Below are 57,671 nucleotides of genomic sequence, written 5' to 3'. Positions count from 1 at the left end.
GCGTGGCATGTAGAAAGAGACGACGAAGTTGGGCACGTCGACGATCTCGTTGATGCGCAGGTCGCCCGCGACGCTGCACAGCATGTAGGCGTCGGGCGCGCTGAGCCCGTGCAGCTTCGACAGGCGGTCGATCATCCCGCGCACCGCGTCGCGGCTGGCGGTCAGCAGGTCGGGGCCGATGCCCATCGTCGCTTCATAGCCGCGGCTGTCGATATGCCGCGTCACCGGCTCGTGCGTCACGAAGCGCGGGAAGCGCAGATTCTCGCCCTTGACCAGTTCGAGCTTCACCGTCGCGCCCATCGGCGATTCGATCGCGGTCCCGCACACCTCGCCATCGCCCTGCGCGGCGTGCGGATCGCCGAGGCAGAACAGCGCGCCGGGCACCTCGACCGGAAGGTACAGCTCGACCCCGCGCGCCAGGTCGCGCGTGTCCATGTTGCCGCCGGTATGATAGGGCGGCACGGTGCTGAACTCGCCCGGCGCGGCCTGCGCGACGCCGACGATGCCGCAGAACGGCCGCAGCGGGATCTTCGCCACCGAGGAAAACAGGGTCGGGCTGCCGAACCCTCGGTCATAGTGCCAGATGTTCAGCGCCGGATCGGGAAACTCGTCGGCGAGCAGGCCGAAACCGGGAATGATCCCCGTCCACCCCCAGCCGCTCGGCGCGAATTCGAGCAGCGTCACCTTGAGCGCATCGCCCGGCTCGGCGCCGTCGACATAGATCGGCCCGACGATCGGATTGACCCGCTCGAAATCGAGCGTCGCGATATCGGCGGCCGTCGAACTCGCCGAAAGCTGGCCGCACACCGCATCCATCTCGGTGAATTCGAGCACATCCCCCGGGGCGACGGTCGTCACCGGCGGATGCGCGTTCGACCATTTGAGATGCTCGTTCGCCGCATGGATGGTGTGCTTGCAGCCATTGTGCGTCATGCGGTCCTCCTGTGATCACGCGACACCACGCGCCCCCCGCCGCGCCAGCCGCGCGGGTAGGTCACCGAATAGGCCTCGAGGTCCCAGCCCTGCTCGCGCCAATAAGTATCCACCGCCCACAGCTCGCCTGCGGCATCGGCGACGTAGAAGAAGAACCATTGCCCGCGGTCGGCGGTCTTGAGGAACTCATAGATCTGCGCCAGCGCGATGCGCGCGCCATGCTCGCCGCCGAGCGCCGCGAAGATCGGCCCGTCGACCGAGCTGCGCACCAGCCGGTACTGGTAGAGCGTCTCGGCTGGCACCTGCCGCTCGATCACGTCGAGGAAATGCGCCGTGAAATCGTCGCCGAGATAGCGGATCGGCAGCTCGCCCGCGCGGTCCGCGACGAACTTGTCGCGCGCGACGAACCGGTCGGCCGCCGGCAGGTTGAAGGGCTCGCCGACGATCTCCAGCAGCCCGCCGGCAACCATCGCGGCCTCGACGCCAGTGTCACGCTCGCTCATGCCTCGGGCCAGTCGACGAAGGTCATTTTAACAGCAAATCCTCATAGAATGCGCTGAACGGGCGGTCGGGGTGGCGGATCTGGATTTCCAGCACCCACAGCCCGTCGCCCGGCGCGTAATCGGTATCGATCAGCGCGCCGTCATGCTTCACGGCGTGCGGAAAGTCGGAGAGGCGGTGGCCCGGCATGTCGAGGTTGAGCACCCAGCCCAGCCGCGCCGCCTCGGCCTGCGCAAAACGATAAAGCGACGCCCCGCTCAGCCCCTCGTCGCGCCAGCGCGCGCGCGTCGCCTCGAATACCGCCTTCACGTCGCGCGCCGCCTGGTGCATCGCCGCGTCGTTGCCGACCACGAAGGTCGCGCCGGCATCGCCCTCATGCCCGCGCCACACCGGGCCGATATCGATGAAGAAGATGTCGTTCTCGCCCAGCACCATGCCGGGTTCGGAGCGTTCACCGAAGTTGAGCAGCGTGTTGCGCCCGAACCGGACATGGATGCCGTGCCAGCCGCGCAGCATGTCGGCGTCCTTGAGCGTGCGCCGCATCAGCGCGACCGCTTCCTCCTCGGTCATGCCGGGGCGGATCGCAGCAGCGACGGCATCCATCGCAGCGCGGGTCCGCTCGCGCGTTTCCAGCATCACCGCAGGATCGAACCGCGTGCCGTTACGCTCCTGTTCGGCCTGTACGCACCCCACCCCGTTCGTCTCCGCTTTTCGCCCTTGAAAGCTGCGAGCCGGACCCGCCGCGTTCAATGACAAATTGGATATGGCCTCATGCCACGATCCGGTCTCGCTCGCGGGGGCCAGACCATGTCGGGAAACGGGGTCCAACCTTGTTACCCCGTCACAAAACTGTATCTTGTCGGACAAGCGCCGGGCTGAGGGAGGTCGCATGTCGCGCCTGACATTGTCGCAGCTGTCCGCGTTCATGAAACTCGCGGAAACGTCGAGCTTTCGCGACGCCGCGAACGAACTCGGCGTGTCGCAGCCCGCGCTCAGCCGGACGATCCAGCATATCGAGACCCGCGTCGGCGTGCGCCTGTTCGACCGCGACACCCGCACCGTGACGCTGACGCCGGCGGGGGAGAAATTGCGCCCGCTCGCCGCGCGGCTGCTGGGTGATTACGAGACCGTGTTCCGCGAGCTGCAGGAGTTCGTCGAGGGGCGGCAGGGCCTGATCCGCATCGCCGCTTTGCCCTCGGTCGCCTCGGCGCTGCTGCCGTCCGCGATCCAGAGCTTCCAGACTCGTTTTCCCGGCGTGCGGGTCGAGATCTGGGAGGATGTCGGCGAGCTGGTCCACAATGTCGTGCGCGACCGCGCCGCCGATTTCGGCATCGCGCCGCCGCCCGATCTGTCGAGCGACCTGCGCTATCAGGAGCTGCTCAAGGACACTATCGGGCTGGTGTGCCGCGAGGACGATCCGCTGGCGGCGGTGGCCGAGCATCAATGGTCGGTGTTCGGCGACCACCGTTTCATCGCCATGTCGGAGGAGACCGGCATGTCGGCGATGGTCGAGAATGGTCTCGCCGAAGCCGGGGTGGTGGTCGAGCGGCTGTTCAACTGCTCGGCGGCGACCACCGCGGCGGCGTTGATCAAGTCCGGCCAGGGGATTTGCGCGCTGACCCGGCTGACCATGGCCGAGATCGGCTCGCCGGCACTGGTGTGGCGGCCGCTTGTCGATCCGGTCGTGGCGCGCTCGATCGGCATCGTCCGGCACAAGGCGCGCTCGCTCTCGCCCGCCGCGCAAGCATTCGTGCGCGAACTCGAACGCCAGGCGCGCATCATCCGCACGGGCGAAACGCCCGCCGCCCCGGCACTGGGCCTCGTCCACAACGCCTGACCGCGCCGCCGCCCGGTATCGACTGATAACCAATGCCGCATTGCCGCTCTGCGGCGGCACCCGCACACTCGTCGTCTGGATTGCTCGTTTCGAGGACGAATGCGGCATGGCAGGGCTGGCCCCGGCAAGACTGGACGAACGCGCGCGCATCGGCGCCACCGCACTCGGCGATCTTGCGCGCGGTGCGGCGTTCCTCGGCTCGGGCGGCGGTGGCGACCCCTATCACAACCGGCTGCTCGGCGAAGCGATGATCGCCCGCCGCGGTCCGTTCGAGCTGATCGCGCTCGACGCGCTCGCCGACGACGCGCTGGTCGTGCCGTGCGGCTGGATCGGCGCGCCGACCGTGTCGGTCGAGAAGCTGCCCAACGGCAATGAGGCGCTGCGCGGGCTGCGTCGACTCGAAGAGCTGCTCGGCCGCCGGATCGACGCGGTGCTGCCGATCGAGATCGGCGGCGGCAATGGCCTCGCGCCGCTGATCGCCGCGGCGCAGCTCGGCATTCCGGTGGTCGACGCCGACGGCATGGGCCGCGCTTTTCCCGAATCGCAAATGTCGATCTTCAGCATCGCCGGACTGTCGGCCTGCCCGTCGGTGATGACCGACGCGTCGGGCGCGCTGGTGATCATCGAGGCGGCCGACAATCACACGCACGAGCGGCTGGCGCGGCAGCTGTCGATCGCGATGGGCGGCGACGCGCACATGACCGAATATCCGCTGACCGGGCGGCTGGCGAAGGCTCACGCGATCCCCGGCTCGATCTCGACCGCGATCGCTGCCGGCGCGGCGATCCGCCAGGCTCGCGCGGCGGGCGAAGACCCGTTCGAAGCGCTGTTCGCAGCGTTGCGCGCGTCGCCGCTCTATCGCTTCGCCGGCGCGCTGTTCGACGGCAAGATCACCGATCTCGAGCGCGAGACCACGCGCGGTTTCGCGATCGGCCGCGTGACGATCGAAGGCTTCATGGGCGCAGGCCGGCTCGACATCGAATTCCAGAACGAGAATCTGGTGGCTCGGCGAGACGGCAAGATCTGCGCGATGGTGCCAGACCTGATCACGATCATGGACCGCGAGACCGCCGAAACCATCACCACCGACCGGCTGAAATACGGTCAGCGCGTGAAGGTCGCCGGCGCCGCCGCGCCGCCGATGCTGCGCGATGCGAAGGCATTGTGGATGGTCGGACCGTCCGCATTCGGGCTTGCCGAAGCGTTCGTGCCGATCGAGAAACTGAACGGGTGGGAGGACCTATGACCACAGCCGCATCCAGCGACGAATATGCGCACAGCCCCGTCATCGGCCAGATGGCGGGCTGGCGCGTCGCACTGATCGTCGCCAGCTTCTCGATCGGCATTCCCGATTTCTTTAATGGCGCGCAGAACGCGCTCGCGCTGGGCCTGCCCGCGGCGGTGGCGGCGGCGCTGCTCGCCAGCCTGATCCTGTTCCTCGGCTGCTGCTTCACCGCAGTGGTCAGCGTGCGCACGCGGCTGTCGACCTATCCGTTGGTGCAGCGCTCGTTCGGCCGTCACGGCGCGGCGTTGATCAACACCGTGATCGCACTGATCCACTTCGCCGCGTTCGGTATGAATGCCTCCTTCTTCGGCGAAGCGCTCGTCTCGGCAGCGCAGATCAACGGCGTGCCCGCCAACTGGGCCGCGTTCGTGATCCTCGGCGCCGTGCTGGCGGCGAGCGCGACGCTGGTCGGCATCCGCGCGCTCGAATGGCTGGCGCTGCTGATCGTGCCGGTGCTCGGGCTGATCTTCGTCGCCATCGCGGTGGTGGCGATCCAGAGTCACGGGCTGGTCATCGCGCCCTCGCCCAACCCGCCGACTCCGATGACCTTCGGCGTCGCGACATCGGCAGTGGTCGGCGCCTATATGCTCGCGGTGGCGACCATGCCCGATCTGTCGCGCTTCGTGCGCACGCCGCGCGGCGCGATCGTCAGCATGGCGCTGTCCTTCCCAATCGCGACCCCGCTGATGATGACCGCCGCGGCATTGCCCGCACTCGCCACCGGCGAGCCGAGCGTCAACAAGCTGATCGTCTCGCTCGGTCTCGGCACGCCCTTGCTGTTCGTCGTCGCGCTGCCGATGATCATCGTCAACGCGCTCAACCTTTATTCCTCGACGCTGGCGCTCGGCACCACGCTGCCGCGTGGGCGGCCATGGATGTTCACCGTGGCCGGGGCCACGATCGGCACCGGCATCGCGCTGGCCGGGATCATCAACTATTTCATCCCGTTCCTGGTGTTTCTGAGCCTGATCATCCCGCCGATCGCCGCAATCTATGTGATCGACAGCTTCACGCTGTTCCGCAGCACCGATCCGGCGCAATCGATCCGCAACCTGCCCGCGGTGCGCTGGGAGGCGATCGCGGCGTGGCTGGGTTCGCTCGCCATCGTGCTGGCGCTGCGCGAAAGCGTCACGCTGACCACCGTCCCGGCGCTCGACGCCACCATCGTCGCGGCGATCGGCTATGTCGGCTTGCTCAAGCTGCGCGACCGGTTCCGCCAGCCGGAGCCAGCGCCTAGCGCCGCGCAGCCTTGATCAAATCGAGGCTGCCGCTGAGATAGCCCTGCTCGGCACAGCCGGCTTTCGCAGTTGTGGCGGTCGCTTCATAGGTGTTGTGCGGATAGGCCGCGTCATCGACCACGAAGCGCATCGGACCGAAGGTCAGCGCGACGATCCAGGTGTTGGCGACCGGGGTCGCGCGGTGCAGCTTCGCGCCGAGCGCGGGCGCGACATTGGCGTCGGTCTGCACGATGGCGAGATCGCCGATGCGCAACACGCCGAGCTCGAGCTTCACCGGATCGGCATCGCGCGTGCGGAAGTCACAGGCGGGCAGCTTCGAGTCCGGCGAATAGGCGCAGCGGTCGGGCAGGTTGAACGGTTGCGTCGCCTTACCAGGGCAGATCAGCGGCTTCGATGCGCCGCCGACCGACACCGCTTCGGCGCTGGTGGTCATGGCGCCGGCCACCGCCAGCGCTTCCTCGGCCAGCACGCTGCCATAGGTCTGGAGCAGTTCGAGTGCGTGCCCGCGGCGCTGGGGTTCGGGTGTGTCGTCGGCGCGGTAGAAGGGTACGCCCGCCGCGCCGATCGTGAACAGCACGGGCGCGCCGCCGCTACGCGCCTCGATGATCCGCGCCGCCACGCCTGGCACGTCGCCGCTGATCTCGCCCTTGATCGCCATCGCGACGACCGGCTCAAACGCATAGTTCAGCAGGAACGCGATCGGCTTGCCGTCGAGCGTCTCGAACTTGACCACGCCCAGGCGGTGGTCGATCGGCTCGGTACCGGTGCGGTCGACATCGGCGATGTAGCGCCCATGCGCGGGCGACCAGACGTTGCGGTTGCCGACCAGATGCGCCTTGCCGCTGCCGGTCCCGGCGCGTGCGGGCTGAAGATTGGCGACCGCCTGCCGCACCGCCTGCACCGCCGCGACGGTCACCTGCTCGACGAATTTGGGCGAGCCGGGCAGGATGATGCCGATCCCTTCCGCCGCGACGCGCACGGCATTGTGGGTGTGGGTGGTGCCGAGCACGATCTGCTCGCGCGGCACCTTCGCCTCGCGCGCGATCCGGGCGATGATGTCGGCGGCGACCGGCGCGACGATCGTGGGGACGTCGGCAATAACGATGACCGCGCGCTTGCCGTCGCTCTCGACCGCGACCGCGCGCAGATAGATGCGGTCGGCGACCGACTTGTACGGCGCGGGCAGGTCCGCGATGGCCGGGGTGATGTCGATCCGCGCGGCGCCGGCTTTGAGGCCGGTTGCCGGTTGCGGCGGCGGTGCGGCGGAGACGGTCAGCGCCAATGCACCCAGCGCAGCCGCGATCCGGCTCAAGATACGCTTCATCGCTTCGCTCTCCCTGACATCGTTGACAGGACGATAAGCGGCGAGGCTCCCTCACCGGAATTGAAAGCCGGGTTCACCCGATAACTTCGGCTCAGCGCGCCCGGGTCGTCATCGCCGCCCCGGCATCGCCCGGCAGCCGCACGAACCACGCCAGCGAGATCAGCGAGACCAGCGCGATGATCGGGAAGGATGGCGTGACCGTCGCGGTCGTGAGCGAGGCAGCGTCGCTCGCCGTCATCAGCGCGTACAGCAGGATCGCGGCGAGCGCGGTGCTGACCGACTGCATCAGATGCTGCACGATCGCCGAGGCGGTGGTTGCGCGGCCCATCTGCGCGTCGCTCATATCGGCGAACGCCAGTCCCGAGGTGCTGGTGAACTGCAGCGCGCGGAAGAAACCGCCCGCCGCGAGCGCCACCATCACCAGCCAATGCGGTGTCGCGGGCGAAAACAGCCCATAGCTCGCGAAGATCGCCGCCGTGATCAGCCCGTTGACCACGACGACCCGACGAAAGCCGAAGCGGCGCAGGATCGGCGGCGCGGTCGCCTTCATCACCAGCGACCCGACCGCGGTCATGAAGGTCATCAGCCCGGCCTCGAACGCCGACATGCCGAACGCGACCTGGATCAGCATCGCCAGCAGGAACGGCGTCGCGCCGGGAATCAGCCGGAAGAACGCGCCGCCGATCACCGCCGCGTTGAAGGTGCGGACACCGAACAGAGAGAGATCGACCACCGCATCGGCGCGGCCCCGCGCATGCAGCCAGTAGAACACCATGCTGACGACCGCCGCGACCGCGCAACCCGTAAGCAGCACCGCCGGCACGTCGTCGCGCATGACATTGTCGAGCGCATAGATCAGCGCGCCCATCCCGACGCCCATCAGCGCGATCCCTTTCCAATCGATCCGCGTCACCGGCTGCGCGGGCACGTCCGGTACATAAGCGCGCACCAGCCACAGCGCCGCCACCGCTACCGGCAGGTTGAGGTAGAAGATCCAGTGCCAACTCAGGAACGTCACCACCGCGCCGCCGAGCAATGGCCCGGCGAGCGGGCCGAATTGCGAGGGCATGGTCAGCGTCGAGAGCGCACCGACCAGCTCGTGCCGCGGCGTGCTGCGCAGCAGGATCAGGCGACCGACCGGCGCGACCATCGCCCCCGCGCACCCCTGCACCAGCCGCGCGGCGATCAGCTGCGGCAGCGTCTGCGCCAGCCCGCATGCCGCCGACGCCGCCGCGAACAGCAGGATCGCCACCATCAGCAACCGCTTCGCGCCGAACCGGTCGGCGAGCCAGCCCGACACCGGCAGGAACACCACAAGCGCCAGCAAATAGGCGGTGATGACGATGTTGAGCCGCAGCGGTTCGGCCGCCAGATCGCTCGCCATCGCGGGCAGCGCGGTGACGACCGAGCTCGCGTTGAGCGTCGTCATCAGCAAGGCTGTCCCGACGATCGACGGCACGATCCAGCCGCGAACCAGCCGCGCGCGCCGGTCGTCGAGCGCCGCCGCGGCCTGCGCCGCCTCGTCGTCGGCGAGATCCCCGCTGATGATCTTGTCGGGCTGCTCGCTCATTCCTGCGCGCTAACGCGGCCAACCGCCGCCGTCATCTATCGCGGTTCGATCAGCATCATGGCGCCGCCGGTGTGCGAGATCGGGTTCTGATAGACGCTCGAGATCACATCCACCTGGCCCGCCACCGCGCCGCGCATCGCGATCCACGTCATCAGCTCCAGCCCCTGCGCACCCGCCAGATCGACGATCTCGTCATTGGTGTAGCGGGTCAGCGCCTCCGGGTCGGAGACGATCCGCTCCATCGTCATCCGATCGAACGGCTCGTTGATCTTGCCGAACTCGCCCAGTTCATGGCTGAGCCCGCCACTACCAATCACCAGCACATTGGCGTCCTGTGCGAACGACTTGATCGCCCGCCCGATCGCCTGGCCGAACTTGTAGCAGCGCAGCGGCGTCGGAAGCGGCGGCTGGACGCCGTTGATTACGATCGGGATCACCGCGACCGGGACGTCATGCCCGGGATAGAGCAGGTCGAGCGCGGTGATGCCGGCATGATCGAACAACATCTCGCGGCACACGCTGACATCGAACTCGTCGGCGACCAGCGACTGAATCAGGTGCCACGACAATTCGGTGGCGCCGCGGAAGCTGCGCGGCTCGGGCGGCCCCCAGCCCTCGTCGGCATTGCGGTATTCGGTCGCGGCGCCGACCGCGAAAGTCGGCATGTTGTCGAGCGCGAAGCTCAGCCCATGATCGTTGTAGAAAACGATGGCGACATCGGGCTTGCGCTCGCCCAGCCAGTCATGGACCGGAGCATAGGCCTCGAAAAACGGCGCGAACGGCACCTCGGCCTGCTTGCCCGCCGCAAGGGTGCGGCCGATCATCGGCACATGCGAGGTGCCGAGGCCGCCTGCGATCCGCGCCATCAGACCGCCCCCGCCTTCTTCACCCGGTCGAGCTTGGCCAGGAAATACATGTTGCCGCCGAGCTCGAACAGCATGGGCTTGTTGCGCGAGACGACGGCCTCGGTCTCCTCGGCGTTCAACCCGAAGCGCGCGCAATAGCCCGCTTCGTCGGCGGCGAACGCCGCGCGGTTCTCGGCCCGGTTGAGCGTGTGGCACATCTTGTTGAGCTCATAGCCCTTGAGCGCCGCGCCCAGATTGAACTTCCCTGCCTCGACCTTGCTCATTCACGGTTCACTCGACTGGCCTGTCGCCCGCCCCGGCGCGAACCGGGGCGGGCGAACGGCGGTTACATCTTCAGCTTCACGCCCGCGGTCCAGTAGCGCCCACGCACATCGTCGCCGACCGCATAGCCGTCGCGCAAGCCTGCACGCGTGCCGTTGCCGGTGAACGCACCGATCGGCGGATCGGCGTCGAAGATGTTCTGAACGTTCACATAGAATTGCATCTCGCCGAACTTCGACGGAATCTCATAGGCGATGTTGATGCTGGTCGTGCCGAACGCCGCCATGTGGTTGCTGCCAGCCGCGAAGATGCCTTCGTTCTGCAGCTTCAACGCGTTACGCCAGCGCTGCATCAGGTCGATCGTGACATTGTCGTCGGGCTTGAGCCGGACGAAGCCCGTCAGCCGCACTGTCGGCGTCGCGGCAAAGCCGACCGGGCCGAACGCCGCGCCCGCCTGATCGCGGCTCGCGACATTGGGCTGACGGAACCACAGATGCGGCTGATACGCGCCGAGCAGACGGACGTTGAGCGGCATGCCGCCGACACGGCCATTATAGTTGATCTCGAGATCGGCGCCCCAGGTCTTGATCTCCGAAATGTTGAACAGCCCGTTATAGACCGCGGTCCAAGCATTCGCCGCCGAGGTGTCGCTGAAGCTGCCCGGGCGCCGCTGCAGGTCGCAATAGGGCGAGGTGCCGCCGCTGCTGTAGCACGCCTGCTGGAACGACGGCTCGCCGCCGTTGACGGCGAGGATCGCGTCGCTGACCACGATCTGATAGCCGTCGAGCGCGATGCTGAGCTGCGGCGTCGCCCGCCACACCACGCCGCCGGTGATCGTCTTGCCGATCTCGGCCGTGAGGTTCGGATTGCCGCCGTTGATCGACGGGATGGTCGGGCTCTGGCCGGTCAGCAAATCGGTGCCGACGACGTTGACGACGAAGCGCTCGGCGAACAACTCGTAGAGCGTTGGCGCGCGGATGTCGCGCGACCAGGTGCCGCGGAAGCGCAGCGTGTCGGTCAGCTTCCAGTCGGCGCCGGCCTTCCAGGTCACGTAATCGCCGCTGGTGTTGTAACGCGTGAAGCGCACCGCACCGTTGACGTTGAGCGAGCCGATGAAGCTGTCCTTGAGCAGCGGCACATCGGCTTCGCCCGCGACTTCCCACACCGTCTGGCTGACATTGGGATTGGCCGGCAGCGTCAGGAAATAGTTGGTCTGCGTCGCAGCGCAGTTGAAGCGGATGCCGGCGCAGTTGACGAACATGTCGGACGTTGCGTCGGAGGTCGCGCTGAACGACACGCGGCGCCACTCACCCGAAACCGCGACGTTGATCGGCCCGGCCCAGGTGTCGAACGGCGACACCGCGACGCTGCCTGAAATATCGTCCATCAGCGTGACGGCGCGATAATTGGTCGTGCCGAACACATAGTCGAGCGCGGCCTTGCTCTCCGACTGCGGCCCGAACGGGTTGAGCGGCACGCAGCTGCCGTAAGTCGCCGGGTTGGCGATCGCCGCCTGGCAGATGATCTGTGCTGGATTGGCCGGATTGACGACCGCGTCGAGCGCCGCCGCCAGCCGTTGCTGATTGAGGTTGTTCTCGACCCGCGTCTTCAGCTCGGCCCGGCCGTGAATATAGTCGAACTGCCACTTGAGCGGCCCGAGATCGCCGGCGAGGCCGGTGTTGATCATCCACTGATCCGAATCCGACACCGAATGCTGGCGTCGATCGTCGATCGTGTCGCTCATCGTCTTGCGGAAGCGGAAGGTCGTACCGCCCGCCGCCAGCTGAGTCTGTAACGCAGCCGGCAGGAACGGATTGTTGCTGGTCAACTGGACGTTGTTCAGGCGGAAATATTCGGCCCAGTTCTCGTTACGCTTGAACGTGCCCGAGAACTGAACATAGGCGCGCACTGCATCGGAGAAATCATAGTCGAAGCGCGCGAACGCCTGATGCGATTCGAGCGGCTGGAGGAGCGAGCTGTCCCAATCGCCGCCGTCGCCGCCGACCTGCAGCGCCGCAGTGCCGGTCGCCGTGCCGTTGACGAAGGCGCTCGTCGTGGTGGGGGTGCGGAACACCTGATTGGTCAGCGGCCCGGTGGTGATGACGCCGCCCGCCGGATAATCGCGCTGGCGCAGATTGGTGTAGAGCGTGAAGGGAAGCGCCGTCGTGCCGGCACCCGCAACACCGACCAGATCCATCCACGGACGGTTCGAACGGCGCGTGATGCCGGTGCCGTCATGATATTGATAGCTCGCCTCGAAATGCCCGTTCTCGCCGAGATTCGTGCCCCAGGCGACGCCGGCATCGAACTGACGCGCATCGCCATATTCGGAGATGCCCATGCTCGCTTCGAGCTTGAGGCCGTTGAAATTGCGGTCGAGCACGTAGTTGACCACGCCGGACACCGCATCGGAGCCATAGACCGCCGAGACGCCGCCGGTGACGAGATCGACCCGCTGCACCAGCATCTGCGGGATCAGGTCGACATCGACCGCGCCATTGAACAGCGTCGGCGGGATGCGCAGCCCGTCCATCAGCACCAGCGTGCGCGTGATGCCCAGGTTGCGCAGGTTGAGCTGGTTGGCCGAGCCGTTGCCGCCCGAGGCGCTGCCGCCGGTCGAGGGGTTGCTGCCGGCGCCGCGCGAGCCGGAAAAGACCGGCAACGCATTGAGCGCGTCGGCGAGGTTCGCGCCGGGCTGTGACGCAAGCAGATTCTCGGTCTGGATGACCGTCACCGGCGACGGGCTGCTGTTACCGTTGCTGATCACGCGCGAGCCGGTGACGACGATGTCGCGGTCACCCTCGACCGGGGCGTCGCCGGTATCGGCTTGCGCCTCGGGCTGCGCAGCCGCGGCGGTTTCCTGCGCGTGCGCGACGTTGCCGAGCGACAGCAGCGAAACGCCCGCAAGCAGAACCAAGTTATGGCGTGAAATAGTCATTTCCCCTCCGCTGAATTCATCGTCATTGCTTGTGACAATCTGCACGCGCTGATTTTGTTCTTGGCATTTTCGTGCAGTTGCCGCCGGCATTGTCGCCGGTGGCGTCGATTGTATATTGCGGATATCGCGCTTATTGGCCGCATTGGATTGACGCGCCATGCGATAAGCTTTGGCGTCAGGGTTTACGGATTTCCGAAAACACCCTTCGCCGCGCATCCGGCTATCATCCGCTCGGCATTGCCGTGCGCCACGGCGGCTTCGACCTTGCGCGGCAATTGCCCCAGCGCGTTGCGCGCGGTGGCGAGCAGCAGCTTCGCCTGCCCCGCCCGCCCGCCGCCGGCCGACGTGATGTCCATGCCGAACATGAAACGGTTCGGATGGCGCAGGATCAGCGCGCGCCAGTCCGGGCGGACCACGCCGTCGGCATCGAGGATGGTGATCTTGGCCGGCACCGCGGCGCCACCGCCCGGGGACGGCCAGCCCGCCGCCGGATCGAGCCGCACCGAAAGATCGGCATGGATATTGGCGTGGGCGTCCATGAGCCGCCCGATTGTTGCGGCGCCCGCGCTCCAGCCCGTATGGGCCAGCACCAGCGTCATGCGCGGATGCCCGGACGCGATGCGTTCGACTGCGGCGATCGTCTCGGGCGCGTCGAGGCCGATATGCATGTTGACCGGCAGGCCGAGCCGGTCAGCCTCGCGATAGATCGCCATCCGGTGCGGATGGAGCAGCGCGGCGGCGTCGCTAGGATCGGTCGCCGGCTCGATCCGGGTCGGCAGCTCGCCGAAGCCGCACACCGCCCCCGCCGCATGCAGCTCGGCAAAGCGCGCCGCGCTGTCCGCGCCGAGCCGGTAGCCTGCCATGTCGGGCAACCGCGCAATGCTGATGAACGGCACCACGAAGCCGCGCCCCGCTGCGGTGATCTCGCGAAGGCCAGCCGGGTCGGGCGACATGATCACGACCTGCGCCAGCCCGGCCTCGCGCAGCATCGCGACTTCCGCCGCGGCCGGCATGTCGGGCAGGATGTGCGAATGCGCGTCGATATAGCGCATCGGTGCGAGTGGCTCGCGCCCCGCGCAACCGGCCAGCGCCACGGCGAGGATGAGCGCTGTCATGCGCATCAGAAGCGGCCCGGCTTGCTCAGCCAGCTATCGACGAAATCGAAGCTGCGCTTGACCGTGTCGCCATATTGCGGGCGGCATGGGGTGAAGAGATGCGTCGCGCCCTCGACCGCAGCATAGCTTTTGTCGCGCGAGGCGAGCGCGTCGAAGGTCAGTTCGCCCGAGACGAGCAGATAGTGGCAGCTCATCGTCAGAACGAGCGCCGGGACGGTGATCCCGCGCGCATTGGCAGGCGCTGAGGTGAATGCCGACGCCCAGTCGACGCCGGTAATCGAGTCCGCCGTGATCGCATAATCAGGCCCGGTGCGGATCGCAGCCTGCGCAAGGAAGGTGCGAACCGTGCTGTTGGCTCCCATCTGCGCCAGCGTTGTCAGCGCACGACGGACATCCTGCCCCATCGGTGCGCGTACCGATGGGACGATGCCCTCGCCTTGCGTGCCGTCGGCGCGCAGCAGCAGATGCGGGCGCGCCGTGCGGGCGAGCAGGGCGGTGTCGGGCTGATACAGCCGCGCGCCGAACGCATGCACGCCGATCCCGCGCACCGCGAACGGCTCGTCGTCGCTGAACCGCCCCTGCCCCGCCTCGATCGCCTTTAGCCGCGCCAGCGCTGCCTGCGTCAGCGAAACGCCCCGCGTGGCTTGGGCGGCGAGATAGCGTTTGCGGAAGTCAGGCGAATAGGCCGCCTTGCCGGTCGCGGCGTCATAGCCATTGGCCGCGTCGAACATATCGACCGTCGTGTCGCGCCTCGTCTCGCCCGCAGCGGGGTCGATCGACGTCATCTGGTGATAGGCGCCGAGCGTTGGATCAAGCAGCGCGATGCCGTCGGCCTTGGGCAGCGCCTTCAGCCCCTCGACGCGGCAGGTGATGATCTTTTCCGGCCCGCTGCACGCCGCGGGACCATTCTCGGCGACATTCTGGTAAAAAGCCATTAGCGGCCCGCCGCCGCTATGCCCGACCAGCACAACCTTTTCGACACCCGGCAAGGTGCGCAGCCAGGCGACACCGCGGCCGACCAGCGGCGCGATGGCGTCGAGCCGCTCGTCGCCGCCGGGCCGGTTGAGCGTCAGAACGCGATAGCCGCGCTTCGCCAGCTCGCGCGCGACCGGGTCGTTGAAATTGTTGTTGGTCGGATGCGCGAACACCAGCGCGACACGCGGCTTCGATGCCCCCATGGCAGATTCATAAAGCATCCCCTCGCCGTCACGCGCCCCGAAAGCGAGATAGCTGGTGCGCAATTCCGCCGGCACCCGTTGGACCTGCGCTGCCGCCGCACCAAGTCCGGTCGCGAGTGCAGCGAATCCCAAAATGCTGCGCAGCATTTTCATGCGCCGAGGCTCGCGGTGGTCTCGTCGAACAGCTCGTCGACCGCCATCCGGCGCGGAATGAACTTCTGCTCCAACGCCCAGTCGATGGCGAGCTGGATGTTCTTGCGGTTCGCCTCGAGGCCGACCGGCGGATAGCTCGCGGGAAGCTCGCTCTCCACAGCGCTGCGGCTTTCGACCAGCATGCGGTACAGTTCCTTCACCACGTCCGGGCGGGTCCGCGAAAGCTCTTCGTGCACCACGAACATGTGGTTGATGCACACCGCGCCGGTGCGAGCGAACCAGTCCTTCGCCGCCTCGAACGGATCGGGCACGAGATATTCGACGCGCGGGTCCTTGGGCAGATCAACGCCCTGCAGCGTGGCGGCGAGCTCGCCGTCGAGCATCATCTGGCCGATGTCCGACCCCTTGGGCAGCCGCTCGCAATTGGGCGGATCGCTATATTCGAGCAGATGGCCGTCATTGACGGTGCACCACGTCACCTTGTCGAGATCGACGCCATATTCGTGCTTGAGGATGCCGCGAATCCAGAGGCCCGTCGTCTGGGTATAGGTGCGCACACCGACGCGCTTGCCCTCGATGTCCCTGGGGTCCAGATGCCCGAACTCGCGGTTGAAGCCGGCGCAATGATGCTGGAAACGGCCATTGACCGGGATCGGCAGCGCGACCCAGGGCTTGCCGTAGATCTTGGCCTGAAGCAGCGTGACGATCGCCAGCTCGCCGCAATCATAGGCGTTCTCGCGCAGCATCGCCTTGAAGCCGTTATGCGCTTGTGGCGGGCCGCAAAAGTCGAGCGTGACGATATCGGACAGGACGCGACCGTCCTTCATCGCCGCGGTCACGGGATAATCGGCGAGATTGGTCTTGAGCGTCGTCACGGCTGTGGTGGCCATCGGCCCCTCCCCAATTGTCAGTAGAGCTTCACTTCGATCAGCACCGGCCCCTCGGCGTCGGCCGAGCGGACCATCTGAGCGTGGAAATCCTCGGCGGTGGTGACCTGCACCCCCGGCACGCCCATCGACTTGGCCATTGCGACCCAGTCGATCGTCGGGCGGTCGATATCGATCATCGCCAGCGCCTGCGGCCCCGGCGTGCCTGCGCCCATATTGGCGTATTCGGCCTTGAGGATGGCATAGCTGTTGTTGGCGAAGATGATCGTGGTGACCGGCAGCTGCTCGCGCGCCTGAGTCCACAGCGACTGGATCGTGTACATCGCGCTGCCGTCGCCGACCATGCAGAAGGTCCGCCGGTCCGGGCAGGCGAGCGCGGTTCCGGTCGCGACCGGCGTGCCATAGCCGATCGACCCGCCCATATTGTTGATCAGGTCGTGGGGGCGAGCACCCATCGTCAGCCCCATGCTCTCGCGTCCGGTAGTCAGCGATTCATCGACCAGAATGGCATGCTCGGGCAGCGCCGCGGCGAGCGCATGCGCGATGCTGACCGGATTGAGCGCGCCGCTTGGCACGGGGGTCTCGATACGCTCCTGAATGCGCGGCGCGATGCCGGAAGCGCCCAGCGCGTCGAGCAGCATTTCGAGCGCGACCTCGCTGTCCTCGTCCGCCTCGGCCAGTGGGTGCACCACCGTGCCGGGCGCCTTCAACAGGCTCGGCTTGTCCGGGTAGCTGAAGAAGGCGACCGGCTCCTTGGTCTCGACCGTGATCAAATGTTTGAAGCTGGCGAGGAAGGCGCTGCCCTGAGCCACGGCATAGGGGATGCGCTCGACCGGCACGCGTCCCGCGCCACGCTCGATGCGCGCGGTGAAGAACTGTGAGCCGAGGCGGCAGCCCGTGCCCGCCGCGATCTTGCCCGCCAGCTCGAGCGCGCGGCCGCGCGTCGCCTTGTTGGCGAGGATAATCAGCGCGGGTTCGCCCGACCTGAGCACTTGCGCGATCTGGTCGATGCGCGCGACATCGGGCACCTTGCGCGACGGCGCGGCAGCGGCAGGAACGACGCGGTCGCCGGCATCCTTCCACGCCGTGTCGCCGGGCAGGATCAGCGTCGCGATCTGGCCGGGATGCTCGCTCGCCTTGCCGACGGCGGTGGCAGTGTCCCAGGCGATGCTCGTCGCGGATTCCGCGCGCCGCACCCAATGGCTGAGCGGCCGCGCCAGACCCTCGATATCGCTGCTCAGCGGCGGATCATATTTGAGGTGCGACGCCGAATGCTCGCCGACGATATTGACCATGCCGACGCTGGCGCGCTTGGCGTTGTGGATGTTGGCAAGACCGTTCGCCAGCCCCGGACCGAGGTGGAGCAGGGTCGACGCCGGCTTGTCCTTCATCCGGTACCAGCCGTCGGCGGCGCCGGTGCACACGCCCTCGAACAGGCACAGCACGCTCTTCATCCGCGGATTGTCGAGCGCGGCGAGGAAATGCATTTCCGACGTGCCGGGATTGGCGAAGCAAATCTCGACGCCCTGATCGGCCAGCGTGTTCACAAGGGCTTGGGCGCCGTTCACTTGTCTCTCCCCGGTTATACGGGTGTCAGACCATGACGTGGCGGCGAGGACTAATCGGATTGGCCGGGTGGGCGATAAGTTCGGGTCCTGGCCCCTCCTCTGAAGGGGAGGGGCTTGTCAGTTCAATACCCCGCCAGCTCGCGTCCCTGGCCGACCACGCCATAGCTGCGCACCGGCGCGCTCATCAGGAACTTGTAGCCTTCGCTGAGCAGCCGCTCGACATTCTTGGCGCCGACATGCGGGTTGCCGACCACCACCTTGTGCTTGTGGCAAGTCTCGGCGATCTGCCGCATCGCGTCGATCACCTCGGGATGCTCATACTGGCGCGGATAGCCGAGCGCCTGCGACAGATCCCCCTCGCCGATCAGGCAGAAGCCGATCCCCGGCACGTTCGTCAGAATGTCGTCGAGATTCTCGATCGCCTCGGGACTCTCGATCATCAGCCCGACCAGCAGCTCGCCATGCGGCGCGAGCGGCCACACATCGGCCTTGGCGTAATATTCAGCCTGGCTGACGCCCCAGTAACGCGCGGCGGCCGCCGGACCGTCACCGCGCACCCCCTTGGGTTCGTACAGCGCGGCGCCCGTGGGCTTGGCATAGCGGCACGAGGCGACGGCGTTGTAGGCCTGCTCGACGCTCGAGACGTGCGGCGTGATCACGCCATAGACGCCGCGGTCGAGCACCTGCTTGGCCTGGAACTGGTTCATCTCGACGCCATTGGCGGGGATGCGCGCCAGCGGGGTGACGCCCGGCGCGACCGAGCCGCTCTCGGCGATCTTCTTGCGGCTGAGCATGTACTGGAGCGAGTCGCCCAGCGCCGCGACGTCGTAGGGATTATGCTCCATCTCGAAGACCACGCCGTCATAGGGCGCGTCGCTCAGTTCCTGCGCCAGCGTCTTGTCGAGCTTGGCAAAGCAGGTGAAGGCCGGCTTGCCCGCTTCCCACGCGCGGATGATGCCGTTGAGACGGGGGCCGGTCATTCAGCTGCTTCCTTTTGTGCGGTTTCCTCGGGGCTCCAGTACATGAAGCCCATGCCTTCGCCGGTGCCCGCGGGGGTGCGCCAGCAGGGGATGTAGTCGACCAGATTCATCTGCGCGCCGGTCTGCTGCAGCGCCATCATCACGATGCTGTAGATCTTCACCTCCGACGTGCCCGACTGGTAATAGCCGTTGGGGATCGCGGCGAGGCCCTCATAGTCGTAGCTCGCCAGCTTCCCCATCACGTCGCGGTCGAATTCCTCGTCGTTGACGAAATGCGACAGCCCGCCCGACGCGATCACCGCGACGCGTACATCCTGCGGCCATGCCTCGATCGCCTCGCGCAGCACGCGGCCGAACTCGATGCAGCGCTTCATCGACGGCTGGGTCGGCGGATAAAACAGGTTGAACAGCACCGGCACATGCGGCGGCGGATTGTCGCCCATGATCTGGTGATAGACGAAGCTGTAGGCGTGCGGGACGACCGGATAGTCGGGCCTCATGCCCTGCCGTTGCGCCATCCACACATTCTCCGGCCAGGCCTGGAGATCGTTGAGGTCGAAGCCGGCGTCCTGAAACTTGTCGATCAGATAGGTCGCGAGCTCGGGATAAGCCTTGTGCACGACATGGTGATCGGGTGCATAGACCGGGCGCTGCGGCGGACCATTATGCACGTCCTCGCCGGTATAGATGGTGATCGAGGGCGATTGGTCGGGCCAGATTTCCTTCTGGTCCTTGCCCAGGATGATCGCGACATCGACATTGGCGCGCTGGTACGCCGCCGCCATCTCGTCGAGCGCGGCGCGGCAGCGCGCGGCGCGCGTCGTGCGCTCCTCGATCGTCAGGAACGGCTCGAACGCGGCGCCGCGCTCGGCCTCAAGCTCGTCATAGGTCCAGGTGCGGTTGCGGTACCACAGCTCGGGATTGTTGCGGTCGCGCGCGCCGTTGGTGAGCCAGTCCTCCGGCGCCTGGCCGAGCATGCCGCTGTGCGGCACGGCCATGCCGAATATGATTTGTGCCACGATTCAGTCCTCGACTTGGGTGATCTTGGGCGACCATTTCGGCCGCAGCAGGATGATGCACGCCGCCGCGCCGATCGCGAGAAAGGCGACGATCACCATCATCGGCACGTCATAGCTGCCGGTGGTGTGGAGCAGCCAGCCCGACAGCCCCGCCGCGACGCCGCCCGACAGCGTGCCCGCGACCTGCTGCACGCCGACCGACAGCCCGACCGCGGGCGGCGGGATCAGCGTGATCTTGCACAACGCCAGATTGTTGGCGGTGGTGAGGCCGAGCGCGGAGAGCGAGAAGACGTTCCAGAACAGCGCCCATTCCAGGCTATGGGCGTAGGCGCCGAGCAGGACCGTGCTCGCCCCCGCGAAGCCCGCGACGATGAACACCTTGCGCGTGATGATCGCGTCGTATCCACGTGCGATGATGCGATCCGCCGCCCAGCCCGCCACCACCGCGACGAGCGCGATCCCGGCGAAACTGAAAAAGGTGTAGAGTCCCGATTCCTGCAGCGAGAGTCCCTGTTCCTCGACCAGATAGGCCGGCATCCAGGTCATGCAGTAGAAGCTGAAATAGCCGTAGCAGAAATTGACGATCATCGCGCCCCAGATCACCGGCGCCTTGATGATGCTGCGGAAGGTGACCTGGCCGGTCTTGCGCCGCGCCGCGGCGATCTCGGTCTTGGCGAGATAGTCACGCTTGACGAGCAGCATCCACGGGATCAGCCAGACCAGCCCGGCAAGCCCCGAAATCACGAACATCAGCCGCCAGTCGAACGTCACGATCAGCCAGGCGGCGATCGGCGCGCCGATCGCGACGCCGATCTTGTTACCCATCGCGAAGATGCCGACGGCGGTGCCGGCATGCGTCTCGGGCATGTTGAGCCGGATCCAGCGGTAGCTGGCAGGCGTCACGATCGCTTCGGTCAGTCCGACGATCAGCCGCATGACGAACAGGCCCGCGACGACGTGCATCAGCCCGGTCGCGGCGGTCGCGACGCACCACAAGGCAAAGCAGATCGCGTAGGGATATTTGACGCCGAAGCGGTCGACGATCCAGCCCATCGGGATCTGCATCAGCGCATAGGACCAGAAGAACGCCGCGCCGACAAAGCCGCGGTCGGCGTCGGACATATCGAAATGCGCGATGAAGCTCTTGTCGGCCAGCGCCGAGGAGATGCTGGTGCGATCGAAATATGCGATGAGCACGCCGACCGTGAGCAGCGCGAGGATACCCCACGGCGCCGCGCTAGCCACCGCGGATCTGGATTCCGCCGGCGCGGCAGGCGCTTCTTCCGCGATGGTGCCCATGGTCTTGTCTCTCCTCAAACGGCGCGGGCTATACCCATATCCGCGGTCAATTGCGGGTATAGGGTGAGCGCGGTCTTGCCGAAAATCCACTCTCGATCGCCGGCCGACAGCGTCGCGAAGCGATCCTCCGCGGTCGCCTTGATCTCGGCCAGCGTGCCTTCCGACGTCGGATAGTTCGAGCCCCACGCCATGCGCTGCGCGCCGAATGCCTCGACCAGCCGAGGGAACAAAGTCTCGGGCGTCGCGGCGCCCTTCTTGCTGTCGCCCATGATGCGCGGCGTGAGCTTGAGGTAGATCGTCGGGACCGCCGCCAGCTCGAACAGGCTCCGCGCCGCCGCATAGGGCGGGCCGTCAGTCACGTCGGGGCGCCCGAGATGATCGAGGATGATCGGTACATTGGGAAAGCGCTTCGCCAGCGCCGTCACCGCAGGCAGACCGACCGGGCCGGTCTGGATCGACATGGTGAGGCCAAGCTCGCCCAGCGCCTCCCAGGCGGGATAGGCGCGCGGGTCGTCCAACTCGCTCGGATCGAAGTCCTTGGTGCTGCCCCCGGTGAACACGCGCAGCCCGCCCAGCCCCTTGCCGACCCAGTCGCGGATCGTCGCGACCGCATCGGGCGCGAGCACATCGACCGAACCGACCGCGAGCAGGCGGCCGGGATAAAGGTTGCAGGCATCGACGACATAGCTGTTGTCGAAACCATAGGTGGTCGAGCTGTGCACCACCGCCGCCTTGTCAACACCGGCCGCATCCATTTGCGCGATCAGCGTCTCGACCGTGCTCGGCCGCTCCTGCGACCAGTCCGATCGCTTGCCGAACAGCGGCGCGGGCGGATAGGCGCTCTCGTCGTCCGAAATGACGTGTGGATGGATATCGACGATCGAAGACGGCACGCCCTGCTCCTAATTCCCCCGCCGGTTCGACCGGCCCTTTGCCGATCCTGCTTCCGTCAAACCGGGCAAGGCGAACAGTCGAAGCTGCGCGCGGGGTCATAAGTTTTGAGCCGGTCGGGATGCGCTCAAACAAGACGGCCCCGCTCCGCGAGGGAACGGGGCCGTGGAGGGAGGAACGATTGAAAAGCGGCTTTCCTACAGCCCGCGCGCCTTGAGGCTGGCGTCCAGCCGCGGATAGACCCGCCGCGCATTGCCCTCATAAATTTTGAAGCGGTCGTCATCCGACAGCGCATCGCACGCATCGACATAGCGCTTGGTGTCGTCGAAATATTCGCCGGAGTCGGGATCGCGCCCGCGCACCGCGCCGATCATTTCCGATCCGAACAGCACGTTATCGACCGGCACCACTTTGGTGAGCAGCTCGACGCCGGGATGATGATAGACGCAGGTGTCGAAGAAGATGTTGTCGAGCAGCCCTTCGAGCGGCCGGTCCATCATCTCGAGGCTCATGCCGCGATAGCGCCCCCAATGATAAGGCACCGCGCCGCCGCCATGCGGGATCACCAGCCGTAGCGTCGGGAAGTCCTTGAACAGGTCCGACTGGAGAATCTGCATGAACACGCTGGTATCGGCATTCAGATAATGCGCGCCGGTGCCGTGGAAGTTCGGATTGCACGACGCGGCGACGTGGACCATGCCGGGCACGTCGAGGTCGCACATCGCCTCGAACAGCGGGTACCATTCGCGGTCGGTGAACGGCTTACCGGTCCAGTAGCCGCCGGTCGGGTCGGGGTTCACGTTGCAGCCGACAAAGCCAAGTTCCTCGACGCAGCGGCGCAGCTCGGGCACGCTGTTGGCGGGCGGCGCGCCGGGCGATTGCGGCAGCTGGCAGACCGGCACGAAATTGTCCGGATAGAGCTCGGTCACGCGCTTGACGTTATCGTTCGACACGCGCGCCCATTCGAGGCTGGTGCGCTCGTTGCCGAGGTGATGGCTCATCAGTCCGGCGATCGGCGAGAACAGGGTCACGTCGCTGCCGCGCTCCTGCTGGAGCTTGAGCTGGCCGCCCTCGATCCCTTCGCGAATCTGGTCGTCGGTCAGGATCGCACCTTCGCTCACCCTGGGCGCGTTGACCGGATCGTCGGCGAACTCGACCTGGCGTGCGCGCCAATCGCGGAAGGATTTGGGAACCGTGGTGAAATGGCCGTGGCAATCGATGATCATGGTTCAGGCGTCCTGGCGCGCGGCAACGGTTTGCGGATCGACGAACAGCTCGTCCATCGACATGCGGCGCGGCGTCAGCCCCTGCTCGAATGCGGTCTTTTCGAGCGCCTCGATCGTCGCGCGGTTCGCCTCGATGCCATAGGGCAAGGGATCGCTGCCGACGATCTTCTGGAGCTTGCGATATTTGTCGGCGCCCGCCCCGGTCGCCTCGCCCGAATTGAGCTTGGCGACCCATTCGTCCTTCGCACGCGTGAACGCGTCGTTGAGCGACCGCGCGATCCAGGGATGCTCGGCAAGCACCGAATCCTTGACCACGATGGTGCCATGCATCGGATAGACCCCGGTGCGCGCATAATATTCGGCTTCTGCTTCGGCGGCATTGGGGATCAGGTCGGGATAGTCGGCCTCGACTTCCTGCCAGCCGCCGGTCGGCGCGCCGGTCCGGCCGATGCCCGCCGCGGCCTCGACGCCGGCCTGCAACTCGCCCGCGGCGATCATGTCGGCGAGGCTGCGCCCTTCCGGCGCATGGATGACGTTGGACGGCAGTTCGAGCTGAGTCACATGCTCCTCGTCATCGACCACCCAGGTGACCTTCGAATTGTCGAGTCCATATTCGTCGATGAACACCTGACGAATCCATACGCCAGTGGTGACCGAATAGGCGCGGACGCCGACGCGCTTGCCCTCCAGATCCTTGGGCACCTTGATGCCGGCATCCGGACGGACGAGCATACCGGCGTGGTGAAAGCGGCGCACCACGAAGATCGGCAGTGCGACGAATGGCGCGCCATAGGCACGCGCGATGATATAGGTGGTCGGCGCCAGCTCGCACACGTCGAACTCGACATCGCGGACCATGCGGCGGAACGCACCGATCTGCGGCTTGACCGTCACGAACTCGGCATCGACGCCTTCGATCTCGATCTCGCCGCTGCGGATCGCCGAGGTGTGCGGATGCTCGGCAACCGCGATCTTGAGATGAACCTTACCCGCCACAGATGTGTCTCCTGAACCTTTCGCGCGGCGGCGTCCGACCCCCGGTGTCTCACGGCCACGCTTGCCCCCTCGTGAAGAGCGCCGGAAGCGGCGCGGGGTCAACAAGCCCGGATCAAATCTTGGCTAGCGCCACGCATTTCCTATCGCCGGTTGGAGATGCGCGCGAAGAATCAGGGTGATAGGCACGCTGCACTGCGTTATAAGTTTCGTGTAAACACGATCGATAGATGATTTACGTTCAATCTGTTCAAGGGCCAATTGGAAGAGCAAGAAATTTATATGAAATCTATTGTTTTCAGAGTGATATAGCGTGATTCGTTGCCCGATCGGGGCGATAAAACTGGTGTTTGAACCCATATCAATTTCTGCTACGCCTCTTGTCAGGAGAGGAGCAAAATCAATGGACACCAATGCAGCCGGCATCGCCGCGTCGCTGAGTTTCCGCCAGCTCAAACTGTTCGAGAGCGTCGGCCGGCTGAACAGCGTCCGCAAGGCATCGGAAGAGTGCAACCTGTCGCAGCCGGCAGTGACTCAGTCGCTCGCCAAGCTCGAACAGCAGATCGGCGTTGCGTTGCTCGAACGCCGCGCGAGCGGGAGCTATCTCAACGAGCTGGGCGAGATTTTTCACCGCCGCACCACGCGGCTGTTCGCGCTGATCGAGCGCGCGCTGATCGACCTTGGCGTGCCCGGCGGCGAAAGTGCCGCGCCGGTGATCGCGCGCCGCATCTCGCGCTCGCAGGCACGCAGCCTGATCGCGATCGTCGATGGCGGCTCGTTCGCGCAGGCCGCCACGACGCTCGGCCTGTCGCAAGCCTCGCTCCAGCGCGCGGCGCGCGATCTCGAGAGCAACGTCAAGAAGTCGCTCTACTACCGCACCGCCGCCGGCGTGATGGTGACGCCGCAGGGGATCGAGTTCGGCCGCAAGATCAAGCTCGCCGCGCAGGAGATCGAGTGGGGCATCAAGGAGATCGAGACCGCGCGCGGCAATTTCGCGAGTCAGATCACGATCGGCGCGCTGCCCTTTGGCGGCTCGGTGCTGCTCGCCTCGGTACTCGACGAATTCGTCACCACGCACCGCAACGCCGACGTCAAGATCATCAACGAAGGCGCGTCGGAGATGCTCAACCGGCTGCGTGCCGGTGACGTCGATTTCGTGATCGGCATCGTGCAGGAGACGCTCGGCGACGATCTTTCCAACGAGGCGCTGGGCGAAACGCCGTACAACATCGTCGCGCGGCGCGGGCACAAATTGCTGCGCCAGGGCAAGGTAACGGTGGCCGATTTGCTCGATCACGAATGGGTGGTGGCGACCGAAGGGTCGAGCCGCCGCGCGTGCTTCGAGCGGCTGTTCACGGGGCAGGCGCCCAAGGCCTCGATCGCGACCTGCTCGCTGCCGGTGATCCGCCACCTGCTCGCGCGCAGCGACCGGCTGACGCTGATGACCTCCTACGAGCTGCTGCACGAGGACGGGACGCTGGCGCCCTTGTCGTTCGGTCCGATCGACCGTCCGCCGTCGATCGGCATCACGATGCGCGCCGACTGGCTGCCGACCCAGCTTCACCGCGACTTCATCGAGCTGCTGCGCCGCCATGTCGCGGGCAATGCGGTGCGTCCGCTGCTGCGCGAGGTCGGCTGACGGCAACCGTTGGCGTGATGCAACGAAACTTATAGGCTGGGCCACGGTTGTTGATCGCGCGGCCGTGCGTTGCGGCTAAACTCTCGTCGTTCAAGCAAGGGGAATCGGTATGACGCGTGCCATGACTTCGGTGGCAATGATGGCAGTGCTGGCGGCGGTGACCGCCTGCTCGGGCAAGCCGCAAAGCCCGCGCCACGACAAGTTCGAAGCGATCGGCAAGGCCAACAAGGCGATCGGCGCCGAGCTGAAGAAGGACGCGCCCGACCTGGCTGTCATCAAGACCAACGCCGAGTCGATCGACAGTTCGGCCAAGGCGCTACCGAGCTGGTTCCCCGGCACCACCGGACCAGAGCCAGATGTCAAGACGGAGGCGAAGGCCGAGATCTGGCAGAAGCCCGCCGAGTTCAAGGCGGCAGCGGGCAAGTTCGCCGCCGCCGCCGCCGCGCTGAAATCGGCTGCGGACGCAGGCGACATCGCCGCGGTCAAGACTGCCGCCGCGGCGCTCGGTCCGACCTGCAAGGGCTGCCACGACAGCTTCCGGGCGAAGGAATGAGTGAGCCGGTCGCGGCCGAAGCGCCGCCGCCGGAGATCGAGATTCGATTGTGGGACTGGCCGGTCCGGCTGGTCCATTGGGCCTTTGTGCTGCTGATCCCGGCGATGTGGGCGAGCGCCGAGTTCGGCCAGCTCGGCGTCCACCGCATCTTGGGCTATGTCCTCCTCGGACTGCTGATCTTCCGCCTCTATTGGGGCGTCGCCGGCAGCGCGACCGCGCGCTTCACCTCGTTCGTGCGCGGTCCGGCGGCGATTGCAGGCTATCTGCGCTCGGGCGCTGCATCGATTGGCCACAATCCGCTCGGCGCGGTGAGCGTGATCGCGCTGCTCGGACTGCTGGGACTGCAGATCGGCCTCGGCCTGTTCGCACAGGATACCGACGGCCAGTTCGCCGGGCCACTCGCCGATCTCGTCAGCTTCGAGACGTCCGACGCCGCGACCGAATGGCATGAGACGATGTTCAACGTGCTGCTGGCGCTGATCGGGCTGCACCTCGCGGCGATCCTGTTCTACGTCTTCGTCCGGCGCGATAACCTCGTCCGCCCGATGGTGACGGGCCGCAAGCGGGTCGCGGCGGCGACCGAGCAACCGGCAACCGCCCCGGCTACGCGTGCGCTGATCGGCATCGTGCTCAGCGCCATCGTCACGATCTGGATCGCGCTGGGCGCACCGCTGCCGTAGAGCAGCCGACATGACGCTCGACGATCTCGGCCCCCGCATCTGTATCCTCGGGCCGTCGAGCAGCGGCAAGTCGACGCTGGCCGATGCCATTGCCCGCGCCCGCGATCTGCCGGCGGTGCATCTCGACCAGCTCCATCATTTGCCGGACACCGACTGGCAACCGCGCCCCGATGCCGAGTTCATCGCGTTGCACGATGCGGCGATTGCGGGCAAACGCTGGGTGATCGACGGCAATTACTCGCGCTGCCTGCCGCAACGGCTGTCGCGCGCGACCGGCGTCATCCTGCTCGACGTGTCCGCAGCCACCAGCCTGTGGCGCTATCTCCGCCGCACGCTGTTCGAGCGCGGCTCGCGCATCGGTGGCCTCGCCGGCGCGCGCGAGACGCTGAAATGGGACATGCTCCATCACATCGTGATCGCCACGCCGCGCAGCCGCAAGCGCAACGCGGCGACCTTCACCCGGCTCGGCCTGCCCGGCATCCGCCTGTCCTCGCCGCAAGCGATCGAGCGCTTCTACCGTACCGAAGGATTGAGCCGCGACAGCGCCTGAAAGAAAAACGCCCCCCGGCCAAGGCCGAAGGGCGCAGTTGGGTGCTTCGGGAGGAAGCGATCAGAAGCGGAAGCGCACGCCCGCGGTCCAGAAGCGGCCGATGGGATCGTCGGTGATCGCAAAGCCGCCGAACCCGCCCGGCGAGGTCGAAGTGCCCGGCGCGTTCGCCGCGGGCGGGATCGCGTTGAACAGGTTCTGGATGTTGAGGAAGACCTCGGCGCTCCCGATGGTCGACGGCTTGAACTCATAGGACAGGTTGAGCGACATCTGGCCATAGGGCGCGACCGTACCCTCGCCCGCCGCCCACACCACCGTCGGATCGCCCCACAGCTTCATGCGGTTGCGCCAGCGGTACATCGCGCTGACCTTGAACGCGTCGGTCACTGCATAGCTGGCGATACCGGTCAGCCGCACCGACGGGCTGGACGTCAGGCCGGTCGAGCCGAACGCCACGCCGCCCTGGTCGATCGTCGGCACCGAGGGCTGGATGTAACGGATATGCGGCTGCCACGCGGCGAGACCGCGAAGGTTGAACGCCTGCCCGAACAGCCGGCCATTATAGTTCAGTTCGAAATCGACGCCGTAAGTCTCGATCTGCGCGAGGTTGACCGGGCGCACCAGCCACGACGTCACCGTCCCCGCCGCATTGCGCACGATCAGGTCGCAATAGAGCGACACGCCGTTGAGGTTGCAGCCGTTCTGGATATTGGCCTGGAAGCCCTGAACCGTCGTGATCGCGCCGTCGATCTTGATCGAATAATAATCGACCGCGAGGCTGAGGCCGGGAATGAAGCTCGGCTTGTACACACCGCCCACGGTCCAGGTCTTGCCGATCTCCGCCGTCAAATTCGGGTTGGGCACGTTGACCGAAGGCACCTGGTTGGTCGCACCGGTCAGCAGATCCTGATTGTTGACGATGACGACCGAAGTCGGCGCGTAAAGATCGTTGAGCGTCGGCGCGCGGATGTCGCGCGAGATCGTGCCGCGGAAGCGCAGGTCGTCGTTGAGATGCCAGTCGGCGCCGATCTTCCACGTCCAGTAATCGCCGACCGTGTCATAGCTGGTGTAGCGCACAGCGCCGTTGAGATCGAGCGACTTGAAGAAGGCGGTGTCGCGCAGCAGCGGCACATTGGCCTCCGCCGCGACTTCCCACACCGACTGCTTGATCTGCGGGCTGGCCGGGAAGGTCTGCCGATAGAGGAAGGTCCCGGCGCCCGTCGTCACGTTGCGCGCGGTGCAGTTGAAGCGCAGATTGGTGCAGTCGGCGTACATCACCGGCGACGCCGCGCTGCTCGACTCGAAGGTCTGCTTGCGCCACTCGCCCGACAGCGCGACCGTCACCGGCCCCGCCCAATTGTCGAACGGCGAACCCGAAATGTCGGCGATCACATCGTCCTGATTGGTCTGCGCGACATAGGGCGTGTCATCGAGGATATAGTCGATCGCCGCCGCACTGGCCGAGGTCGGGCCGAACAGGTTGAGCGGCACGCAACTGGCATAGGCCGCCGCGGTCGCCGCCTGCGTCGCGGCATAACAGACCGGCTGGCCTCCGGCGTTGGTCACCACGTCGAGCGCGGCCGACAGCTTCTGGTTGTTGACGTTGTTGCGCAGCAGCGTCTCGAGCCGCGACGACCCGCGCGTATAGGCGAAGTTCCAGTCGAAGCTGCCGACCTTGCCGTTCAACCCCAGCGTCGCCATCAGCTGGCGCGATTCCGGCACGGCGTTGGCGCGCTCGGGCTGGGCAAACATGCGGTTGAAGGTGAAGGTCGCGGTCGGGATCTGCGCCTGATAGCTGGGCGCGAGGAACGCGTTGGTGCGGCTCATCGTGATGTTCTGAAGCTGAACTTCGTCGGTGTAGAAGGAGTTGCGCTTGTAGTTGGCGCTGCCGACGAGGAAGAAGTTGATGTTCTCGCCGAGTTCGAAGTCGAACCGGCCATACATCTGGTGCATGCGCTGCTCGGCCTTGAGCGTCAGATCGACATAGCCGCCCGCGCCGCCGACCTGCGTGTTGGGCGTGCCGGCATAGGTAGTACCCGGCACGAACGCGCTGAGCACGCCGTCGCTCGCGAAATACTGGCCGTTGACCGGGCAGACCCCGGTGCAGGTGATGCGCCCGCCGAACGGCAGATTGGCGAGCGTCGCGTTGGTGATTAGCCGGTACGGCGCGGCCACGGTGCCGCTACCGACCACCACGGGCCGGTTGAACCACGGCCGCGCCGAACGGCGATCGACGCCCTCGTCGTCGCGATATTCGTAGCTCAGCGTCAGATGCCCGCGCCCGCCGAACAGGTCGCTGCCCGCGGCAACGCCCGCCGACATCTGCCCGGCATCGCCATATTCGGACATGCCGCCCTGGATATAGGCCTTCACGCCGGTGAAGTTCTTGTTGGTGATGAAGTTCACGACGCCGGTAACCGCGTCCGAGCCATAGACCGCCGACACGCCGCCGGTGACGGTATCGACACGCTCGATCAGCAGCTGCGGGATAACGTCGGCATCGACGATGTTGCTGATCGACGTCGGCGGCACGCGGCGGCCGTCCATCAGCACGAGGTTACGGTTGGCGCCGATGTTGCGCAGGTTGAGCTGCGCCGCGACGCCATTGCCGCCGCCGACGCCGCCGGTCGCGGACGGGTTGCTGGTCTGGCTGCGCGAGCCGGAAAAGACCGGGAGCACCTGCACCGATTCGGTCAGGCTCGTCGGGCGCAGGTCCTTGAGCGTGTCGGTCGCGATCACCGTGACCGGCGTCGGGCTGTTGTTGCCGTTGCTGATCGTGCGCGAACCGGTGACGACGATCGCCTGCTCGGCGGTCTCCTGGGCCTCCGGGGCCGTATCGGCATCCTGCGCGAGCGCGCTGCCCGAAAAGGCGACAACGCTGACGCCCGCCAGCAAGATCGTGTTGAGACGAAGACGCTTCATAATCCCCTCCTACCCTGTGCGCCGCCCGGTTCGAACTGCCGGCTGGCTCATGCAATCAGACAACGTTGACAAACCGCCCTGATCAAATGCGAGTCGCACGGCAGGTCTGTTCGGCCTCTCAATGCATCGGGCGTGCGGCAAAGACGGCATTCAATTCCGGTTGCCACGGATTGATTTTGTCGCGCTGCCGACACGCAAACCGATCGAACGCCGCACCAATCCTATCGTCGCGTCCGCCCCCGATCGGTTAAAGCGATACCGCGCACGGCGCCCAGGCTGCCGTCGCCGGATGACAACGTTGAAGCTGAGAGGATGACGATGACGCGATCGAGGCGAATGATGGCTTTCGGGTTGGCTGCCACCACGCTCGCCGCGCCGCTGCTCGCGCAAAGCGGCGCCCGGACCGACATCGTCCGCATCTACTCCGGCCAGTTGAGCGGCACGCGTGGTACCGACGCGTCGGTCCGCGTGTTCAAGGGCATTCCCTATGCCGCGCCGCCGGTCGGCGCGCTGCGCTGGCGACCGCCGGCCCCGGTCAAACCGTGGAAGGGCGTGCGCGCCGCCGACCAGTACGGCCTCACCTGTCCGCAGCATCCTCGCCCCGGCCAGCAGCTCGAGATGAGCGAGGATTGCCTGACCGCCAATGTCTGGACCGCCGCCGAGTCGGACAAGGAGCGCCGCCCCGTCTATGTCTGGATCTATGGCGGCGGGTTCAACGAAGGCACCGGGTCGGACGCGCAGTTCAACGGCGAGGGGCTGGCGAAGAAGGGCGTGGTCGTCGTCACCTTCAACTATCGCCTCGGCCCGCTCGGCTTCCTCGCGACGCCGGAGCTGAGCAAGGAGTCGGGCCATGGCGCCTCGGGCAATTACGGGCTGCTCGACGATGTCGCGCTGCTCAAATGGGTCCAGCGCAACATCGCCGCGTTCGGCGGCGATCCCGCGCGCGTGACGATCGGCGGCCAGTCGGCGGGCGCAGGATCGGTCGGCTTCCTGTCGATGTCGCCGCTTGCCAAGGGGCTGTTCCACCGCAGCATCGCCGAGAGCCAGGTGCGGCATCCGCGCGACCCGGAACTGCGCTACCTCAACACTTCATGGCGGTCGCTCAAACAGGCCGAGGAAGCAGGTGTGCACTATGTCGAGACGCGCGGCGGGCGTTCGCTCGCGGCGCTGCGGCAAGTGCCATGGCAGAAGCTGCTCGAAGGCAGCGGCGTCGCAGACGAGAGCGTCGATACCGGCACCCCGGCCAAGCCGCCGCTGTTCCGCCCGGCGATCGACGGCTGGGTGGTGCCCAGGACCTATAGCGAGACGCTCGCGGCGGGATCGCAGAACGCGGTCTTCTACCTCGCCGGCAACAATCTCGACGAGAGTGGCGCGGTGCCCGAAACCGCGTTTGACGGGCTGCGCGCCAATCCCGGCACGCGCCGTGCGGGGATGCCCAACACCAACGTCACGCTTGCCGGTTACGAGAGCTGGGCGCGCGGCAAGTTCGGTGCGCTCGCCGGCGAGTTTCTCCGTCTCTACCCCGCCGCGACCGACATGGGCGCATCGCGCGCGAGCAACATTGCGGTCCGCGACAATTCGCGCATCTCGACCTGGTTGTGGGCGAAGGAATGGACGCGGACGGTCAAGCAGCCGGTCTATACCTATTTCTGGACGCATGCGCTGGCGGGTCCGTCGGTGAAGACGCGCGGCGCGTTCCACGGCTCTGAACTCATGTACATGTTCGACAGCCTGCATGCGAACGACCTGCCCTGGACCGACGAGGACCGGAAGGTCGCCGACATGATGTCGTCCTATTGGGCGAACTACATCAAGACCGGCGATCCCAACGGCGCAGGCCTGCCGGTCTGGCCCACCTTCGATCCGGCCAGGCCGCAAGTGATGGAGGTGGGCGACGGCTTCGGCCCGATCGCGATCGCCTCGTCGGCGGAGCGGTTCGATTTCTGGCAGCGCTATTTCGCGACGCAGGATGCCTGGTAGCCGCTAGGGCGTCGCGGGCGGAAATTCAGGTTCCGGCGCGCGGACCTCGCTCCCGGCGCGGATGTGGCGGCGGATCAGCGGCCCGTCCGTCCCGATGTGCAGCCGCAGCAGTGTATCGACATTGTCGACATCCTCCTGCGTACGCCGCTGATTATGGCGCAGATAGTCGGCCCAGCTCGGCACGCGATAGCTTTCGACCCAGCGCATCGAGTCGGTGACGTCGCGCCACAGCGCCCAATCGCGCGCACTGTCGCGGCGGCGGATCCGCTCGCGCTCGGCCATCGCCGCCTGGAATGCGCCGGCATCCGCCAGTGCGATGCGATATTCGAGTTCGACGAACACCGGGCCACTCGCCGGGTCGACCTCAATGTCGAGCTTGGGCGGCGTCCAACGGTCGAGCGGATCGAGGTTGAGCGTTTCCGCCGCGGGCAGCCGCATGCGCAGCCCGAGCAGCCCGCCGATCAGCTGGAACGCGCCCGCCGCGATCAGCGCCAGCGACACGCCCGAGCGCTCGGCAATCATGCCGAAAAAGGCGCTGCCCGCGACAATCGCGCCGAACGTCGCGGTCTGGTAGAGCGCGAGCGAACGCGCCGACACCCAGCGCGGCGCGGCGAGCTGGACGGTTGCGTTGAAGCTCGAATGCGCGAGCACCCAGCCCGCCCCGGCCAGCGCCGCGCCGAATGCGGCAGGAACGACATGCGCAGACAGGCCCAGCACCAACAACCCCGAAGCCAGTAGCGCCATCGCGGCGCGCACCAGATATTCCGCCGCGATCCGCTCGCGCATCCGCCCGCTCGCCAGCGCGCCGATCACCGCACCGCCGCCAAACCCGCCGAGCAGCCCGCCGAGCAGCAATGGCCCGCCGCCGAGCTGTTGGCTCGCCACCACCGGCATGAGCGCGAAGGCCGCGCTGGCGGAGAAGCCCGAGATCGCGCCGCGCATCACGACCGGGCGCAGATGCGGCGACATCGCGGCATAGCGCACGCCCGTCACGATCGCCGCGCCGATCGGCTCGCGCCCGCCAAGCTGAGCAGGCGACTTGGCCGGACGCCAGTTCAGCAACGCGACGATCAGCGCGAGGTAGCTCAGCGCATTGGCGAGAAAGGCGGCCGCCACGCCGAATGCCGCGACGATCCCGCCGCCGATCGCTGGGCCAAGCGTGCGCGCGAGATTGATGCTGGTGCTGTTGAGCCCGATCGCGCGGCTGATCAGTTCGCGCGGCACGATGTCGCGCATCGACGCCTGCCACGCCGGATTGTTGAGCGCGCTCCCGCCCGAGATGAGGAAGGTGAAGGCCAGCAGCAGCCACGGCGTCACCCACCCGGCATAGGCCAGTCCGGCCAGCACACCCGACACCGCAAGCATGAAGACCTGCGCCGACAGCAGGATGCGGCGCTTGTCGAAACTGTCCGCCAGCGCGCCGCCGAGCAGGATCAGCAGCATGATCGGCAGCGACACCGCCGCCTGCACCAGCGCCACCATCTGCGGCGATCCGGTCAGCGACGCCATCAGCCAGCCGGCCGCGACGGTCTGCACCTGCCCGCCGAAATTGGAGAGCAGGTTGCTTGCCCAGAGATTGCGGAAGACGGGGATCGCCAGCGGCGAACCGCGCCCCGTCTCCCGCCTGTCACTCATTCAGCGACGCCGTCCACCAGCCGCGGCAAGCCCTGCGGATTGCCGTCGCGGATCGCATCGGGCAGCAATTCTTGCGGCAGGTCCTGATAACAGACCGGGCGGAGGTAGCGCTCGATCGCGGCGCTGCCGACCGACGTGCTGCGCGGGTCGGAAGTCGCCGGATAGGGTCCGCCATGCACCATCGCGTGGCTGACCTCGACCCCGGTCGGCCAGCCATTGGCGAGGATGCGCCCCGCCTTGCGCTCGAGGATCGGCAGCAGCGGACGCGCCAGCGCGGCGTCGCCGTCATCGAGGTGCAGCGTCGCGGTGAGCTGGCCTTCGAGCCCTTCGAGCAGTTGCGACACCTCGTCCCAGTCGCGCGCGCGGATCACCACCGAGGACGCGCCGAACACCTCATGCGCCAGCGCCGGGTTGGCGATCAGCGCCTGTGCGGTGGCGGTGAACAACGCCGCCTGACCGCGGTTGCAGCCGGCGGGTTCGGCGCCGCGTGCGGCCAGCGTCACCTCGTCATGCCCTGCCAGCGTCTCGACCCCGTTCGCATAGGCCGAATGAATACCGGCGGTGAGCATCACCTGCGGCTGCGCGCCGCCCATGGCTTCCGCCGCGGCAGCGACGAACCGGTCGAGGTCGGGGCCGTCGATTCCGATCACGAGGCCCGGATTGGTGCAGAACTGCCCCGAACCCATCGTCAGCGAACCGACGAACGCCGCGCCCAACGCCTCGGCGCGCGCGGCGAGTGCGGCGGGGAACAGCAGCACCGGATTGACGCTCGACATTTCGGCATAGACCGGGATCGGTTCCGGCCGCGCCTGTGCCAGCCTGACCAAAGCCAGCCCGCCGGCGCGCGAACCGGTAAAGCCGACCGCCTTGATCGCGGGATGCTGGACCAGCGCCGCGCCGAGGTCGTTCGCCGGCCCCTGCACCAGCGAGAAGACGCCACGTGGCAAGCCGCACTTGGCCACCGCAGCATCGATCGCCTGCGCGACGAGCAGCGACGTGCCCGGATGCGCCGGATGCGCCTTGACCACGACCGGACAGCCCGCCGCCAGCGCCGAGGCGGTGTCGCCGCCCGCCACCGAGAAGGCGAGCGGGAAGTTGGACGCGCCGAACACCGCGACTGGCCCGACCGCGATCTTGCGCTGACGCAGGTCGCTGCGCGGCAGCGGCTGGCGCTCGGGCAGCGCGCTGTCGATCACCACGCCCGCCCAGCGGCCCGCACGCAGCACCGACGCGAACAGCCGCAACTGGCCGGTCGTGCGCCCGCGCTCGCCCGTCAGCCGCGCCTGCGGCAGCCCGCTTTCGAGCATCGCGCGCTCGACCAGCGCATCGCCCAGCGTCTCGATCTCCGCCGCGATCGCTTCCAGAAACGCGGCGCGCGCCTCGGGCGAGGTCTCGCGGAACACGTCGAACGCGGCGGCGGCGGCGGTGCAAGCCTGATCGACATGCGCCGCGCCGCTGACCTCGAACGCAGGGCCTGCGCTCGCGCCAGCCGCCGGATCATAGGCTTCAAAGGTCTCGCCCGTCGCGATCCGCTCGCCCGCGATCAGAAACCGTCCGTCCATCTTCGAAAATCTCCTTCATCCCGACTTTGCGCGGGCTATAGGCCAGCGCTGGCACGGATGCGACCGCAACCGCGCGGCGATGCCGAAAAAACATGGCCGCAAACCCAAATCGATATCCGCCAATGCGCTTGTGATTGCGGTTCCGCACACACTGATTTGCATGGCGAGCGATAGAAAAGGCCCTCTCGTCGCGGGCTCGCCGATGCGGCGGACTGGCTCAGCTTGTTTCGCGGCGCTAACGATCGCTCGTGCCGCGTTCCTGCCTAACCTAGTTTTCATCCCGACAGATCAGGATCATCGCATGTCCCGTTCGTACATCCTCACGCTGAGCTGCCCCGACCGGCCCGGCATCGTCCATCAGGTCACCGGCGTGCTGTTCCGCAACGGCGGCAACATCCAGAGCTCGCGCCAGTTCGAGGATTCGGAGACTGGCCTGTTCTTCCTTCGCATCGCCTTCGCCACCGCGGGCGACGACCGCGCGATCGCGGCGGAGATGCGCAGCGTCGCCGAGACGTTCGGCATGACCTGGCAGTTGGTCCCCGCCGACCGCCGGACCAAGGTGCTGATCCTCGTCTCGAAATTCGATCACTGCCTCAGCTATCTGCTCTACAAGGAGCGGATCGGCGAGCTGCCGATGGAGGTGGTCGGCATCGCCAGCAACCATCCCGCCGACGCGCTACAGGTCACCGCGATCGGCGATATCCCGTTCCACCATTTGCCGATCACGCGGGACACCAAGCCGCAGCAGGAAGCGCGAATCAAGGCGCTGGTCGACGAGACCGGCGCCGAGCTGGTCGTGCTCGCACGCTACATGCAGATATTGTCGGACGATCTCGCGGCGTATCTGTCGGGCCGCTGCATCAACATCCACCACAGCTTCCTGCCGAGCTTCAAGGGCGCCAAGCCCTATCATCAGGCGCATGCCCGCGGGGTAAAGATGATCGGCGCGACCGCGCATTACGTCACCGCCGAGCTCGATGAGGGTCCGATCATCCATCAGGAGACCGAGCCAGTGACGCATGCGGATTCGGCCGAGGATCTGGTACGCAAGGGCCGCGAGATCGAGAGCCGCGTGCTCGGGCGGGCGGTGACCTGGCATGTCCAGCACCGCATCCTCGCCAATGGCGCCAAGACGGTCGTGTTCGGCGACTGACGAGAGTGCAAATCCGGCGCTGCGACACGCTCGCCCGCGAGCTGGACCATACAAGCCAATGAGCCACCACATGCGTCGAATCTCGGGGGCGTGAAAAACGGCCCGACGTTCGTCGCCGACGATCGGTCGTTCGTCGGATCGAATGGCGGCGGTGGATGCGGTTGTCGCGCTGGTCGAGCGGCGCTGGCGAGCGCCACGGGCGAGGCGTAGCCGGGATCAGCGCCGGCAATGGCGCGCCACGTCCGGAGTCACCCCATGTTGCACAATCTCGCGCGCGCGGCCGCGATCGCCGCTTTCGTCGCTGGCACGCTGCTCGCCCCGGTCCCCGCCCAGGCCGGTGGCGAGCGCTCGGCCAACGTCCGCTATTCCGATCTCAACCTCGCCAGCGCGACGGGCAAGGCGATGCTCGAGCGCCGCGTCGCCAGCGCGGCCGACCGCGTCTGCGGCGTCGCCAACGAGCAGATGCCGCGGCTGATCGCCGCTGCCCGGCGCTGTGCCGCCACTGCGCGCGAAAGCGCTCGCCCGGCGATCGAACTCGCCTATCGCAATGCCGCCAACGGGCAGCTTGCCGCACGCGACATGAGTGTCACTGTAGCACCCTGACGCTCATCGTCCTGCCCCGCCCGCGAGCCCATCTGCGGGCGGGGCTATTTCGCCATGATCGCTTTTGCCGCGGCCTGATAGGTGCGGCCGATCCGCACCAGTTCGCCGTCGCGCAGTTCGGCATGCCACACCCCCAGCCCATCGTGACGCAGCTTGGCGATGCGGTCCTTGCGCACGATCGTCGAGCGGTGGAGCCGCACGAACTGCGCCGGGTCGAGCCGCCGTTCGAGCTCGCTGATCGTCTGGTGAATCAGATAACCGCGGCCGCCCACGCTCAGCCGCATATAGTCGCGCTCGGCATCGATCCGGTCGATATCGGCGGCGCTCAGCCGGATCATCTCCGACCGGTGCGGCACCCAGAATTCCTCGATCCAGCGCGAGCTGGCCGGTTGCGGCCCGGGTTGCGCGCGCCCCGCCGCGTCGGCCGCGCGGGCGACCGCGCGCGCCAGCCGTTCGGCGCTGACCGGCTTGAGCACATAATCCACCGCCGCGACGTCGAACGCCGCGACCGCATGCTGCTCGAACGCGGTGCAGAAGATGACCGCCGGGCGATGCGCCGCATCGGCCAGCGCAGTCGCCACCGCAAGTCCGTCGCGCTGCGGCATGGCGACGTCCAGCAGCACCAGATCGGGGCTGAGCGCATCGATCAGCCGCAGCGCCGCCTCGCCATCGCTCGCGGTGCCGATCAAATCGATCTGCGGGATGCCGGCGCACAGGATCTGCATCCGCTCGACCGCGAGCGGCTCGTCATCGACGATCAGCGTGCGCAGCCGTTCAGCAGCCATGAGTCACCAGCGGCAGCACCAGCTTCGCCTCGAACCCGCCCTCGGGCCGCTTGCCGGCGGTGAGCGAGGCCACGCCGCCGAAGCGCGCCGCCAGCCGGTCGCGCACGTTGCGCAGCCCGACCCCGGTCCCGTTCAGTGCCTTGGCGCCGTTGCCATCGTCCTGCACGCTCACTTCGAGCATATCGCTCGCCACTCGCGCGATCACGCGGATATCGACCGGACGCCGCGCCGGCGCGACGCCATATTTCACGGCATTCTCGATCAGCGGCTGGAGGATCAGGCCAGGCACGCACGCCGCCGCCGCCGCGGGATCGATATCGAACGTGGCGCGCAGCCGCTCGGGAAAGCGCACCGCCTCGATCTCGAGATAGAGTTTCTGCACCGCAATCTCCTCGGCCAGCGGCACGTCCTCGGTCGGCTCGCTGGCGAGGCTGGTGCGGAAGAAGGTCGAGAGGTTGAGAATCATCGCCTCCGCCTCGGCGCGCTTGCCCGCCATGACCAGCGCCGAAATCGAGTTGAGCGTGTTGAACAGGAAGTGCGGATTGACCTGATAGCGCAGCGCGCGCAGCTCTGCGGTCTGCGCCGCCGCGCGCAGCCGCGCCGCCTCACGCTCCGACGCCCGCACTGCGCCGGCATAGGACAAAGCGAGGTAGAACACCGCCCAGGCGAGGATGAAGAAATACCAGTGAAGCGCATTTTCGGCGATGACTTTCGCCGGATCCTTCGGCTCGCGCTCGCTTTCCTGCTTGCCGTGTTCCAGTTCGGGCGGAAGGGGGTCGTAGACGTAGAAGGAGAGGTAGTTGACCGTGGAATAGGCGGTCGCACAAGCGGCGGACAGCAGAAAAGCCGCCGCCACGCGCGCGCGCAGCGTCCGGCGCGAAAAGCGTTGTAACGCCAGATAAAGCAGCCAGGTGAAGCCGATACCGCAAAGGGCCACCCAAGCGCGGTTGTCTACCGTCATCCAGTTATAGCCTGGGCGGGCAAGGATCGCGGCACGCGCCGTCACGCTGACGAAGTAGAAGACCCAGAACCCCACGATCGACAGCAATGCGATCCGTGGCGGCACGGTGAAGGATGCGGGCTCGGTTCGGTGTTCGACGGGCATCGGAAACCCTAACGCAGTGGTTGCTGAAGAAACCATCCGCCATCATGCCATTGATCGAACCTCGTGGCACGCCCGTCGAAATCGCCCGCTGTCACGCCGCATGACCGGCCGCGGTTTCGACTTTACTTGACGGCGAGGCTCATAGTCTCGGCTCGACTATGATCTTGTCTGCTTCGCCTTTCGGCCGACATTACCCTTCTTTACCCTGATTGAGGTGCGACGCGGGGACACCTTACCCGTAATATGCAGCTACGCATCGAAGCATGCGGTCCGGAGCGGGGTCTTCGGGATCATATTAAAAGGGGGGCCATCATGGAACTTCGCATTCAGCCGCAATCCCGGCTCTTGCAGAGCTGCTCGCGCGCCGTCATCGCGGGCGCCGCATTCGCCGCGGCATCGCTCGCGGGACCGGCGCTGGCGCAGGACAGCGAACCAACCCGCGATGACGAAATCCTCGTTATCGGCAAGAACTATGTCGACACCAACCCGGTCTCCAAGGACAAGGCGCCGCTGATCGAGGTCCCGCAGTCAATCTCGGTCATCAGCCGCGACCGCATCGACCTGCTGGGCTGGACCAAGACCGAGCAGACCGTCCGCTACATCTCCGGCGTGGTCGGCGAAGGCTTTGGCCCCGACGAACGCGGCAGCTCGCTGCGCATCCGCGCCTTCACGCCCGACCAGTTCGTCGACGGCGTGCTCTCGCCGGTCGGCGCGCTGCGCAACACCAATATCGACCTCTATCTGATGGAGCGCGTCGAGATTCTGAAAGGGCCGAACTCGGCCTTTTACGGTCAGGTGCCGCCCGGCGGCATCTACAACCTCACGACGCGCCGCCCGCAGTCGGAGTTCAGCGCCGAGCTGCGCGGCACGGTTGGCTCCTATGAGCTCAAACAAGGCTCGGCCGACATCACCGGGCCGCTCAATGCGAGCAAGACGCTGATGTTCCGCATGACCGGCACCGCCTATGACAAGCAGCATCAGGTCGATGGCGCCTTCGCCTATCGCTGGGCCGGCCTCGCTTCGCTGGCGTTCGAGCCCGACGCGGACACCTCGATCCTGCTGACCGGGCTTTATCAGCGCGATGGCTCGTGCTGCACGCTGCAGTTCCTGCCCTATTTCGGCACGCAGGCGCCCAATCCCAATGGCGTGATCCCGCGCGAACGCGCGTCGGGCCAGCCCGATTTCGCCGGCAACTTCCTGCGCCAGTTCGACGTCGGCTATCTGTTCGATCACAAGTTCAGCAACCTGCTGTCGGTTTCCCAGACGGTCAAATATGGCGAATATGTCTTCGACGCCGTGTCGGTCTTCGCGAGCAGCATGGCGGCGAACCTGCGCACGGTGAACCGCACCGGATCGGCCTCCAAGTCCACCACCGCGCGCTGGACGGTGGATACCCGCACCAACTGGACGTTCGGCACAGGGCCGCTCAGCCACGAACTGACCCTCGGCTTCGATTTCTACAGCGCCTATATCCCGAGCGTCTCGGGCACGAACACCGCGGCGGCGATCGATATCTTCGCCCCGGTCTATCCGGCGAATTCGTCGATCGTCATTCCGACGCTCACTTCGCGGACGCTGCAGAAGCAGACGCAGTTCGGCTGGTACGGGCAGGATCGCATCAAGGTCGGCGATTTCGTCCTCACCGCCGGCGCGCGCCATGACACGGTCGACGGCTTCACCCGTAATCTGATCAACAACGTCCGGACCCGGCAGCACAACGAAGCCTGGTCGTACCGCGTCGGCGCGAACTACGTCACCTCGATCGGCCTCGCGCCCTATGTCGGCTATTCGCGCTCCTTCTCGCCGATCTTCGGCACCGATTTCTTCGGCACTCCATTCCAGCCGCAGACCAGCACGCAGATCGAGGCCGGCCTCAAATATGACGTCAAGGGCATGGGCGGGGACAGCCGCATCTTCCTGAGCGCGGCGGCGTTCGAATATAATATCGACAATGTGCTGACCAACGATCCCGACCCGACCCATACCGGCTTCCAGGTCCAGTCGGGCAAGTCGCGGATGCGCGGCATCGAGCTGGAGGGCAGCGGCAGGCTCGCTAACGGCCTCACCTTCAACCTCGCCTTTACCTGGGCGGATCCGATCGTGACCGCGACCAACGCGCCGAACACGGTGCTCACCCCGCCCGGCCAGCCCGCGCTCCCCGGAATTCCGATCCTCGGCAAGCGCCTGCCTGCCATCCCGGAGACCCAGGCCTCGGCGTTCATCGACTATACCTTCCCCGACGGGCCGTTCGAAGGCTTCGGCATCGGCGCCGGCGCGCGCTACACCAGCAACAAATATGGCGACGCCGCAAACTACTTCATGGTGCCGGCGGTGACGATCTTCGACGCGGTGGCGCATTACCGCGTCGACGACTGGAGCTTCTACCTCAACGCGAACAACGTGTTCGACAAGAACTATATCGCGATCTGCACCTCGTTCATCGGCTGCTCCTATGGCGCGGCGCGGGTGATCACCTTCTCGGTGGCCAAGAAGTTCAGGTGAAGGTGACGACCGTCATCTCGGCCACGCCTTACCCTTGGGGCGTGGCCGGTTTACCCCGATTGCCGCGATACGGGCGAACGCGCACTTCGCTAGGATCGCCGTGCGGCGCAGCGTGAGGGGATCAGCGATGGGACATCGGCACGGATGGCGGCAAGCACTCGCCGGAATCGCGTTGTGCGTCGCCTTCTCATCCCCCGTCGCCCTCGCCCGCGGCGCGCCACAGGCCGGCGCGGACGGCTGCCAGCGGCTCGCCCGCCTTACCCTGCCGCACGGCACGCGCATCACGCTCGCCGAGCCGATCGCAGCGAGCGCGGACAAGCCGTGGACCAGCCCTGAGGGCTTTTACGGCCGCGCAAAAGTCGAGCAGCCCTTCTGCCGGGTCGGGGGCACGATCTCGCCCGTGCCGGATTCGCGGATCGGCTTCGAGGTGTGGCTGCCGCTCGCCCCGGTGTGGAACGGCCGCTTCTACGGCACCGCCGTCGGCGCCTCGATGGGCGCGTTCCAATATGCCTCGCTGCCCATGCCGCTGTCGCGCGGGTTCGCCGCCATGACCCACGATAACGGGCACAAGAGCGCCAATTTCTACGAACAGAGCTGGGCGTTCGACGCCGCGACCCGCACCGTTCGCCGCACCCAAGTCGTCGATTTCGCCAGCCGCGCGCAGCATCTCGCGACAGTGATCGCGAAGCAGGTCGCCGCCACCTATTACGGCCGGCCGGTGCAACGCGCTTATTATCTCGGCTGTTCGCAGGGGGGGCATCACGGCATGATGGAGGCGCAGCGCTATCCCGGCGACTATGACGGCATCGTCGCCGGCGCGCATGGCGGCGACTGGAGCCGGATGATGGCGGCGCAGGCCTGGGCGGTGACGCGCGTGGTGCGCGACAACCGCGCCGGCGGGCTATCCAAGCCGCAACTGGCCGCGGTCAGCCGCCATGTGCTCGCCAGATGCGACCGCGCCGACGGCCTCGCCGATGGGCAGATCGAAGACCCGCGCCTGTGCCGCTTCGATCCGGCTGAACTCGCCTGCGGCGCGAAAGGCACTGACACGGCGCTGTGCCTCAACCCCGCACAGGTCGCCGCGACACGCGAGATCTATCGCGGCCCGCACACCTCCGCCGGCCGCCGGCTGGCGCCGGGCTTTGCCCCCGGCAGCGAGACTTACTGGGAATGGCACGACCAGACGCAGCCGCTGACCGGCAGCTATTATGATTTCTACCGGCTGGTTATGCAGCGCAATCCCGACTGGAACCTGCTGTCGATGGACTGGGACCGCGACATCGATTCCGGCCGCCGCCAGTGGAGCGCCGTGTACGACGCGATCAACCCCGACCTGCGCGCGTTCGACCGGCGCGGCGGCAAGCTGATCCTCCATCACGGCTGGTCCGACGGACTGATCACGCCCTATCTCTCGATCGACGCCTATCAGCGCATCCAGCGCCAGATGGGCGCACGCGCCACGGGCAACTTCGCCCGCCTGTTCATGATCCCGGGCATGGGCCATTGCGAGGGCGGCCCGGTCGGCGCGACGCGCAAGGCGCATGAGGAATTGTGGCTGACCGCGATCCAGAACTGGGTCGAGCGCGGCGTCGCCCCCGACGCCACCAATGCCGCCAACACGCTGATCGGATCGGGCAAGATCGACGGCGGCACGCGCCGACGGCCCTGGTGTCCCTTCCCGAAGATCGCGCGCTACAAGGGCAGTGGCGACGTCAACGATCCGCGCAACTTCAGTTGCAGGCAGGCAAGCTAGCCGCGCGCCGCCGCCCGGTCGCGTTCGGCGATCAGCCCGCGTTCGCGCAGCACGCGCACCGCGTCGCGGCGCTTGTGCACGCCGATCTTGCGGAACACCGATTTGAGCCGGTACTTCACCGTATCGGGCGACTTGCCGATCAGCCGCGCGATTTCCTTGTTCGAATAGCCGAGCGAGAGATGCTCGAGGATCGTCGCCTCGGCATCGCTCAACAGGCTCTGCACCGGCGTGCCCGGCGGCCGCGTGCTCAGCGAGCGGGCGAGCGTGGTCAGGAACTGCGCGCGGAACCGGTCCATCTGCGCCGCCGCCTTGAGCCGTTCCTTGAGCGAGGGTTCGACGAACCGCCACGCATCGATGAACGGCCGCACGATCCCCTGGAACATCGCCCGGCCGACCGCCTCGTCGAAGCACGTCTCGGCCTCGTCCGCCGCGCCGGCTTCGCGCAGCCCGCAGGCAAGCAGCAGATTGACGTCGATCAGCAGCCGGCCCGCGCCATGCTGCCCGGCCCAGTGCTTGAGATTGCGCAGCCCCGCGATCGCCGCCTCGTGCCGCCCTTCGAGCAGTGCCAGCTTCGCGCGGCACAGCTGCGCCGCGGTGACCACCGTGCGCCAGACCGACGCCCCCTCGCCCACCGCATCGGCCAGTGCGTCCAGCCCGATCTCGTCGGCATAATCGCGCGCACGCGCCGCGTCCTGATCGTGGTGAAGATACAGTTCGAGTTCGCACAGGCTGGCAAGCTGTTCGAGCTCGGGCAGCAGCCGGCGTTCCGCACGGCTGCGCGCCCGCGCGATCATCGCCTGCGCATCCTCGATCGCGCCCTGTGCGACCAGCGCGCGCGCCGCGGTGAAATAGGCCGCGGCGAAGACGTCCACCCACCCGTCCGACTGCTCCATATAGGGCAGCGCCCAGTCAAGCTGCGCCAGCGCGTCGGCGGGACGGTCCTGTTCGTACAGCAGCACCGCGTCGAACGCCGCGCAATTGGCGGCAAGGTCGACCCGGTCGCCGACGATATCGGCGATCTCGGCATGCGCGCTGGCAAGGATCGCGGCGGCATCCTTGTGCACGCCCTGCGCCCAGCGCACCCGCGCCTCGAACAGCCGCGTGAACAGATCGCTGTCGAGCAGCCCAAGCGTGCGGTAATGCTCGCGCGCCGCCAGCATCGGCTCGAGCGCATGGTCGAGCCAGCCGCTCTCGAAATAGCGCGCGCTCAGCGTCTCGCTGGCATTGGCGAGGATCAGATGATCGTTGGCCGGCAGCGTGCGCAACAACGCCTCGCGCTGCAGCAGCCCGTCCAGCGTCACCGGCGCATTCTCGTAATCGGCCAGGATGTCGCCCACGACGCGAATTTCGGTCCACAGATCGCCCGGCAGGTCGGTCTGGCTCGCCGCCGCGACCAGCCGGTCATAGTCGGCGCGCGCCGCGCAGGTGTCGTCCGACTTGATGCCGAGATAGACCCGCGCCAGCGCCAGCCGCGGATGCGCGAGGATGCACGCGTCGGGCAGCTTTTCCAGCGCGCGCTGCACGACCGCCTGCTGGCCCTGCGGGATCAGCCGCCAGCCACCGGCATTCTCCAGGATCGCGGCAAGCGCCGCGTCGTCCTTTGCACGAGCCGCACGATCGGCGGCGGTCGCCACATTCGACGTCTCAGCCAGCATATAGCCCTCCCCAGGCGCAGCTTGTCTCGGCGGCGGGCTCTGTCGCGGCCCATCCTGCCGATGATCCACCCTGACTCTATCGTTTGGGCCACAACACATCCAGTTTATTCCCCTTCACGGGGCCAAAGCCGCCGGCTGGCGCCTTCCCCTCCTGCGGAGAAGAGTGAGGGCGTCCCGCGACGGGTAAATTCGGGGTAGGCCCGTTGCAGATAAACCGGCGCCGGATAGTTTGATCGAGCCAATCGCGTTGGAGCCTCGTCATGATATGCAGCGCCGACCTTCCTACCGACCTGCCCGTGCTGGCGGCATTCGAGGACCATTACCGCGCCGGCTATGTCGATCCCTGGCATGCGCACGAGCATGCCCAGCTCGCCTTCGCCAGCTCGGGCGTGCAGGTGATCAACACCGACGGCGCGAGCTTCATCCTGCCGCCCAACCGGGCGATCTGGATACCGCCGGGCACCAACCACCAGACGATCTGCCGCAGCGACGTCGTCTTCCAGGTCGTCTATGTCGATCGCGCCTTCCGGCCGCACAATGACCGCTGCCATGTGTTCGAGGCGTCCGCGCTGCTGCGCGCACTGATCGGCGAGGTGGTGGCGCTCGCGGGCCGCTATGACAGCGATGCGCGCAGCACCACGATCGTCGAGCTGCTGCTGGGCGAGATCGACCGCATGCCCGACGTGCCCGTGCAGGCCGAGCTGCCCGTCGACCGCCGCCTGCGCCGCGTGTGCGAGGCGATCCTCGCCGATCCGGGCGACTCACGCGACATCGATTACTGGGCGCGGCAGGCCGGCATGTCGCGCCGCACCTTCACCCGCTCGTTCCGCGATGAGACCGGCATGGGCCTCGCCACCTGGCGGCGGCAGGTGCGGGTGATGGAGGCCGCCTCGCGCATCTCCGCCGGCGAAGCGATCACCTCGGTCGCCTATGATGTCGGCTATGACAGCCCGAGCGCGTTCACCGCGATGTTCCACCGCACCTTTGGCGCGACGCCAAGCGCCTATTGCCGGCGCTGACCCCGGCGCCTAGTTTCGGCGCATGCGCCACTGGCTCCTGACCCTTGCGATCCTGTGCGGGATGCTCTTCGCGCCGCTAGCGATGGCGAGCGAACGCGCACAGCCGCCCGGCGCGAGCGAAATCACCAGCCATTGCGCCGATACCGGCGAGGACCGCGACAAGCCCGCCCCGGCCAAGCAATTCCGCTGCATGGGCGCCTGTTTCGGGGTCGAGGCGGGGGTGGCCCGGCTGCCGCTGCGCGTCATGTCGTCGCCGCTCGCCGCGCCGATCCCGGTCATCGCGTCGCTTGACGACGTCGTGATCGAGCACGACCCCCCGCCGCCGCGCCGGACCTGATCGAACCCGAGCTGCGGCCATCCCGGCCGCCGCACCTTTCGATCAGACAGGAATATGTAATGACATTGATGACCAGGCGGCGCAGCTTGCTGCGCGCCGGCGCCTTCGGCCTTGCCGGCCTCGGGCTCCCTGAGTTTCCCGCATGGGCGCAGAGCGGCTCGCCCGGCCTGCGCCCCGACAGCCCCATACTGGCTGGCGAGGACATCCGCCTGCGCATCGCGCACGACCTGTTCAAGGTCGGCGGCCGCAGCGGCCACGCGATCACGATCAACGGCGTGCTTCCCGCCCCGCTGATCCGCCTGCGCGAGGGGCAGAATGCCCGGCTGCATGTCGAGAACGCGCTGGACGAGGACACATCGATCCACTGGCACGGGCTGATCCTGCCGTTCCACATGGACGGCGTGCCGGGGATCAGCTTTCCCGGCATCAAGCCCGGGACGACCTTCACTTACGAATTCCCGGTCGAGCAGGCGGGCACCTATTGGTACCATTCGCATTCGGGATTGCAGGAGCAGATGGGTCATTACGGCCCGCTGGTGATCGACCCCGAGGGCGCGGAGCCTGCGCCCTATGACCGCGAGCATGTGATCGTCCTGTCCGACTGGACCTTCCGCCACCCGCATCAGCTGATCGCCAGGCTCAAATCGAAGGGTGGCTATTTCAACCGCCAGAAGCAGACCGCGAGCGACGGCGGCATGTCCGCCGCCGAGCGCGCGATGTGGGGCAAGATGCGGATGGACCCATCCGACATCGCCGACGTCACCGGATCGACCTACGTTTATCTCGTCAACGGCCATGGCCCTGCCGAGAACTGGACCGGGTTGTTCAAACCCGGCGAGCGCGTGCGGCTGCGCATCATCAATGCCTCGGCGATGACGATCTTCAACCTGCGTATCCCCGGGCTGCCGATGACCGTGGTGATGGCCGACGGCCAGCCCGTTCGCCCCGTCGAGACCGACGAATTCCAGATCTCGGTCGCCGAGACCTATGACGTCATCGTCACGCCCACCGCCGATCGCGCGTACACGCTGGTGGCGGAGTCGATCGACCGCTCCGGCATGGCCCGCGCCACGCTCACGCCGCGGCTCGGCATGACCGCGCCGGTCCCGGTCCTTCGCAAGCGCCCGACGCTGTCAATGCGCGATATGGGCATGGACATGGGGTCGGACGACAGCTGCACGCCCGAACATGCCAAGATGGGCCACTGCACGCCGGGCGCGCCCGCTGCGGCAATGGACCACAGCATGCGCGACAGGTCGCTCGTGCCGCCCGCGGTCAAGGTCGGCGTTGGCGTCGACATGATCGCGCCGATGCCCGCCGACCGCACTGGCGACCGCCCGCTGGGCCTGGAGAACGAACCGCACCGCGTGCTCACCTATCACGATCTCGCGCCGCTCGTGCCCTTCCCAGACGAGCGTCCCCCGGCGCGCAGCATCGACATCCACCTCACCGGCAACATGGAACGCTTCATGTGGTCGTTCGACGGCCGGAAGATGAACGAGGGCGCCAAGCCGATCCGGTTCGAACTGAACGAGCGCGTGCGCGTGAACCTCATCAACAATTCGATGATGAATCACCCGATCCACATCCACGGGCATTTCTTCGAGCTGGTGACCGGCAAGGATCACGGCCACCCGGTCAAGCACACGGTCAACGTGATGCCCGGCGGCAAGGCGAGCTTCGACCTCACCGCCGACGCGCCCGGCGACTGGGCGTTCCACTGCCATCTGCTCTACCACATGCATGCCGGGATGATGAACGTCGTCAAGGTGCGGCCAATGAAGGAGGGAGACGCGAAATGAGCCTCCTCCTCACCGCGCTCCTGATCGCGGCCGCGAACCAATGCACGCCGGAACATGCCGCAATGGGCCACTGCAAGATGGCGCCGGCTGCGAAGCCCAAGGCTGCGGCAAAGGCCAGACCGGTCGCAAAGCCCCAGCCAAAACCCACAGCCAAGGCTAAGCCGAGACCGGCACCGCGCCCCGCGTCATCGGCCCTGGTGCCCGCATCACCACCCCCGCCGCCCGTCGCGCCACCCGCACCCGCACCGGCTGCCGTCGATCCGAAATGCCCGCCCGAGCATGAAGCGATGGGCCATTGCAAACCCGCTACGCCTACCCCGACAGTAGAACCGCCCAAGGCCGCACCGCCAGCCACCGCCTTCAATGGCCTCGAACACGCCGCCGACGCCATCTGGAACCCTGCCGAAATGGCCCGCGTGCGCCGCGCGGTCTATGCCGAGCATGGCGCGTTCAAGGGCAGCAAGGTACTGCTCGACCGGCTCGAATATCGCGCGCGCGACGGGCGCGACGGCTATGCCTTCGAAGGTGAGGCGTGGTTCGGCGGCGACTATGACCGGCTGTGGCTCAAGGGCAGCGGCAAAGGCGATTTCGGCAAGCCGATCGAATCCGTCGAATTGCAGGCGCTCTACAGCCGCGCGCTCGATCCGTGGTTCAATCTGCAGGCGGGCATCCGGCAGGATTTGGGCCGCGGTCCCGACCGCACGCATCTGGTGGTCGGCATTCAGGGCCTCGCGCCCTATTGGTTCGAGATCGACGCCGCCGCCTTTCTCTCGACCAAGGGTGAGCTGACTGCCCGCATCGAGGCGGAATATGACCAGCGCCTCACCAACCGGCTGATCCTGCAACCGCGCCTCGAACTCGATCTCGCCGCGCAGGACGTGCGTGAGTTCGGCATCGGCGCAGGGCTTTCGTCGGTCGAGGCCGGGCTGCGCCTGCGCTACGAGATCGTGCCCGAATTCGCGCCCTATATCGGCGTCGAATGGGAACGCTCGGTCGGCCGCTCCGCGAACTTCGCTCGGGCAGCGGGCGAAGGCACTGGCGGCTGGGCCTTTGTCGGCGGGGTACGCGTCTGGTTCTAGGCGACGGGCAGGCGGTGGCTTTACGCCGCCGCCTTCACCCGTTCGACGCCCGCCAGCGAATTGGGGTCGGCGCGCACGATCTCGACCTCGACCAGTTCGCCGATCTTGGCATCGGTCATCAGATGCACCGACTGCAGCCAGGGCGATTTGCCCAGCATCTGCCCGGGCAGCTTGCCCTGCCGTTCGATCAGCACGCTGCAGGTCCGGCCCAGCGTCGCAGCGTTGAACGCCGCCTGATCGCGGTTGAGCGCCGCCTGCAGCCGCTGCAACCTTTCGTCCATCACCGCAGGCGCGACCTGCCCGTCCATCTCGGCCGCCGGCGTGCCGGGCCGCGGCGAATATTTGAAGCTGAAGCACTGCGCATAACCGACCGCATCGACCAGACTCAGCGTATCGGCGAACTCGGCGTCGGTCTCGCCGGGAAACCCGACGATGAAGTCACCCGACAGTGCGATATCGGGCCGCGCCGCACGCACGCGGTCGAGAACCCGCAGATAGGAATCGCGCGTATGGCTGCGGTTCATTGCCTTGAGCACGCGGTCGTTGCCCGCCTGCACCGGCAGATGCAGGAACGGCATCAGCTTCTCGACCTCGGCATGCGCGCGGATCAACCCTTCGCGCATGTCGTTGGGATGGCTGGTGGTATAGCGGATCCGCGCCAACCCCTCGATCTTGTCGAGCGCGGCTATCAGCCCGTGCAGCCCGGTTCCGGCCGCATCGTCCCACGCATTGACGTTCTGCCCCAGCAACGTGATCTCGCGCGCACCGACATCGACCAGCGACCTGGCTTCGTCGACGATCGCGTCGAACGGCCGGCTGACCTCGGCGCCGCGCGTATAGGGCACCACGCAATAGGTGCAGAATTTGTCGCATCCCTCCTGCACCGTCAGGAATGCCGATGGCCCGGTCTTGCGCCGCGCCGGCAGCGCACCGAACTTGGCGATCGCCGGCATGCCGGTATCGAGCGCGCTGCCCCCCGCCGCGGCCTGCGCGACCAGTTCGGGCAGATTGTGATAGGCCTGCGGGCCGACCACGACATCGACCTTGGCGCGCCGCACGATCTCCTCGCCCTCGGCCTGCGCGACGCACCCCGCCACCGCGATCATCGGCGCCGCGCGGTCCGCGATCCGGGCGTCCTTGCGCAGCCGGCCAATGTCCGAAAACACCTTTTCGGTCGCCTTTTCGCGGATGTGGCAGGTGTTGAGCACGACCAGATCGGCGCTTGCAGAATCGGCCGCAGCGGTCATGCCCTGCGCCGCCATCAGCTCGGCCATGCGCTCGCCGTCATAGACGTTCATCTGGCAGCCGAACGACTTGACGTGGAAGGTCTTGGGTGGGTTGGGGGCGTTCATCGCGCGGGCCTATAGCGCATGATGTTCGCCGGGGGGAGAGGGCCGCGACTGTGGCCGAATGGCGTCACCCACAGGAAAAGCATCGCGTGCCGACATGCCCCCTGTCCTACACGTCCGCGCTCTGCCATCCTCGCCGCACGACATGCGAAACGGAACCTCCGCGCTGCATCCCGGTTTGCCCCTGATGGCCGCCTTTCGCCCGCGCTTCCGCCCTGTCGCCCCGCCGTCATTCTCGCGCGATAGATGTCGGGACCTTTGTGACTTTTCGCGCTTCGAAAGGACCGCATGAGCCGTAAGCCAGTCCCCGCCCAGCATGGTGAACGCTCGCGAGTCGAGGTCACCTTCGACCGGCCGCAACTGCTGCCGCAGCTGTTCGGGGAGTATGACAGCAACATCCTCGCGCTCGAGGAGCGGCTCGGCGTCTATATCCATGCCCGCGGCCAGCGCGTGGTGATCGAGGGCAGCGCCGAAGCCGTCGCGCACGCCCGCGAAGTGCTGCAAGAGCTTCACAGCCGCGTGATCCGCGGCGAAGCGATCGATACCGGCCTGATCGACGCCGTGATCGCGATGTCAAGCGAGCCGACCTTCAGCGGGATCATCCGCGCCGAGAATGATTCCGGCGCCGCGCCGCCGATCATGATCCGCACGCGCAACAAGACGATCGTGCCGCGCTCGGTGACGCAGACCGCGTATATGCGCGCGCTCGTCTCCAACGACATCATCTTCGCGCTCGGGCCGGCGGGCACCGGCAAGACCTATCTCGCGGTGGCGCAGGCCGTCGCGCAGCTGATCACCGGTTCGGTCAAGCGCCTGATCCTCTCGCGCCCCGCGGTCGAGGCGGGCGAGCGGCTGGGCTTCCTGCCGGGTGACATGAAGGACAAGGTCGACCCCTATCTGCGCCCGCTCTACGACGCGCTCTACGACTGCCTGCCTGCCGAGCAGGTCGAGCGCCGCATTTCCTCGGGCGAGATCGAGATCGCGCCGATCGCCTTCATGCGCGGCCGCACGCTCGCCGACGCCTTCGTGATCCTCGACGAGGCGCAGAACACGACGCCAATGCAGATGAAGATGTTCCTCACCCGCTTCGGCCAGAACAGCCGCATGGTGGTGTGCGGCGATCCCAAGCAGACGGACCTGCCCGGCGGGCCGGGGGCGTCGGGCCTCAACGATGCGGTGAACAAGCTTGAAGGGATCGAGGGCATGGCAATGGTCCGCTTCGGCATCGGCGACGTCGTGCGCCACCCGATCGTCGGCCGAATCGTCAATGCCTATGAGGGCGGCGATGCTTGACGTCGCCGTCCAGCGCGAAGGCGACTGGCCGCAGCTCGACTGGGACGCGATCAGTGCCCGCGCCGCCGCGGCCGCGATCGAGCAGACGCCCTATGGCGAGCTCGCAGCCGCCGAGGCGACGATCGAGATCGCGGTGCGGCTGACCTCGGACGCGGAGGTGCGCCAGCTCAACGCGCAGTACCGGCAAAAGGACAAGCCGACCAACGTTCTCTCCTTCCCGATGATCGAGCCCGATCTGATCGAGGTGCTGACCCAGAACAGCGACGATGGCGAGGTGATCCTCGGCGATATCGTGCTCGCGCATGGCGTCTGCGTCACCGAAGCGGCGGAGAAGGGCATCAGCGTCGAGCATCATGCCACGCACCTCATTGTCCATGGGGTGCTGCATTTGCTAGGCTATGACCATCAGGGGGATTCCGAAGCCGAGGCGATGGAATCGATGGAGCGCGCCGCGCTCGAGACATTGGGCATCCCCGACCCCTATCTGGTGCGCGAGGACTGAACACTCCAATGGCAGACGGTTCCAGTAGCGGGAACGGCGACAGTAGCGGCGACGGGGGAATATGGCGCGGCCTGCGCACCCTGCTGTTCGGCGACGAGCATAACGAGACGCTGAGGGAGCGGATTGAGGACGCGATCGACGAGGCCGAGGGCGAAGCGGGCGCGACGAGCGGCCTCAACGCCAATGGCGACCTCTCGCCGCTCGAGCGCAAGATGATGCGCAACCTGCTTCATTTCGGCGAGCGCGACGCGGGCGATGTCGGCGTACCGCGCGCCGATATCGTCGCGGTCGAGGAAAAGACGAGCTTCGCCGAGCTGGTCCAGCTGTTCGCCGAGGCCGGGCACAGCCGCTTGCCGGTCTATCGCGAGAAGCTCGACCGCGTGGTCGGGATGATTCACATCAAGGACGTGTTCGGCGTCGTCGCCGCCGGCGCCGGCCCGCCGTCCAAGATCACCGACCTCATGCGCACGCCGCTCTACGTCCCGCAATCGATGGGCACGCTCGACCTGCTCGCGCAGATGCAGGCGAGCCGCACCCACCTCGCCATCGTGCTCGACGAATATTCGGGCACCGAAGGACTGATCACGATCGAGGATCTGGTCGAGGAGATCGTCGGCGAGATCGACGACGAGCATGACGATGCCCCCGCCGCGCTGTTCGTGCCGCTCGACGATGGCGGCTGGGACGCCGATGCGCGCGCCGAGCTGGAGGACGTCGCCGCGGCGATCGATCCGCGGCTGGGCGAGGTCGAGGAGGATATCGAGACGCTCGGCGGCCTCGCCTTCATCCTCGCCGGGCATGTGCCGCAGGCAGGCGAATGCCTGGCCCATCCGAGCGGCTGGACGCTCGAGGTGCTCGAGGCCGACGCGACCCGCGTCCGCAAGCTGCGGCTTCACCCGCCCAAGGAACTGGTGGAGACCGAGGCATGACTCGTTTGCGCAAATTTCTGATCGTGCTGCTCGTGCTCGCGCTCGTCGCGCTCGGCACCGTCTGGTGGCTGAGCCGTCCCGATGTGGCGAAGCTGGCCGCGAACGACGTGGCGGGCCGCTTCCCCAAGCTCTCCTCGCCGCGGCAGGAAACCTTCCCCACGGTGAACGTCGCCAAGGCCGTCGGCTGGCCGGGCGAGGCCAAGCCCACGGCCGCGGCGGGTTTGACGGTCAACGCCTTCGCCAAGGGGCTCGATCATCCACGCTGGCTCTATCGCCTTCCGAATGGCGACGTGCTGGTGGCCGAGAGCAACTCGCCGCCACGCGAGGGCGGCGGGTTCACCGGCTGGGTGATGAAGACGCTGATGGGCCGCGCCGGCGCCGGCGTGCCCTCGGCCAACCGCATCACCTTGCTGCGCGACGCCGATGGCGATGGCGTGGCGGAAAGCCGCTCGGCACTGCTCACCGCCGCCAACGGGCTCGATTCGCCGTTCGGCATGGTGCTGCTCGGCGAGACGCTCTACGTCGCCAATCACAATGCGGTGATCGCTTTCCCGTTCAAGGTCGGCGACACGAAGATCGCGGCCAAGGCGCGCAAGATCGCCGACCTGCCCGGCGGCGGCAATCACTGGACGCGCGACCTGATCCTCAGCCCCAGCGGTCAGACCTTCTATGTCAGCGTCGGCTCCGCCTCTAACATCGCCGAAAATGGCCTCGACCTGGAGAAACGCCGCGCCGCGATCCTCGAAGTCGACCCGAATAGCAAACAGGTCCGCATCTTCGCCACTGGCATCCGCAATCCCGTCGGCCTCGCGCTGAACCCTGCGAGCAAGCGGCTATGGGCGGTGGTCAACGAACGCGACATGCTCGGATCGGACATGCCGCCCGATTATCTCACGCAAGTCGATATCGGCGCCTTCTATGGCTGGCCGTGGAGCTATTGGGGTGGCTATGTCGACAAGCGCGTGCGGCCCGAACGGCCCGATTTGCTCGAATATACCGCACGGCCCGATTTCGCGCTGGGCGCGCATGTCGCCCCGCTCGGCCTGACCTTCGCGCAGGATGTGCAACTCGGCGGCAGCTATGCCAGCGGCGCGTTCATCGGCTTGCACGGCTCGTGGAATCGTGTGCCGGCGACCGGTTACAAGGTCGTCTATGTGCCGTTCGACGGCAAGGGGCTGCCGGTCAAGGGCGCCAAGCCGGTCGATGTGCTGACCGGCTTCCTCGACGGCGAAGGCAATGCGCGGGGCCGCCCGGTCGGCGTGACGGCGGACGCCAGCGGCGCGCTGCTGGTCGCGGACGATGTCGGCAATGTGATCTGGCGGGTAAGTTCGCCTCAGTCCGCGGGCACCGCTTCCGCCGCCGCTTCCGCGCCCCGGTAAACCGCGATGTCGGCGGTTTCAGGCTCGCTGCGCGTCGGCGCAGCGGCGGCGGCATCGGTCGCCGCGATGGCCGCCTCATGGTCCATCTTCGCATAGCTCGCATCGGCATAAGCAGGCTGATCATAGAGCGCGTCGTAATCGCGCGCCGCCGCCTCGGCGGCGATCGGCTGCGGCACGTCGGAAGCCTGGGCAGGATAATAGCCGACAAATTGCGGCGTATTGGGCGCCCGCACCGTTGCGGCGGCGGGCGGCAGCGCGGCGATCTCCTGCTCGACGCCATAGCTCGGCATCTGCCATCCGCCATCGGGATAGAGACCGCCGGTCACCGTGAAATGCCCGGCGAGCGCACCGGCGCAACTGCCAAAAGCCAGTGATCCCGCAACGATCATCCCCACCAGCGGCCAGCGGATCGCGCGCATCTCAGCGCTCCACCTGGCGGTGGGCCAGCACGAGCGGCGGAGTGGGCGGCAGGTTACGCATCGGGACCTCCTCAATGCGCAAACCGTCATGGCGGCCCGTCGGTTCCGCTCACTCGAGCAGCTTGGGCGCTTCCTTCTGCAGCTTCTCGCGAATCTTGTTCGCGAACAGCGCGAGCATCGGCGGCAAATCGACTTCGGCATGGACACGGGTCTCGTGCAGGTCGAGCCGGCTCGCCACGCTCTGCCCCATCGCGGTGACGGTGAAATGCAGCGTATCGCCCTCCCACCTTTCCTGCACCGCGCCGCCGCCGGGAATCATGCTGCCGATCTTGCCGACGCCCTTGGCGAGCCGCGCCCGCGCGCCCTCCTTGCCGAGCTTGTGCGGGATATCGACGATGACGGGGTCAGGCATGGGTTTTCCTCAAGTGTGTTGTCCGTCTGATACGCCCGGCGCTTGTGTCTGTCACGTTGCGAGGCGATACGGTGCGCGATGCTGCCCCGCCCCCGCCTGATCGCCCTCGTCGCCGGCGCTGTCTCAGCGACCGCATTCGCCCCGCTCGACTGGTGGCTCGCGGGGCTCATCTGCGTCGCCATCCTGTTGCGGCTGACGCACGAGGCGCCGAGCCTCAGGCAGGCGCTGCTGCGCGGCTGGCTGTTCGGGCTCAGCCATTTCACGGTCGGCAACAACTGGATCCAGCACGCCTTCGACTATCAGGACAAGATGCCCCCGGCACTGGGCTATCTCGCCGTCGTCCTGCTCTCGCTCTACCTTGCGATCTATCCGGCGCTGGCGATGGGGCTGGCGTGGCGGTTCCGGCAGGCGCGCAAGCCCGACCTGCCCTTCGTCCTGATCGCCGCGGCGGCGTGGATCGTCACCGAATATCTGCGCGGGGTGATCTTCACCGGCTATCCGTGGAACCCGCTCGGCATGATGTGGCTGCCGCTGCCGGGGATCGCGCAGGTCGCGGCGTGGATTGGCACCTATGCCATGTCGGGGCTCGCGATGCTCGGCGGAGGCACGCTGTATCTGGCCAGCATGCGCAACTGGCGCCCGCTCGCCGGTTACGCCGTTGCGGCCCTTGCAGCCGCGCTGATGTTGCATCCGGAGGCGCCGGCACCGCGGGCCGGCGCGCCGCTGGTGCGCGTGCTGCAACCCAATATCGGGCAGGAAGCGACGCTCGACGGCAGCTATGCCAAGAAGGCGATGGACGCGCTGGTGCGGCTGTCCAACGACAAGCAGACGATCCTGCCCGGCGGCCCGGTCCCCCGCCTGATCGTCTGGCCCGAAGGCTCGGTCGATTACTGGATCGAGCAGGGCTATCCGGCGGAATGGTACGGCAAGGCCGATCCGCGCACCGTGCGCCAGATGATCGCGCTGACGCTCGGGCCAAAGGACATGGCGCTGATCGGCGGCAACGCGCTGCTGTTCGGCGGGGACAAGACGCTCGACGCTGCGACCAATTCGGTGTTCGCGATCGATCCCATGGGCGGCATCCGCGGGCGCTACGACAAGGCGCATCTGGTGCCCTATGGCGAATATCTGCCGATGCGCACGCTGCTCCAGCCGCTCGGCCTGTCGCGGCTGGTGGCAGGCGAGATCGACTTTGCGCCGGGGCCGGGACCGCGCACGCTCGACGTGCCGGGCTTCGGCAAGGTGGGGATGCAGATCTGCTACGAGATCATCTTCTCAGGACAAACGGTCGATCCCGGCAACCGCCCCGCAATCCTGTTCAACCCGTCCAACGACGCCTGGTTCGGGGCGTGGGGGCCGCCGCAGCATCTGGCGCAGGCGCGGATGCGGGCGATCGAGGAGGGGCTGCCGATCCTGCGCTCGACCCCCACCGGCATCTCGGCGATCATCGATGCGCATGGCCGCATCGCCGCCGCCGCCGGCATGGGTGAGGCCAAAGCGATCGAGGCGCCGATGCCCGCTGCGCTGCCGCCGACGCTGTTCGCGCGGTTTGGCAATCTGCTGGCCTTCCTCATCGCGGGCGGGCTGCTGATCGCAGCGATTGCCATTCGGCGCGTCACTCGCTAGGGACATCATATAACGACTTCTTTATATCGTTAACTTGATGCCGGGCATGGCAACGGCCTGGCCAATATGAGGACTGACATGCGTTCCAGCTATCTCTTCACGTCGGAGTCGGTGTCCGAGGGTCATCCCGACAAGGTGTCGGACCAGATCTCGGATGCGATCGTCGACCTGTTTCTCGCCAAGGATCCCGAGGCGCGTATCGCGTGCGAGACGCTGACCACCACGCAGCTGGTGGTGCTGGCCGGTGAGATCCGCGGCAAGGGCATCATGGACGAGGCCGGCAACTGGGCGCCGGGCGTGCGCGACGAGGTCGAGCAGGCCGTCCGCGATACGGTCAAGGCGATCGGTTACGAGCAGGACGGCTTCCACTGGGAGACGCTGCGCTTCGA

General features: G+C 66.9%; 49 protein-coding genes (2 of these 49 cut by a window edge). 22 read left to right on the top strand and 27 right to left on the bottom strand.

What is annotated here, in order from left to right; all coding sequences use genetic code 11:
• The 3 genes in view from M9978_RS05470 to M9978_RS05460 are tightly spaced (at most 22 nt apart) and all read right to left on the bottom strand, a layout consistent with a single transcriptional unit that may run on beyond the window.
• Positions 1 to 933, bottom strand: partial view of an acetamidase/formamidase family protein gene (locus tag M9978_RS05470; RefSeq protein ID WP_254291971.1) — the 5' portion only. Its footprint begins 15 nt before the window's first position; only the first 933 of its 948 coding nucleotides appear in the window; the start codon lies at positions 931 to 933; its stop codon lies beyond the left edge, outside the window.
• Entirely contained in the window at positions 930 to 1,436 is a 507-nt protein-coding gene (locus M9978_RS05465; RefSeq protein WP_254291970.1) for a hypothetical protein, read from the bottom strand. Before M9978_RS05465 ends, M9978_RS05470 begins: the two co-directional genes overlap by 4 nt.
• 22 nt (positions 1,437 to 1,458) lie before the next feature.
• On the bottom strand, positions 1,459 to 2,127 hold the full coding sequence (locus M9978_RS05460) for a M24 family metallopeptidase (RefSeq protein WP_254291969.1): 669 nt from the start codon (positions 2,125 to 2,127) through the stop codon (positions 1,459 to 1,461).
• A gap of 196 nt (positions 2,128 to 2,323) precedes the next feature.
• On the opposite strand from M9978_RS05460, the gene M9978_RS05455 reads away from it, so the two are divergent.
• From M9978_RS05455 to M9978_RS05445, 3 genes are all read left to right on the top strand, one after another.
• Entirely contained in the window at positions 2,324 to 3,271 is a 948-nt protein-coding gene (locus tag M9978_RS05455) for a LysR family transcriptional regulator (RefSeq protein ID WP_254291968.1), read from the top strand.
• A 106-nt stretch (positions 3,272 to 3,377) separates the two neighbouring features.
• Positions 3,378 to 4,517: an S-methyl thiohydantoin desulfurase family protein gene (locus M9978_RS05450; protein WP_254291967.1), complete on the top strand. Its 1,140-nt coding sequence runs from the start codon at positions 3,378 to 3,380 to the stop codon at positions 4,515 to 4,517.
• Positions 4,514 to 5,809 (top strand): cytosine permease, encoded by a 1,296-nt coding sequence (locus M9978_RS05445; protein ID WP_254291966.1) that lies wholly within the window; start codon positions 4,514 to 4,516, stop codon positions 5,807 to 5,809. The genes M9978_RS05450 and M9978_RS05445 overlap by 4 nt, the downstream gene beginning before the upstream one ends.
• Here M9978_RS05445 and M9978_RS05440 read toward each other — a convergent pair.
• The 15 genes from M9978_RS05440 to M9978_RS05370 all read right to left on the bottom strand — a co-directional run bounded on the left by M9978_RS05440 (position 5,790) and on the right by M9978_RS05370 (position 24,065).
• A complete protein-coding gene (locus M9978_RS05440; RefSeq protein WP_254291965.1) occupies positions 5,790 to 7,118 on the bottom strand; it encodes a neutral/alkaline non-lysosomal ceramidase N-terminal domain-containing protein in 1,329 nt (442 codons plus the stop codon). The two genes, M9978_RS05445 and M9978_RS05440, sit on opposite strands and share 20 nt — an antisense overlap.
• 91 nt (positions 7,119 to 7,209) lie before the next feature.
• Complete coding sequence (locus M9978_RS05435; RefSeq protein ID WP_254291964.1) at positions 7,210 to 8,688, bottom strand: MFS transporter; 1,479 nt, start codon at positions 8,686 to 8,688, stop codon at positions 7,210 to 7,212.
• A 35-nt stretch (positions 8,689 to 8,723) separates the two neighbouring features.
• Positions 8,724 to 9,554, bottom strand: coding sequence for a class III extradiol dioxygenase family protein (locus M9978_RS05430; protein WP_254291963.1), 831 nt, complete (start codon positions 9,552 to 9,554; stop codon positions 8,724 to 8,726).
• Positions 9,554 to 9,817 carry a hypothetical protein gene (locus M9978_RS05425; RefSeq protein ID WP_254291962.1) on the bottom strand — a complete coding sequence of 88 codons (264 nt, stop codon included), beginning with the start codon at positions 9,815 to 9,817 and terminating at the stop codon, positions 9,554 to 9,556. Before M9978_RS05425 ends, M9978_RS05430 begins: the two co-directional genes overlap by 1 nt.
• Positions 9,818 to 9,879: 62 nt before the next feature.
• Positions 9,880 to 12,732 (bottom strand): TonB-dependent receptor domain-containing protein, encoded by a 2,853-nt coding sequence (locus M9978_RS05420; protein WP_254291961.1) that lies wholly within the window; start codon positions 12,730 to 12,732, stop codon positions 9,880 to 9,882.
• 203 nt (positions 12,733 to 12,935) lie between these two features.
• A complete protein-coding gene (locus M9978_RS05415; protein WP_254291960.1) occupies positions 12,936 to 13,868 on the bottom strand; it encodes an amidohydrolase family protein in 933 nt (310 codons plus the stop codon).
• A gap of 5 nt (positions 13,869 to 13,873) precedes the next feature.
• Entirely contained in the window at positions 13,874 to 15,193 is a 1,320-nt protein-coding gene (locus tag M9978_RS05410; RefSeq protein ID WP_254291959.1) for an alpha/beta hydrolase family protein, read from the bottom strand.
• 2 nt (positions 15,194 to 15,195) lie between these two features.
• Positions 15,196 to 16,089 (bottom strand): substrate-binding domain-containing protein, encoded by an 894-nt coding sequence (locus tag M9978_RS05405; protein ID WP_254291958.1) that lies wholly within the window; start codon positions 16,087 to 16,089, stop codon positions 15,196 to 15,198.
• Between the two features lie 17 nt (positions 16,090 to 16,106).
• On the bottom strand, positions 16,107 to 17,654 hold the full coding sequence (locus M9978_RS05400) for an acetolactate synthase large subunit (protein ID WP_254291957.1): 1,548 nt from the start codon (positions 17,652 to 17,654) through the stop codon (positions 16,107 to 16,109).
• Between the two features lie 122 nt (positions 17,655 to 17,776).
• A complete protein-coding gene (locus M9978_RS05395) occupies positions 17,777 to 18,634 on the bottom strand; it encodes an HpcH/HpaI aldolase family protein (RefSeq protein WP_254291956.1) in 858 nt (285 codons plus the stop codon).
• The gene (locus tag M9978_RS05390; RefSeq protein WP_254291955.1) at positions 18,631 to 19,653 is read right to left on the bottom strand and encodes a DODA-type extradiol aromatic ring-opening family dioxygenase; all 1,023 of its coding nucleotides are present in this window, start codon (positions 19,651 to 19,653) and stop codon (positions 18,631 to 18,633) included. The genes M9978_RS05395 and M9978_RS05390 overlap by 4 nt, the downstream gene beginning before the upstream one ends.
• Before the next feature lie 3 nt (positions 19,654 to 19,656).
• Positions 19,657 to 20,952 carry an MFS transporter gene (locus M9978_RS05385; RefSeq protein WP_254291954.1) on the bottom strand — a complete coding sequence of 432 codons (1,296 nt, stop codon included), beginning with the start codon at positions 20,950 to 20,952 and terminating at the stop codon, positions 19,657 to 19,659.
• Between the two features lie 14 nt (positions 20,953 to 20,966).
• Complete coding sequence (locus M9978_RS05380; protein WP_254291953.1) at positions 20,967 to 21,845, bottom strand: amidohydrolase family protein; 879 nt, start codon at positions 21,843 to 21,845, stop codon at positions 20,967 to 20,969.
• Between the two features lie 195 nt (positions 21,846 to 22,040).
• Positions 22,041 to 23,069 carry an amidohydrolase family protein gene (locus M9978_RS05375; RefSeq protein WP_254291952.1) on the bottom strand — a complete coding sequence of 343 codons (1,029 nt, stop codon included), beginning with the start codon at positions 23,067 to 23,069 and terminating at the stop codon, positions 22,041 to 22,043.
• Positions 23,070 to 23,072: 3 nt separating this feature from the next.
• Positions 23,073 to 24,065 (bottom strand): ABC transporter substrate-binding protein, encoded by a 993-nt coding sequence (locus M9978_RS05370; protein WP_254291951.1) that lies wholly within the window; start codon positions 24,063 to 24,065, stop codon positions 23,073 to 23,075.
• A gap of 400 nt (positions 24,066 to 24,465) precedes the next feature.
• On the opposite strand from M9978_RS05370, the gene M9978_RS05365 reads away from it, so the two are divergent.
• From M9978_RS05365 to M9978_RS05350, 4 genes are all read left to right on the top strand, one after another.
• A complete protein-coding gene (locus M9978_RS05365; RefSeq protein WP_254291950.1) occupies positions 24,466 to 25,701 on the top strand; it encodes a LysR family transcriptional regulator in 1,236 nt (411 codons plus the stop codon).
• Positions 25,702 to 25,810: 109 nt separating this feature from the next.
• Positions 25,811 to 26,254, top strand: coding sequence for a c-type cytochrome (locus M9978_RS05360; protein ID WP_254291949.1), 444 nt, complete (start codon positions 25,811 to 25,813; stop codon positions 26,252 to 26,254).
• A complete protein-coding gene (locus M9978_RS05355) occupies positions 26,251 to 26,934 on the top strand; it encodes a cytochrome b/b6 domain-containing protein (RefSeq protein WP_254291948.1) in 684 nt (227 codons plus the stop codon). The genes M9978_RS05360 and M9978_RS05355 overlap by 4 nt, the downstream gene beginning before the upstream one ends.
• Before the next feature lie 10 nt (positions 26,935 to 26,944).
• Positions 26,945 to 27,484 carry a P-loop NTPase family protein gene (locus tag M9978_RS05350; RefSeq protein WP_254291947.1) on the top strand — a complete coding sequence of 180 codons (540 nt, stop codon included), beginning with the start codon at positions 26,945 to 26,947 and terminating at the stop codon, positions 27,482 to 27,484.
• A gap of 60 nt (positions 27,485 to 27,544) precedes the next feature.
• Here M9978_RS05350 and M9978_RS05345 read toward each other — a convergent pair whose 3' ends face one another.
• Positions 27,545 to 30,403 (bottom strand): TonB-dependent receptor plug domain-containing protein, encoded by a 2,859-nt coding sequence (locus tag M9978_RS05345; protein WP_254291946.1) that lies wholly within the window; start codon positions 30,401 to 30,403, stop codon positions 27,545 to 27,547.
• A 339-nt stretch (positions 30,404 to 30,742) separates the two neighbouring features.
• Between M9978_RS05345 and M9978_RS05340 the strand changes: the two genes are divergently transcribed.
• On the top strand, positions 30,743 to 32,383 hold the full coding sequence (locus tag M9978_RS05340; protein ID WP_254291945.1) for a carboxylesterase/lipase family protein: 1,641 nt from the start codon (positions 30,743 to 30,745) through the stop codon (positions 32,381 to 32,383).
• Positions 32,384 to 32,386: 3 nt separating this feature from the next.
• On the opposite strand, the gene M9978_RS05335 is transcribed toward M9978_RS05340, so the two are convergent.
• Positions 32,387 to 34,018, bottom strand: a complete 1,632-nt coding sequence (locus M9978_RS05335; protein ID WP_254291944.1) for an MFS transporter — start codon at positions 34,016 to 34,018, stop codon at positions 32,387 to 32,389.
• Positions 34,015 to 35,580 carry an aldehyde dehydrogenase (NADP(+)) gene (locus M9978_RS05330; RefSeq protein WP_254291943.1) on the bottom strand — a complete coding sequence of 522 codons (1,566 nt, stop codon included), beginning with the start codon at positions 35,578 to 35,580 and terminating at the stop codon, positions 34,015 to 34,017. Before M9978_RS05330 ends, M9978_RS05335 begins: the two co-directional genes overlap by 4 nt.
• 301 nt (positions 35,581 to 35,881) lie before the next feature.
• Here M9978_RS05330 and purU point away from each other — a divergent pair, with 301 nt between their 5' ends.
• Positions 35,882 to 36,733, top strand: a complete 852-nt coding sequence (purU, locus tag M9978_RS05325) for a formyltetrahydrofolate deformylase (RefSeq protein WP_254291942.1) — start codon at positions 35,882 to 35,884, stop codon at positions 36,731 to 36,733.
• Between the two features lie 255 nt (positions 36,734 to 36,988).
• Positions 36,989 to 37,336 carry a UrcA family protein gene (locus M9978_RS05320; protein WP_254291941.1) on the top strand — a complete coding sequence of 116 codons (348 nt, stop codon included), beginning with the start codon at positions 36,989 to 36,991 and terminating at the stop codon, positions 37,334 to 37,336.
• Positions 37,337 to 37,380: 44 nt separating this feature from the next.
• Here the strand turns inward: M9978_RS05320 and M9978_RS05315 are convergent, their stop codons facing one another.
• On the bottom strand, positions 37,381 to 38,121 hold the full coding sequence (locus tag M9978_RS05315; protein WP_254291940.1) for a LytR/AlgR family response regulator transcription factor: 741 nt from the start codon (positions 38,119 to 38,121) through the stop codon (positions 37,381 to 37,383).
• Complete coding sequence (locus M9978_RS05310) at positions 38,111 to 39,226, bottom strand: sensor histidine kinase (RefSeq protein WP_254291939.1); 1,116 nt, start codon at positions 39,224 to 39,226, stop codon at positions 38,111 to 38,113. The genes M9978_RS05315 and M9978_RS05310 overlap by 11 nt, the downstream gene beginning before the upstream one ends.
• A gap of 312 nt (positions 39,227 to 39,538) precedes the next feature.
• Here M9978_RS05310 and M9978_RS05305 point away from each other — a divergent pair, with 312 nt between their 5' ends.
• Both M9978_RS05305 and M9978_RS05300 read left to right on the top strand, forming a co-directional pair.
• On the top strand, positions 39,539 to 41,728 hold the full coding sequence (locus M9978_RS05305) for a TonB-dependent siderophore receptor (RefSeq protein WP_254291938.1): 2,190 nt from the start codon (positions 39,539 to 39,541) through the stop codon (positions 41,726 to 41,728).
• A gap of 127 nt (positions 41,729 to 41,855) precedes the next feature.
• Complete coding sequence (locus M9978_RS05300; RefSeq protein ID WP_254291937.1) at positions 41,856 to 43,481, top strand: tannase/feruloyl esterase family alpha/beta hydrolase; 1,626 nt, start codon at positions 41,856 to 41,858, stop codon at positions 43,479 to 43,481.
• Here the strand turns inward: M9978_RS05300 and M9978_RS05295 are convergent.
• Positions 43,478 to 45,136, bottom strand: coding sequence for a helix-turn-helix transcriptional regulator (locus M9978_RS05295; protein WP_254291936.1), 1,659 nt, complete (start codon positions 45,134 to 45,136; stop codon positions 43,478 to 43,480). The two genes, M9978_RS05300 and M9978_RS05295, sit on opposite strands and share 4 nt — an antisense overlap.
• A 260-nt stretch (positions 45,137 to 45,396) precedes the next feature.
• On the opposite strand from M9978_RS05295, the gene M9978_RS05290 reads away from it, so the two are divergent.
• From M9978_RS05290 to M9978_RS23275, 4 genes are all read left to right on the top strand, one after another.
• On the top strand, positions 45,397 to 46,155 hold the full coding sequence (locus M9978_RS05290; protein ID WP_254291935.1) for an AraC family transcriptional regulator: 759 nt from the start codon (positions 45,397 to 45,399) through the stop codon (positions 46,153 to 46,155).
• Between the two features lie 22 nt (positions 46,156 to 46,177).
• A complete protein-coding gene (locus tag M9978_RS05285) occupies positions 46,178 to 46,492 on the top strand; it encodes a hypothetical protein (protein WP_254291934.1) in 315 nt (104 codons plus the stop codon).
• 59 nt (positions 46,493 to 46,551) lie between these two features.
• Positions 46,552 to 48,294: a copper resistance system multicopper oxidase gene (locus tag M9978_RS05280; protein WP_254291933.1), complete on the top strand. Its 1,743-nt coding sequence runs from the start codon at positions 46,552 to 46,554 to the stop codon at positions 48,292 to 48,294.
• Between the two features lie 407 nt (positions 48,295 to 48,701).
• Positions 48,702 to 49,373, top strand: a complete 672-nt coding sequence (locus tag M9978_RS23275) for a copper resistance protein B (RefSeq protein ID WP_367305045.1) — start codon at positions 48,702 to 48,704, stop codon at positions 49,371 to 49,373.
• 20 nt (positions 49,374 to 49,393) lie between these two features.
• Here the strand turns inward: M9978_RS23275 and miaB are convergent, their stop codons facing one another.
• Positions 49,394 to 50,725 (bottom strand): tRNA (N6-isopentenyl adenosine(37)-C2)-methylthiotransferase MiaB, encoded by a 1,332-nt coding sequence (gene miaB, locus M9978_RS05270; protein WP_254291931.1) that lies wholly within the window; start codon positions 50,723 to 50,725, stop codon positions 49,394 to 49,396.
• A gap of 285 nt (positions 50,726 to 51,010) precedes the next feature.
• On the opposite strand from miaB, the gene M9978_RS05265 reads away from it, so the two are divergent.
• From M9978_RS05265 to M9978_RS05250, 4 genes are read left to right on the top strand one after another with little or no spacing between them, the layout of a single operon-like run.
• Positions 51,011 to 52,015: a PhoH family protein gene (locus M9978_RS05265; protein ID WP_254291930.1), complete on the top strand. Its 1,005-nt coding sequence runs from the start codon at positions 51,011 to 51,013 to the stop codon at positions 52,013 to 52,015.
• Positions 52,008 to 52,517: an rRNA maturation RNase YbeY gene (gene ybeY, locus M9978_RS05260; RefSeq protein WP_254291929.1), complete on the top strand. Its 510-nt coding sequence runs from the start codon at positions 52,008 to 52,010 to the stop codon at positions 52,515 to 52,517. Before M9978_RS05265 ends, ybeY begins: the two co-directional genes overlap by 8 nt.
• A gap of 8 nt (positions 52,518 to 52,525) precedes the next feature.
• Positions 52,526 to 53,446 (top strand): hemolysin family protein, encoded by a 921-nt coding sequence (locus M9978_RS05255; protein WP_254291928.1) that lies wholly within the window; start codon positions 52,526 to 52,528, stop codon positions 53,444 to 53,446.
• 5 nt (positions 53,447 to 53,451) lie between these two features.
• The gene (locus M9978_RS05250; RefSeq protein WP_254292165.1) at positions 53,452 to 54,825 is read left to right on the top strand and encodes a PQQ-dependent sugar dehydrogenase; all 1,374 of its coding nucleotides are present in this window, start codon (positions 53,452 to 53,454) and stop codon (positions 54,823 to 54,825) included.
• Here the strand turns inward: M9978_RS05250 and M9978_RS05245 are convergent.
• A complete protein-coding gene (locus tag M9978_RS05245) occupies positions 54,780 to 55,244 on the bottom strand; it encodes a hypothetical protein (RefSeq protein WP_254291927.1) in 465 nt (154 codons plus the stop codon). The two genes, M9978_RS05250 and M9978_RS05245, sit on opposite strands and share 46 nt — an antisense overlap.
• 109 nt (positions 55,245 to 55,353) lie before the next feature.
• Complete coding sequence (locus M9978_RS05240; RefSeq protein ID WP_254291926.1) at positions 55,354 to 55,656, bottom strand: polyhydroxyalkanoic acid system family protein; 303 nt, start codon at positions 55,654 to 55,656, stop codon at positions 55,354 to 55,356.
• A 78-nt stretch (positions 55,657 to 55,734) separates the two neighbouring features.
• On the opposite strand from M9978_RS05240, the gene lnt reads away from it, so the two are divergent.
• On the top strand, positions 55,735 to 57,282 hold the full coding sequence (lnt, locus tag M9978_RS05235) for an apolipoprotein N-acyltransferase (RefSeq protein ID WP_254291925.1): 1,548 nt from the start codon (positions 55,735 to 55,737) through the stop codon (positions 57,280 to 57,282).
• Between the two features lie 78 nt (positions 57,283 to 57,360).
• A protein-coding gene (gene metK, locus M9978_RS05230) for a methionine adenosyltransferase (protein WP_254291924.1) crosses the window boundary here: on the top strand, positions 57,361 to 57,671 show its 5' portion. It continues 907 nt past the right edge of the window; only the first 311 of its 1,218 coding nucleotides appear in the window; it begins with the start codon at positions 57,361 to 57,363; the stop codon falls past the right edge of the window.

Source organism: Sphingomonas tagetis, from assembly GCF_024211275.1.
Lineage (GTDB): Bacteria > Pseudomonadota > Alphaproteobacteria > Sphingomonadales > Sphingomonadaceae > Sphingomonas > Sphingomonas tagetis.
Note: the sequence above shows the minus strand (reverse complement) of the source record. Positions and strands in the feature narration are given on the sequence as shown.

What these genes read in the sequence shown, in the direction of transcription:
- M9978_RS05465 (WP_254291970.1), bottom strand. Translation starts at nt 1,436, where the DNA reads ATGAGCGAGCGTGACACTGGCGTCGAGGCCGCGATGGTTGCCGGCGGG.
- M9978_RS05455 (WP_254291968.1), top strand. Translation starts at nt 2,324, where the DNA reads ATGTCGCGCCTGACATTGTCGCAGCTGTCCGCGTTCATGAAACTCGCG.
- M9978_RS05450 (WP_254291967.1), top strand. Translation starts at nt 3,378, where the DNA reads ATGGCAGGGCTGGCCCCGGCAAGACTGGACGAACGCGCGCGCATCGGC.
- M9978_RS05445 (WP_254291966.1), top strand. Translation starts at nt 4,514, where the DNA reads ATGACCACAGCCGCATCCAGCGACGAATATGCGCACAGCCCCGTCATC.
- M9978_RS05440 (WP_254291965.1), bottom strand. Translation starts at nt 7,118, where the DNA reads ATGAAGCGTATCTTGAGCCGGATCGCGGCTGCGCTGGGTGCATTGGCG.
- M9978_RS05435 (WP_254291964.1), bottom strand. Translation starts at nt 8,688, where the DNA reads ATGAGCGAGCAGCCCGACAAGATCATCAGCGGGGATCTCGCCGACGAC.
- M9978_RS05430 (WP_254291963.1), bottom strand. Translation starts at nt 9,554, where the DNA reads ATGGCGCGGATCGCAGGCGGCCTCGGCACCTCGCATGTGCCGATGATC.
- M9978_RS05425 (WP_254291962.1), bottom strand. Translation starts at nt 9,817, where the DNA reads ATGAGCAAGGTCGAGGCAGGGAAGTTCAATCTGGGCGCGGCGCTCAAG.
- M9978_RS05415 (WP_254291960.1), bottom strand. Translation starts at nt 13,868, where the DNA reads ATGACAGCGCTCATCCTCGCCGTGGCGCTGGCCGGTTGCGCGGGGCGC.
- M9978_RS05410 (WP_254291959.1), bottom strand. Translation starts at nt 15,193, where the DNA reads ATGCTGCGCAGCATTTTGGGATTCGCTGCACTCGCGACCGGACTTGGT.
- M9978_RS05405 (WP_254291958.1), bottom strand. Translation starts at nt 16,089, where the DNA reads ATGGCCACCACAGCCGTGACGACGCTCAAGACCAATCTCGCCGATTAT.
- M9978_RS05395 (WP_254291956.1), bottom strand. Translation starts at nt 18,634, where the DNA reads ATGACCGGCCCCCGTCTCAACGGCATCATCCGCGCGTGGGAAGCGGGC.
- M9978_RS05385 (WP_254291954.1), bottom strand. Translation starts at nt 20,952, where the DNA reads ATGGGCACCATCGCGGAAGAAGCGCCTGCCGCGCCGGCGGAATCCAGA.
- M9978_RS05375 (WP_254291952.1), bottom strand. Translation starts at nt 23,069, where the DNA reads ATGATCATCGATTGCCACGGCCATTTCACCACGGTTCCCAAATCCTTC.
- M9978_RS05365 (WP_254291950.1), top strand. Translation starts at nt 24,466, where the DNA reads ATGGACACCAATGCAGCCGGCATCGCCGCGTCGCTGAGTTTCCGCCAG.
- M9978_RS05360 (WP_254291949.1), top strand. Translation starts at nt 25,811, where the DNA reads ATGACGCGTGCCATGACTTCGGTGGCAATGATGGCAGTGCTGGCGGCG.
- M9978_RS05355 (WP_254291948.1), top strand. Translation starts at nt 26,251, where the DNA reads ATGAGTGAGCCGGTCGCGGCCGAAGCGCCGCCGCCGGAGATCGAGATT.
- M9978_RS05350 (WP_254291947.1), top strand. Translation starts at nt 26,945, where the DNA reads ATGACGCTCGACGATCTCGGCCCCCGCATCTGTATCCTCGGGCCGTCG.
- M9978_RS05345 (WP_254291946.1), bottom strand. Translation starts at nt 30,403, where the DNA reads ATGAAGCGTCTTCGTCTCAACACGATCTTGCTGGCGGGCGTCAGCGTT.
- M9978_RS05340 (WP_254291945.1), top strand. Translation starts at nt 30,743, where the DNA reads ATGGCTTTCGGGTTGGCTGCCACCACGCTCGCCGCGCCGCTGCTCGCG.
- M9978_RS05335 (WP_254291944.1), bottom strand. Translation starts at nt 34,018, where the DNA reads ATGAGTGACAGGCGGGAGACGGGGCGCGGTTCGCCGCTGGCGATCCCC.
- M9978_RS05330 (WP_254291943.1), bottom strand. Translation starts at nt 35,580, where the DNA reads ATGGACGGACGGTTTCTGATCGCGGGCGAGCGGATCGCGACGGGCGAG.
- purU (WP_254291942.1), top strand. Translation starts at nt 35,882, where the DNA reads ATGTCCCGTTCGTACATCCTCACGCTGAGCTGCCCCGACCGGCCCGGC.
- M9978_RS05320 (WP_254291941.1), top strand. Translation starts at nt 36,989, where the DNA reads ATGTTGCACAATCTCGCGCGCGCGGCCGCGATCGCCGCTTTCGTCGCT.
- M9978_RS05315 (WP_254291940.1), bottom strand. Translation starts at nt 38,121, where the DNA reads ATGGCTGCTGAACGGCTGCGCACGCTGATCGTCGATGACGAGCCGCTC.
- M9978_RS05310 (WP_254291939.1), bottom strand. Translation starts at nt 39,226, where the DNA reads ATGCCCGTCGAACACCGAACCGAGCCCGCATCCTTCACCGTGCCGCCA.
- M9978_RS05305 (WP_254291938.1), top strand. Translation starts at nt 39,539, where the DNA reads ATGGAACTTCGCATTCAGCCGCAATCCCGGCTCTTGCAGAGCTGCTCG.
- M9978_RS05300 (WP_254291937.1), top strand. Translation starts at nt 41,856, where the DNA reads ATGGGACATCGGCACGGATGGCGGCAAGCACTCGCCGGAATCGCGTTG.
- M9978_RS05295 (WP_254291936.1), bottom strand. Translation starts at nt 45,136, where the DNA reads ATGCTGGCTGAGACGTCGAATGTGGCGACCGCCGCCGATCGTGCGGCT.
- M9978_RS05290 (WP_254291935.1), top strand. Translation starts at nt 45,397, where the DNA reads ATGATATGCAGCGCCGACCTTCCTACCGACCTGCCCGTGCTGGCGGCA.
- M9978_RS05285 (WP_254291934.1), top strand. Translation starts at nt 46,178, where the DNA reads ATGCGCCACTGGCTCCTGACCCTTGCGATCCTGTGCGGGATGCTCTTC.
- M9978_RS05280 (WP_254291933.1), top strand. Translation starts at nt 46,552, where the DNA reads ATGACATTGATGACCAGGCGGCGCAGCTTGCTGCGCGCCGGCGCCTTC.
- M9978_RS23275 (WP_367305045.1), top strand. Translation starts at nt 48,702, where the DNA reads ATGGCCCGCGTGCGCCGCGCGGTCTATGCCGAGCATGGCGCGTTCAAG.
- miaB (WP_254291931.1), bottom strand. Translation starts at nt 50,725, where the DNA reads ATGAACGCCCCCAACCCACCCAAGACCTTCCACGTCAAGTCGTTCGGC.
- M9978_RS05265 (WP_254291930.1), top strand. Translation starts at nt 51,011, where the DNA reads ATGAGCCGTAAGCCAGTCCCCGCCCAGCATGGTGAACGCTCGCGAGTC.
- ybeY (WP_254291929.1), top strand. Translation starts at nt 52,008, where the DNA reads ATGCTTGACGTCGCCGTCCAGCGCGAAGGCGACTGGCCGCAGCTCGAC.
- M9978_RS05255 (WP_254291928.1), top strand. Translation starts at nt 52,526, where the DNA reads ATGGCAGACGGTTCCAGTAGCGGGAACGGCGACAGTAGCGGCGACGGG.
- M9978_RS05245 (WP_254291927.1), bottom strand. Translation starts at nt 55,244, where the DNA reads ATGCGCGCGATCCGCTGGCCGCTGGTGGGGATGATCGTTGCGGGATCA.
- M9978_RS05240 (WP_254291926.1), bottom strand. Translation starts at nt 55,656, where the DNA reads ATGCCTGACCCCGTCATCGTCGATATCCCGCACAAGCTCGGCAAGGAG.
- lnt (WP_254291925.1), top strand. Translation starts at nt 55,735, where the DNA reads ATGCTGCCCCGCCCCCGCCTGATCGCCCTCGTCGCCGGCGCTGTCTCA.